We start from the raw sequence: 54,393 nt of genomic DNA, 5'->3' as shown, positions 1-54,393 counted from the left end.
CACAGTGCCCTCCATTTATGGCAGGCGCTAGGTCCGTCGATTGTTCAATCGTCGCAGGTAATGTCGTCGCGGCGCCATGAAAAAAGCCCCGGCAATGGGCCGGGGCTGAAAAGCCTTATCGCTGTCATCACGGCAAGGCTCCTGCTCAGGGAGGAAAAGCAGGGAATGACCGCCTTGCGGCTATCATTCGCGTACAACTTTAGCAGAAGCGGCCTGTCCGTAACGGGCCCTGAGCACCGTAAATACACGTATCCGCCACCCCTGCGGGCGGCCCGTCTTGCGGTCAGGTGCCGCTTCGCGATCCCCCTCTCCGAGGTCCTTGCCGTGCACACCCCGCCCCCTTTTCCGACCGCCCGTCCGCGCCGCCTGCGCCGTGACGAATTCACGCGTGCCATGGTGCGGGAGCATCGGCTGCATCCGAGCGATCTGATCCTTCCCGTGTTCGTGCTTGCGGGGCGCGACCAAGCGCACGATGTGGCGTCGATGCCAGGGGTGCAGCGGTTGAGCCTCGACCGGCTGCTGCCGGTGGCCGAGGAATGCGTGCGCCTCGGCGTGCCGGTGATGGCGCTGTTTCCCGTGATCGAGGGGTCCCTCAAGACCGAGGACGGCCGCGAAGCCACCAACCCGGAAGGCCTGGTGCCGACCGTGGTGCGCGAACTCAAGAAGCGCTTTCCCGAGCTCGGCGTGCTGACCGACGTGGCGCTCGACCCCTTCACCTCGCATGGCCAGGACGGCCTGCTCGACAGCACCGGCTACATCCTCAACGACGAGACGGTCGAAGTGCTGACGCGCCAGGCGCTCGTGCAGGCTGAAGCCGGCGTCGACATCGTCGCGCCGAGCGACATGATGGACGGCCGCATCGGTGCCATCCGGGCCGGGCTCGAAGGCCGCGGCCTGATCCACACCCGCATCATGGCGTACAGCGCCAAGTACGCGAGCGCCTTCTACGGCCCCTTCCGCGATGCTGTCGGCTCCTCGGCCAACCTCGGCAAGAGCAACAAGAAGGTCTACCAGATGGACCCCGCCAACACCGACGAAGCGTTGCGCGAGGTCGCCATGGACCTGGCCGAAGGTGCCGACATGGTGATGGTCAAGCCCGGCCTGCCGTATCTCGACATCGTGCGGCGCGTGAAGGACGAGTTCCGCGTGCCGACCTTCGCCTACCAGGTGAGCGGCGAATATGCCATGCTGAAGGCCGCCGCCCAGAACGGCTGGCTGGACCACGACGCCGTCATGATGGAAAGCCTGCTGGCGTTCAAGCGTGCCGGCGCCGACGGCGTGCTGACCTACTTTGCCCTCGATGCCGCGCGCCACCTGCTGGCGAACCGCTGACCCGGCATGCGCATCTTCCATGTCCGGGCTGACCAGTTCACCGAGCTGACGGAGTTGCCGGCCCAGGTGCCGGCCACGGGCTACCTGTGGATCGGCTCGGCGCGCCGAGAGTTCGAGGTCAATGCAGCCACCTTGCAGGCCGCCTTGCAGCGCTGGACCGGCGGGCAACTGGTCGACCTGCACATCTCCGACCTGCTCAACAGCCAGCTGCCCTCGCACTTCGACTACACCTCCTGGTACGACATGATGGTGTTCCGTCGCCTGGCCGCCGGGGCGGGCACGACGGGCTTGTTTCTCGACGACCAGACCGGCACCAATTCGACCGCCAAGGTGGCCCTGGCCTCCATCGACACGAGCCCGGTCGGTTTCGCCGTCTTTGACCGCGTGCTGCTGACCGTCCATCCGACCGACTGCATGGTGCGCGACCACTTCGCCAACAAGCTGCAGCAGATGACGGTCGGCGCGGAGGCGCGGTCGGAAGTCCGGCAGGGCATGCTGCGACTGCCCAGCACCCCGGCAGACCTCATGCTGCGCATGATCAACCACATGGTCGACAGCTACCTCGAGCTGCGCCGCCTGCTCACCCGGCAGCTCGGCTACCTGCAGCAGGAGCTCCTCAACCCGCGCAGCCATTTCGACAGCTGGCAGGTGTTCCTGGAGTCGCGCAACGCGCTTCACATGCTGGAGGACACCTGCGAAGACCAGCGGAGCGCGGTGGTCGAATGGATCGACGCCCTTGAAGAATGGCCCAACGAATCGGATCCGCAGGCGGCCCGCGAGCGGGAACTGCTGCGCGTTCGGTCGCGCGACGTTCTTGAGCACATCGAACGGGTGCTGTCACACGTGCGGCGCCTGGAGTCCTCGGCGGAGGCGGCGGTGCAGATGCACTTCTCGGCCCAGAGCAACCGCACGAACGACATCATGCGCACGCTCACCGTGCTCACCGCCATCTTCATGCCGCTGAACCTGGTCACCGGATTCTTCGGCATGAACTTCGACGGCCTGCCGCTGATCCACAGCGCCACCGGCGTGTGGATGGCCACGGCGTTCATGGCCGTCGTGGGAACCGCCCTCGGCTGGTTCTTCTGGCGCAAGCGCTACCTGAGCAGCTCCCGCCGCCCCTGAGGCCAGCGCCCCGCCGTCAGGATCCCCGGCGGTAGGGATCGGCAAAACCGAGCGTGGCCAGCACCTCGGTCTCACGGGCTTCCATCGCCTCGGCCTCGTCGTCCTCCTCGTGCTCGTGGCCCTGGGCGTGCAGTGTGCCGTGCACCAGCAGATGGGCGTAGTGCGCCTCGAGCGTCATGCCTTCAGCGGCCGCCTCGGCTTCGACGACGGGCGCACAGAGGATGAGGTCGGCCACCACCACGGGCTCGCGGGTGTAGTCGAAGGTGAGCACGTTGGTGGCGTAGTCCTTCTGCCGGAAGTCGCGATTGAGCGCGCGGCCTTCCTCGGCATCGACGAGCCGCACGGTGATCTCGGCGGGCGCGTCGAGGGCGGCGCGTATCCAGCGGGCCACCTTGTGGCGAGGCAGCACGGCGCGGTGACGCGCGTCGACGAACTGCAGGGACAGGGACAGGTCGGGCCGGGCCATGTTCAGCTCCGGTCGCTGGATGCGAGGTCGTAGGCCTCGACGATGCGGGCCACCATCGGATGGCGCACCACGTCGGCGGCCGTGAAGCGGGTGATGGCCACGCCGCGCACCCGGCGCAGCACCCGTTCGGCGTCGATGAGACCGCTGTCGACGCCGCGGGGCAGGTCGATCTGGCTCACGTCGCCGGTGACCACGCATCGGCTGCCGAAGCCCAGCCGGGTGAGGAACATCTTCATCTGTTCCCGCGTGGTGTTCTGCGCCTCGTCGAGGATGACGAACGCATGGTTCAGGGTGCGGCCCCTCATGAAGGCAAGCGGCGCGATCTCGATCTGCCCCTTCTCGAAGGCGCGGCTCACCTTGTCGAAGCCCATCAGGTCATAGAGGGCGTCGTGCAGGGGCCGCAGGTACGGATCCACCTTCTGCGTCATGTCACCGGGCAGGAAGCCCAGCCGTTCGCCCGCTTCGACGGCCGGACGGGACAGGATGATGCGCTGCACCGCGCTGCGTTCCAGCGCATCGACGGCGCAGGCAACCGCCAGGAAGGTCTTGCCCGTGCCGGCCGGGCCGATGCCGATGGTGATGTCGTGATCGTGGATGTTGTTGAGGTACAGGCGCTGGTTGTCGGTGCGGCCGATCAGGTCGGCGCGGCGGGTGCGCAGCACCGGCGTGCCGGAATCGTCGCGGGGCTTCGGGGGCTGGCCCCGTTCGGCGGCCATCAGCGCCAGCTGGAAGTCCTCGTGCGGGATGGGCTCGTCGGCGTGCTCGTACAAGGCCTGCAACAGCCCCATGGCCCGTTCGGCCGCCAGCTTCGCTCCCTCGACCCGGAAGAACTCGTTGCGGCGCGAGATGCTCACGTGGAGCACCGATTCGATGTCCCTCAGGTGGCCGTCCATGCTGCCGCACAGGTGCGCGAGGCGGGTGTTGTCGAGGGGCAGGAATTCGTGGCGCAGGATCACGTCGGCACTTTCAGGCGGCGGCAGGTCTGAAATGCTGCCGGACCCTCGATTGTGCCGCCAGCTGCAAGGCTGCGCCGGCGTGCGGCTCCTGCACAATCGGCGGCCATGCGTTCAAGCCTCGTATTACCCGCCGCCCCGCTTCTGGTGCCCTCCCCCAAGCCGCTGTGCACTCGCCCCGCGTCCCGGTGGGGCACGGCCCTCCGCCTGTTGGCGTGCTGGGCGCTGCTTGTGCTGTGCGGTGCCAGCCGCGCCCAGGCGGACCCGCCGCCCGTGGCCGTGGAAGGGCAGATGCGCATCCTCACCTCCGCCATGGCCGTGTCCGGCAACGACGCCCAGTTCCCCGCAGACCGCAGCGCGCGGCGCGTTCGCCTGCCGGACGACTGGTGGACGAGCCGGCCCAAGGAAGACGGCCCGGTCTGGTACCGCCTGCAGTTCGACGCTCCGCCGAGTGCCGACCGCCTGCTGGGGGCCTACATCGAGCGGGTCTGCAGCAACGCCGAGGTCTACCTCAACGGCCAGATCGTGCACAGCGGCGGTCGCATGACCGAGCCCGTCACCCGCAACTGCTACTACCCGCAGCTGGTGTCGCTGCCGGCGGCCTTGCTGCGCGAGCAAGGCAACGTCCTCGACATCAAGGTCATGGGCTACGCGCTGCAGCGTGTCTCCACCCGCCAACGAGCGGGCGGCTTGTCGGCCGTGAAGGTCGGGCCCTATGCCCTGCTCCAGGCGGAGCGGAACACCGACCGCTTCTGGAGCCTGACCACCGTCGAGATCATCACGGCCGGCACCTCCGTGCTCGGCGTGCTCGTGCTGTGCCTCGGCTGGCTGAACAAGCGCGACCCGCATCTGGTGTGGTTCGGCCTGCTGACCCTCACCTGGAACCTGTTGGCCTTCCGCATGCTGGCGCGCGAACTCCCGCTCGAGAACGCCACCGTCGAACTCCTGGTCTGTGTCGGCTGGGGCATCGTCACCGCACTGGCGGTGCAGTTCATGCTGAGCTATGGCGGGCTGCGTTCACGCACCCTCGAGATCGGCCTCGTGCTGCAGTGCATCGCGCTGCCACTCACGCTGCTCGTCGCAGGTCCGCAGCGGCTGTTCGTCATGACGAGCGCCTGGCAGCTGCTCATGGTGTGCGAGGTCATCGCCACCATGGCCTTGTACCTCCATGCCATCTGGCAACACCGCCGCGCCGAGTTCTGGCCGATGACCATCGCCATGGCGAGCATGGGGGGCCTCATCCTGATCGAGCGCGCCGTCCAGCACGACATGCTCGATCCGCTGCGGCTGCACATCTCCCACTTCGCCGTGCCCCTGGTGTTCATCGTGCTCAGCGCCCGGCAGCTGCAGGCCTTCAGCCGGGCCATGGAAGCCGCCGAGGCCGCGCGCAATTCGCTCGAGAGCCGCGTGGCCGAAGCCACGGCCGAGATGGAGCGCAACTACGCCCAGATGGCGGAACTGCGGGTGGAGCAGGTGACCGAGAAGGAACGCAAGCGCATCGCCGGCGACCTGCACGATGACCTGGGCGCCAAGCTGCTGACCATCGTGCACACCAGCGAGTCGGAACGCATCTCGTCGCTCGCACGGGAAGCGCTCGAGGAGATGCGGCTCTCGGTCAAAGGGTTGACCGGCAAGCCCCTGCCCGTGGGTGACGCGCTGGCCGACTGGCGCGCCGAGACGGTGTTGCGCCTGGGACAGGCCGGCGTCGAGGCCGACTGGCGCAGTCCGACGGAAGACCTCACGCAGCAGCTCTCCGCCCGTGCCTTCGTGCAGACGACGCGCATCCTGCGCGAGGCCATCAGCAACGTCATCAAGCACAGCGGCGCGTCCCACTGCAAGATCCGCTGCACGCTGGGCGAGCACGACTTCGTCCTGGTCGTGCAGGACAACGGCAAGGGCATTCCGATGGAGCTCGACGGCAAGTTGGACCGCGGCCATGGCATGGCCAGCATGAAGCACCGGGCCAAGCAGATGCAGGGCCAGTGCCTCGTGGAGTCGGGCCCGGGCTACGGCACGGTGATCCGCCTCACGCTTCCGCTGTAAATCGCACGGTGATGCATTGAAGCCGCCGCCAGCGCGCTGTTACGATCCCTTTCTCCTCCGCTAGCGTCACCGCCGGGCCCGCCATGAACAAGATCCTGCTGCTCGAAGACCTCCCCGAGATCCGATCGTGGCTCAAGGGACTGGCCCTCCAGGTGTTTCCCAACGCCCAGGTCTCCGAGGCGGCGCGCGTTCACGACGCCCTCGCCCTCGTCAGCGCCGAGCGCTTCGACGTCGCCCTGATCGACCTCGGCCTGCCCGACGGCTCCGGCGTCGACGTGGTGGCATCGCTGCGCGAGAACCAGCCCGAGGCCCAGTCCGTCGTGGTCACGATCCACGACGATGACGATCATCTGTTTCCCGCCCTGCAGGCCGGCGCGTTCGGTTACCTGCTGAAAGAGCAGCCGCGCGAGCACTTCGTCGAGCAGCTGCAACGCATCAGCCAGGGAGAGCCGCCGCTGTCGCCCTCCATCGCGCGCCGCGTCATCGCCTACTTCGCCAAGCAGAACAAGCCGCAGGAGCGTCCGCAGAACCTGCCGCACGTCTCGCTCACCGACCGCGAGAACGAGGTGCTGCTGTGGGTCGCCAAGGGCTTCACGCTGCCCGAGATCGGCGTCCAGCTGAACCTGTCGCGCCACACCATTGCCGACTACGTCAAGCAGATCTACCGCAAGCTCAACGTGAGCTCGCGCGCCGAAGCCGCCCTCGAAGCCCAGCGCCTGGGCCTGTTCCGCCGATGATCGGCCGCCTCACCGGCCAGCTGTCGGAGAAGAACCCGCCGCAGGTGCTGGTCGACGTCAATGGCGTCGGCTATGAGGTCGACGTGCCCATGAGCACGTTCTACAACCTGCCCTCGCTTGGCGAACGGGTCACCCTGCTCACGCACTTCGTGGTGCGGGAGGACGCCCAGGTGCTGTTCGGCTTTCTCACCGGCGCCGAGCGCGCCACCTTCCGGCAACTCATCAAGATCACCGGGGTGGGCCCGCGAATGGCGCTGTCGCTGCTTTCGGGCCTGAGCGTGAGCGAACTCGCCCAGGCGGTGTCCCTCCAGGAGAGCGGCCGGCTGGTGAAGGTGCCCGGCATCGGCAAGAAGACCGCCGAGCGCCTGCTGCTCGAACTCAAGGGCAAGCTGGGCCCGGATCTGGCCCTGCCGGCCCATGTGGCCACCGACGCGCAGGCCGACATCCTGCAGGCGCTGGTCGCCCTCGGCTACAGCGACCGCGAGGCCGCCCTGGCCCTCAAGAGTCTGCCAGCGGACGCCACCGTGAGCGAAGGCATCAAGCTCGCACTCAAATCGCTGGCGCGATAGCGGGTTCTCCCTGAGACGGCGTCGCCGGCGACGCTGTCGCGCGACACCCCCTGGCTTGAATGTGCACACCCGTGCAATTTGAATCCTAGAATTCGGGATCGCTCCAGGATCCCCATGCCGCAAACGATCTCCGACCGCCTGCTTTCCCGCGTCGAGCGCTCACTGCGCCGGCGTGTGAGCCTGGACGTGGGGCCGCACCTGGCTCGCTGCGCCGCGCAGGCGCGGGGCGACGAGGACTTTCTCGCCGCCGCCGCCCGGCTGCTCGCCAGCCCCCGTGAACGCGAAGCGTGGCTTGCCTCGTGGCTGGTCCGTCGCTCGGACTCCGATGACACGGCGCCCGCCCCGCTCGACGCCCTGGGCCCCGAGGGTTCGCCCTTGATGGACGGCTTGCCGAGCGCACCGGTGCCCTTTGCCCAGCACAGTTTTCGCATCAGCCCCGCCCAGCGCGAGCGGCTGCGCGACGCCCTGGCGTTCGAGCTCGGCCCCATCGCCACGCTGTTGATCGAGACCGAGGCCGCCCGATCGGCGTCGGCCGGTGAACTGCTCGCTCGCCTGCAGACGCACCTTGACGACGAGGCGCAGCGAACCCGTTTCGTGCAGGCCACGCTCAGCCGCTTCCCGCGGGACGTCTGAGCACCCACGAGCGCCCTGCCCCACCCGGAGCCCGTCCATGTCCCTGAGATTCAAGCTGAGCCTTGCCTTCATCGCGTTGCCGCTGCTGGCCTTCGCGGCAATCGCGGCGGCCGCGTACACGATGGTGTCGAGGCATGCCGAAGCGGAGGTGGCGCGTGATGCACGCCGGCTGCTCGACGCCGCCCTGGCAGCACGTGACTACAACATGGGTCACGTCCTGCCCCACCTGGAGCCGCTGCTCGACCGGCATTTCGTGCCCGAGGCCATCCCGGCCCTCGCGGCGGCCGAGACCCTCGCCCGCCTCACCGCCGCAGCGCCCGGCCCGGCGTACCGGGAGGCGACGGTGAACGCCGTCAATCCGCACAACGCGCCCGTGGCCTGGGAGCGGGAAGTGGTCGAGCGCCTGCGCGCGTCGCCTGATCTCGAGGAACTGAGCGGTGAGGTGGACACCGAGCGAGGCCGGCAGGTGTACCTGGCACGCCCGCTTCGCGTGACCTCCACCGCGTGCCTCGCTTGCCACGGAGCGGCCGATGCCGCGCCCGCCTCCATGCTCAAACGCTATGGCCGCGAGTCAGGCTACGGATGGACGGTGGGCGAAACGGTCGGCGCGCAGATCATCACCACGCCGTCGCAGATGGCCAGTGACCGCACACGCCAGCTTTTCCTGCCGCTCGCGGCGGCACTGGGCGCCGGGCTGGCGCTCCTCGTCGGCACGGTGAGCGCCCTGATCCACAGCTCGCTGGTCCGGCCGGTCCGTGCGCTTGCCCGGGCCGCCGACGACCTGAGCCAGGGCGACCTGAGCGAGCCCGAACTGGCCGAGGACCGCAGCGACGAGTTCGGCTCGTTGCAGCGGTCGATCAACCGAATGCGCCGCAGCCTCGTGAAGGCCACGGCGCTGTTGCGCGGCTGAGGTCGCTCACGCTGCCGGCAGGCCGCTCGGGGCACCGACGCGCGGCACCGGCCTTGCGGCCTCGGTGCCCATCGAATTCGCGGTGCAGGCCGTCAGAAATCCACTGAAGCCGACGCAACGAAGGTGCGCGGCGCGCCGATCACCAGGTAGCCCGAGCCGGGGTAGCCCCCTGCTGAGGTCCAGTGGTCCGCGTCGGCCACGTTTTCCACCCGCGCCCGCAACGTGACGACCCGATCGGCCACCGCCATCACGTAGCGCGCGCCGAGGTCGACACGGGTCCAGGCCGGCACCTTCTGGGTGTTTGCGGCATCGGCGTACTGGGAGGTCGTGTGCAGCACCCGGCCATCCAGCGTGAGGCCGCGCAGACCCGCCACATCCCACTCGCTGCCGAGCGTCATCTGGGCCTTGGGGGCCCCGATGGCACGCTTGCCGTCGGTCGCGCCGCCATTGGTCTTGATCTGCTCGCCGTCGAGCAGGCTCAGGCCTGCCAGCAACCGCCAGCCGCGCACCGGCGCGCCGAAGGCCGACAGTTCCATGCCACGGTTGCGCTGCTCGCCATAGACGCCATAGATGCTGGTGGCCACGTCGGTGTAGGCCTGGGGCTGCGTCACCTGGAAGACCGACACCGCGGCACCGACGTTGCCTCCGTCGTACTTGGCGCCCACCTCCACCTGCCGCGAGCGGTAGGGCTTGAAGGTCTCGCCCGCATTGCTCGGCACCGGGAAGCCGCCCGCGCTCGGCACCTTGGCCAGGCCTTCGAGGTAGTTGGCGTACAGCGACACCGCCTTCGTCGCCTTGAACACACCGGCGACGACAGGCGTCACCCGGCTGCGCTTGTTCACCGGCGGCAGCAGCGCGCCGCTGTTGTAGTCGTAGCCCGAGGCCTCGATGGTCTGGTGCCGCAGGCCGAGGGTCAGCAGGAGCCGGTCCTCATTGAAGGACAGCGTGTCCGACAGCGCGATGCTGTGCGTGCGCGTCTTCTCGGTGACGAGCGGGCTCGCGAGCGAGCCGCCGGCGAACGCCACCGTCGTCGACGGCGCGACCTCGACCGGCTGGTAGATGTTGTAGTTGACCTGCTCGTAGAACACGTAGGCCTGGCGGCTCTCGGAGCGGAAGGCGTTTGCGGAGGCGTTGACCGTGTGGCCGACGCCGGCGGTGCGGAACTTGGCGCGCACCCCCAGCTCGCCGGTGCGAACCGTGTCCTCCCGGGCGAATTCGCTGCGGTAGGCCGAGGCGTTGCCTGCAGCGTCGTTGACGGTCGGATTGCTGAAGGCGGACGATTCGTAGCCGCGCCGGGCGCCGAAGGCGGCCCAGCCGGTCACCTGAGGCGCCAGGTCGATCTCGGCCCGCAGGGTGCCGAAGCGGTCACGCTCGTCGGACCAGGTCCAGGGCTGCGCCATGTTGACCGAGGCATCCGGCGCATCGCCGATGGGCACGCCCGGTGCGAAGGTCACGCTTGGCTGGCCCCGCTTGATCTTGTGGTCCTGGTAGCCGACGTCGGCCGACACCCGCACGCGGCTGTTGCGCCAATCCAGGCCGACGCCCACGCCGGACAGTTCGCCGGACTCGCCGTCCACCGCCGTGTCGCCATCGCGGCGCACCGCGTTGACACGCACGCCGGTGCTGTTGTCGGGTCCGAAGCGGCGCGCCACGTCGGCCGACACCGAGATCTGGCCGCCGGACTGGCTGCCCGCGGTGACCTGCGTCAGTGGCTCGGCCGTGGCTCGCTTCGGCACGATGTTGATCGCGCCGCCAATGCCGCTGCCGCCCGGTGCCGCACCGTTCAGGAACGCATTGGCGCCCAGCAGCACGTCAACCCGCTCGACAAACTCGGACGCCAGGTACTGCCGGGGCAGCAGACCGTACAAGCCGTTGTAGGCGATGTCATCCGAGTACAGCGGAAAGCCGCGCACCATGTAGAGCTGCTGGTAGTTGCCGAAGCCCCGCGCCACCCGAACGGCGGGCTCGTTCTGGAGGACGTCGCCCACGCTCGCCGTCTGCTGGTTGCGGATGGTTTCGCTGGTGAAGCTGCGCGTGTTGAACGGCGCGTCCATGAAGTCGAGCGTGCCCAGCAGTCCCACCCGTCCGCCACGGGCCACCTGGCCACCGGCGAAGGCCGGGCTCAGGCCTTCGGCCGAGGCATCGGCGTTGGCCCGCACCACGACCGGCGCCAGCGTTGTGCCGGCCTCGGGTGCCGGCGCGTCCTGGGCGGCGGTCGTGCCGCACAGCGCGCAAAGCGCGGCCGCAAGGGCGATTCGTGAAGGGCGGAAGCCCGCCGGGGCGCGAAGGAACTGCATGGGACGGTGATCCATAACAATGAGAATGGTTCGCATTTTGATGGAAAACCCGCGCTTCGGGTGAACACCTTGGCGATTGCGCACAATGGGCTTCCCTGGATCCCGGACCTCCGCCTTGCCGCCTCGCGCCAACGACCTCGCCCGAATGAAGTGGATCGCCCTGGCCCTGCTCGCCGGCGCTGCCGTCGTGTATGCCCTCGCATCGGTGATGCAGGCGCGGCATCCGGCCTGGGGCTATGTCGCCGCATTCTCGGAGGCTGCCATGGTGGGCGCGCTGGCCGACTGGTTCGCCGTCGTCGCGCTCTTTCGCCACCCCCTCGGCCTGCCCATTCCGCACACGGCGATCATTCCCAGCAACAAGGACCGCATCGGCGAGAACCTGGCGACCTTCATCTGCGCCAACTTCCTGGGCACCGAGCAGGTGCTGCAGAAACTGAAGGCATTCAAGGCCGGCGACCGGCTCGCCGCCTGGCTTGCCGACCCGGCGCACGCAGCGCAGGTGGCCAGCCACCTCGGCGCGGTGCTGGCCCATGCGCTTCGCGCCCTGGACGACGAGCCGGTGCGCCACTTCTTTCGCAGCACGGTGCTGGCCCGGCTCGACCGCGTCGACAGCACCCGCCTGGTGGGCGAACTGCTCGACGTGCTGACGGCCGATGGGCGCCACCAGCGGGTGCTCGACGCATCGCTTCGCCAGCTCGGTGACATCCTGAACGACGACACCCTGAAGGCCGAGGTCGCCGAAGTGGTCGCCGCGGAGGTGAAATACCTTCGCTTCGTGGGGCTCGACAACGCGGCGGGACGCTACGCCACCGAGAAGATGGTCGCCGGAGTCGTGCGCCTCATCGGCGAGATGGGCGAGGATCCGCAGCATCCCCTTCGGCAGCGCTTCGATGCCTTCATGGCCACCTTCATCGCCGACCTCAAGCACGACCCGGCGATGCAGGCCCGTGGCGAGCGGCTGAAGCAGGAGCTCCTCGGCCACCCGCAGCTGGCCGAGTACCTGCATGGCCTGTGGAGCCAGGTCATCGCCTGGACGCGCGACGACCTGGCCCGGGAGGACTCGACCGTGCGCGGCCGCATGGCGGAGGCGGCCCGCGGCCTGGGCGACCAGCTGCTGCGCGACGCCGGCATGCGCGAGTGGATCGACGCCCGCCTGCTGGCGACGGCGCCGCGCTGGATCGAACGCTACCGTGAGGACATCCGCCGCTACATCGTGGCGCGCGTCGCCGACTGGAACGCCGACGAGATGACGGGCGAACTCGAGCGCAACATCGGCCGCGACCTGCAGTTCATCCGCATCAACGGCACGCTGGTCGGGGGCCTGGCCGGTCTGCTGATCCACACCCTGACCGAACTGGCCAGGGCGTGATCCCGCGGGGTTGGCGCCCGTTCAGCGCACCGGTGTGAAGCGGTCGATGGCCTGGCGTCCGAGGAACGGCTGGTCGGTGAAGAAGCCGTCCATGCCGAGGCGAAGGAAGGCCTGGATGTGCGCCGCCATGTCGCCGAGCGCCGCCGCGTCGGTACCCGCATCGAATTCATTGGGCAGGAAGCTGTTTTCCGCGCGGAAGGTCCAGCCGTGCACCACGAGGCCGGCGCGGTGGGCGTCCGCCACGAAGCTGGTCGGCGTGCCCAGACGGCCGCCCACGAGCGGGATCATCAGGTTGGTGTGCGCGCCCACGCCATCCGCGTACGTGGCGATGTCGGCCAGGCCTTCGGGTCGGGCGAGGTCGGCATAGGTGCGCGGGTCACCGCTCAGCACGAAGTCATAGGGCCGACCGGCGGCGCTCAGCAGCTGGGCGAGCGGCACGCGGGTCATGCGGGCCAGCCGGCGCAGGTTCTGGGTCTCGAACGACTGGATGATGACCGGGGCGTTCTTGCCGTGGTAACCGAAGCGGTGCAGCAAGCGCACCAGCGGTTCCTCGAGCGGCTTGCCGATGCCCTGGAAGTAGCTCGGGTGCTTCGTCTCGGGATAGACCCCGATCGGGCGCACGTGGCGCCGGCCGCCTTCGCGCCGCGCCTCCTCGCGGCGCGCCTCGTTCGCCCGGTCCACCAGCTGCAGCACCTCCTCGAAGGTGGGCACCTCGAACTGGTTGTCGAAGCGGGTGTTGGCCGTGCGCAGCTGCGGCAGGCGCTCGCGTGCGCGCAGCGTCTTGAGTTCGGCGAGGGTGAAGTCCTCGGTGAACCAGCCGGTGACGGCCGTGCCGTCGATGGTCTTGGTGGTCTTGCGGGCAGCGAACTCCGGCCGATCCGCCACGTCCGTGGTGGCCTCGCGCAGGCTGCCATCGGCATTCAGGATCGCGATGGCGTTCTCATGTCGCGCCACGAGCACGCCGTCCTTCGTGATGACGAGGTCGGGCTCGACGAAGTCGGCGCCCTGCTCGATGGCCAGCCAGTAGGCCGCCAGGGTGTGCTCCGGCACATAGCCGCTCGCGCCGCGGTGGGCCACGAGTACCGGCTTCGCAGGCGCCGCCGGGGGACGTTCGTGGGCCGACAGCGGCAGGGACAGGCCGGCCGACAGGGCCAGCAGGGCGAGAACACGTGCATTCATCGGGAAGCCTCCAGTGGAATTTCGCCGAACGATAGGCCGCCGCCATGACGGCCTCATGAAGCCCGGGCTATGCTGCGCGCCCTGCCGTGATTCCGCAAGCCATGCAACCCGCCGCGCTCCGTACCATTCTTCCCCTGTCGCTCATCACCTGCACGAGCATGCTGGCCATGGACCTGTACCTGCCGGCCGTGCCCACGCTGCAGCAGGCACTCGGCATCCCGGTGACCCTGGCACAGGCCACCATCGCCCTGTTCCTGGCCGGACTGGCCGCCTCGCAACTGGTCTGGGGCGACGCACTGAACCGGCTCGGGCCGCGTCGCTGCGTGCTGATCGGAGGGGGGCTGCTGGTGGTGACCAGCGCCGGCTGTGCGCTGGCCCCCGACATCGCGTGGCTGCTCGCACTGCGCTTCGTCCAGGGCGCTGCAGCCGGGGCCGCGGCCGTCGTGGCGCCCAGCGTCGTGCGGGCCACGCTCGGTGACCACGATGCGGTGCGCGGGCTGGCCGCCATCTCGATGATCGAGTCCATCGTGCCGGCGGCCGGGCCGGTGCTGGGCGCGGCCCTGCTGTTGACGACCGACTGGCGCGGCACGTTCTGGGTCGTCGCGGGCGTCACCTTGCTGGCCCTGCCCTTCGTGGTCCGCACCGCGCCCGTGGTGCTCCCCGGGCTCGACCACAGCGTGAAGTCGGGCTACCGCACCATCCTGCGCAACCGCAAGTTCGTGCGCGTGGCGCTCTCGCAGGCGCTGTGCATGGGCGCGCTGCTCACCTTCGTCGCCAGTGCGCCGCAATTGGCCGTCAATGCCTTCGGACTGGGCACCGGCGCTTTCGCGGTGCTGCAGGTCTGCAGCGTGGCCACCTTCATGGTGGTGGCCAGCCAGTCCGGGCGCATCAGCAAGCGCATCGGCGCGCCCGGGGCCATCCGCCTCGGCGCGCGCCTGCATGTGCTGCTGTGCGGTTTGCTGGTGATCAGTGCCGCCATCGGGCGCCTGCCCTTCCCGGCACTCGTGGTGTTCTGGTGCGGCTTCTGCGGCGCACTGGCGGTCCGCGGCCCGGCGTCGTTCAGCGAGGCGCTGGCCTTGCCGCCGTCCCAGATGGGCCGCGCCTCCGCGCTGCTCATGCTCGCCATCCTGCTGGTGGGCGCCCTGGGCACGCAGGCCGTGGCACCGTTCATGGGCGGCTCGTCACCGGTGCCGCTGGCGAGCGCGATGCTGCTGATGTGTGCGCTGGCCCTGTGGCTGGTGTCGCCCTACCCGAAGACCCGCGGCTGACGCGCCCGCTGCACCGGGGCCACACTGCGCATCTCACTGACCGACCGCGGGACTGACCATGAGGGACACCGTTGCATGACCGAGGATCTCCGCGCGCTGACCTCGCGCTTTCCACGAGCAGGCCGCCTCGACGCCATCCTGCTGCGACCGGCGCCGCGCATACCGGTGCAGCGCGTCGAGCAGGTGCAGGCCATCGCGGGGCGCGGCCTCGAAGGCGATCGCGCGCGCAGCGGCGGACGGCGCCAGGTCACGCTCATCCAGGCCGAGCATCTTCCGGTGATCGCCACCCTGCTCGGTCACGACACGGTGCAGGCCGAGGCGCTGCGGCGCAACCTCGTCGTCTCGGGGCTCAACCTGCTGGCGGCCCGTTCGCTCTTCCGTGACCGGCCGCTGGTGCTGTGGATCGGCAATGTGGTGCAGCTGGAAGTGACGGGGCCCTGCGAGCCCTGTTCGCGCATGGAGGCGGTCCTTGGCCCCGGCGGCTACAACGCACTGCGCGGCCACGGTGGTGTCACGGCCCGCGTCCTCGTCGGCGGCCCGCTGCACGCCGGCGACGCCATCACCGTGAGCGCCCCACCCGCCACCTGACCCGTGACGCGGTGGAATGGGCAAGACCTGCGGAGCTTCGTGCACGCGCAGGTGCCCCTCCCTTCCTACGATGACTTCCATGCACAACACGGCGTGGAACACACGCAACGAAGGAGAGAACATGAGCAGAATCTGGTTCGTGACGGGCGCCGGCCGCGGCATTGGCGCCCACATTGCCGGTGCCGCACTGGCGGCCGGTGACCGCGTGGTGGCCACGGGTCGCAACCTCGGCGCACTCGAGTCCCGTTACGGGCCCTACGGCGAGCGCGTGCTCTGCGTGCCGCTCGACACGGCGCGGGAGGCCGACAGCGCCACCGCGGTGGCCGCGGCCCTGGACCGCTTCGGCCGCATCGACGTGCTGGTCAACAACGCGGGCTACGGCCAGCTCGGGGTCTTCGAGGAGATCGCCGCCGCCGACGTGGTCCGCCAGTTCGAGACGAACGTCTTCGGCCTGATGCACGTGACGCGAGCCGCACTGCCGGTGATGCGCCGCCAGCGCAGCGGGCACGTCATCAACCTCGCCTCCGTGGGCGGCTTCATGGGCTTCGCCGGCTCCGCCGTCTATTGCGCCGCCAAGTTCGCCGTCGAGGGATTCTCGGAGTCGCTGGCTCTCGAAGTACAGCCGTTCGGGATCCACGTCACCATCGTCGAGCCCGGCTTCTTCCGCACCGACTTCCTGGACACGAGCTCGGTGCGCTACGGCGCCCTCGCGGTGGACGACTACCGGCGCGACATGCCCGACGGCCGCACCTATGAAAGCTACAACGGCCGGCAACCGGGCGATCCGGCCCGCTTGGGACGGGCCATCGTTCAGCTCGCCGGCACGGCCGAACCGCCCTTGCACTTCGTCGCCGGCACCGACGCCCTGGGCATGCTCGACGGCGCATTGCAGCGCCGCCGGCTGGAGGTGGACGCGCATCGTGCGCTGTCCGCCAGCACCGACGGCGACTTCTGAGCCGGCGACGGCCACGCTCCCGGGGTGGCGTGGACGCCCAGCGCGTCATGCGGTCGACCGGGTCGCGGATGCGCCGGCGGCGCCCGCTCCCCGCGCGTCGCGCGACGGCGGCAGCCCGAACAGCCGCGCGTATTCCCGGCTGAACTGTGAAGCGCTCTCATAGCCCACGGTGTAGCCGGCCGTCGATACCTCCACGCCTTCTCCCAGCAGCAGTCGGCGCGCCTCCTGCAGCCGCAGCTGCTTCTGGAACTGCAACGGACTCATCGACGTGACGGCCTTGAAGTGGTGGTGCAGCGACGAGCTGCTCATGCCGGCCTCCCGCGCCAGCGCCTCGATGGTGAGCGGCTCCATGAAGTTGGCCTTGAGCCAGGCGATGGCGCGCCCGACACGCTGCGCATGGCTGTCGCAGCGCACGGCCTGGGCGAGGCGCTCGCCCTGCTCGCTGCGCAGCAGCCGGTACACCAGCTCCCGGCTGGCCAGCGGCGCGAGCGCTGCGGCATCCTCCGGCTCGTCGAGGAGCCGCATCAGGCGGATGGCGGCGTCGAGCATTTCCTCCGTGACCCGGCCCAGGAACAGGCCGCGACGAGTGCCCCGCGAAGACTTGGCCCGCATGCCGACCTGCAGCACCAGTTCAGTCACTTCCTTCACGTCCAGGTCGAGCCGGAAGCAGAGGTAGGGCTGCGCGACGGAAGCGTGCGTCACCTGGGCGCTGACGGGCAGGTCGGACGAGAACACGAGGAAGCGGGCGGCGTCATATTCGTAGTGCTCCTGGCCCAATGTCACCCGCTTGGCGCCCTGGGCCACGATGCAGACGGCCGGCTGGTGCAGGCCATGGGCGGTCTCCTCGCTCGGCCCGGAATACCGGATCGAGGACACCCCTGGCAAGGCGGTCGGCCAGGTGCCCTCGCCCGGCGCGTGGCGGCCCAGGTGCCGGGCGAGTTCATCGAGGCGGCCGGCATCGACGCGGAGCGGTTGCGCGTGCAGCGGATCAGGATGGCGGAGGGCGGAAGACATGGCGGGTGCGGAGGGGCTCGGCGGGCTGCGGTCGGGCGAGGCGGCCGACCCAGCAAGAGGTCGGCGCGCCCCGCACTATCGCATCCGAATCCCCGTTGCGCCCAGCCCTTCAAGCCGCCACGAGCCGCAGGCAGGTGATCTCCGACGGCGCGCCGAAACGCTTTGGCGGCCCCCAGTACCCGGTCCCCCGGCTGGTGTAGACCCACAGGTCGCGCAAGCGGTGCAGGCCCGCCGTGTACGGCTGCTGCAGCGGCACGAACAGGTTCCACGGAAAGAACTGGCCGCCGTGGGTGTGGCCTGACAACTGCAGGTGGTAGCCGGCCTCGGCCGCCAGCGCGGCGGTGCGGGGCTGATGGGCCAGCAGCAATCGGGCGCCGGCGTCGGCTGGTGCGCCCGCCACCGCGCCCAGCGGATCGCTGCGATGGCTCGGATCGAAGTGATGGGCCGACCAGTCCGCCACGCCCGCCACCACCACCTGACCCGCGCCGTGGCGCAGCACCACGTGCTCGTTCATCAGCACCGTGAGCTCCAGACGGCGCAACTCGTCGATCCAGGCGTGTGCGCCGGCGTAGTACTCGTGATTCCCCGTCACGACGTAGGTGCCGTGACGCGAGGCGAGCCCCGCCAGCGGCGCGACGTGGGCGGCCAGCTCGCTCACGCTGCCGTCGACCAGGTCGCCTGTCACGGCCACCATGTCCGGCCGCAACCCGTTGACGCGGTCCACGATGGCCTGAACGTAGCGCGCCTTGATGGTCGGGCCGACGTGGATGTCGGTGATCTGCGCGATGGTAAAGCCGTGCAGGTCCTCGGGCAGGCCGCGGATCGGCACGTCCACCCGCACCACGGATGCGGTGCGCCGGGCGTTGAGGAAGCCGGCCAGCGTCACCAGAGCGCCCAGCACCAGCACCGCGACGGCGGAATGGGCTTCGACCGCCGCACCCAACCCGCCGAGAGGCCAGGCCACCAGCAGGACGACATCGCGCAGGACGGTCAGCACGAACAGCGAGGAGAACAGCCCCATCAGCCCGAGCCCCACCCAGGCCAGCGCGTCGGCATGGCGACGCGAGCGCAGGCGCGGCGCCATCAGCCCGAGCGGCATGAGGGCCGCCGAGCAAGCCAGCAGCAGGCCGAGCGCGGCTTGCCCGGCGACGCCGGCGGGCAAGTCCGGCACCAGACGCAGCCCCAGGTAGAGGTGCAGGAAGGCCGACAGGCCGAACAGGAAGAGGCGGGTCATCGACCCGAGGTGCGGCCGGTCTGCGCCGGTTCAAGCTGCTTCCGCAGTCTTTGCTGTCAGCGGCGGACTGCCTTCCCGCACAGCCACCCCACTGGACACCTGCACGTCGGCCGGGCCCGTCGGAGCACGGCATGCCCTCAGCACCTGACGCTCACGAGTCAATGGCGCAGCAGGGGTCGTCACCCCGGCCGATACAATGCGGCCCCTCTCCTCTGCAGGCCGTCCCATGTCCGATCGCTTCGCCGTGTTGCCGCAATACCTGCTGCCCAAGCAGGCACTGACCGCGCTCGCGGGCCGCATCGCCTCGACACCGGCGGGCCCTGCGACGACGCGTCTGATCCAGTGGTTCGTCGGCCGGTATGGCGTGGACATGAGCGAGGCGGCCAATCCGGAGCTCGGCAGCTACAAGACCTTCAACGAGTTCTTCACGCGCCCGCTGAAGGCCGGAGTCCGCCCCATCGCGCGAGCCGATCTCATCTGCCCGGTCGACGGTGCCATCAGCCAGTACGGCCGCATCGAGCACGACCAGCTGATCCAGGCCAAGGGACACCGGTATTCCACCGCGGCACTCGTAGGCGGCGACGCCGCGCTCGCCGCCCGCTTCGATCACGGCAGTTTCGCCACCCTGTACCTCAGCCCGCGCGACTACCACCGCATCCACATGCCCTGCGAAGGGCGGCTGCGCCGCATGATCTACGTGCCGGGTGCGCTCTTTTCCGTCAACCCGACCACGGCGCGCGGCGTCCCGGGACTGTTCGCCCGCAATGAGCGCGTGGTCTGCGTCTTCGACTCGGCACTCGGTCCGTTCGTGCTCGTGCTCGTGGGCGCCACCATCGTGGGCAGCATGGCCACGGTCTGGCACGGGGTGGTGAATCCGCCGCGCGCCCGCGAGGTTCGGGAGTGGACCTACGACGACAAGAAGATCACGCTCAAGAAGGGCGAGGAAATGGGCCGCTTCCTGCTCGGCTCCACCGTCGTCATGCTGTTCCCGGATACGCCGCTCACCTTCAATCCCACGTGGGCCACCGAGCGCCCGGTGCGACTGGGCGAGCCGATGGCCAACCGCGAGTGAGCCACCGGCCGCAGCCACGCGTGCGGCCCGCAGTGAGGCAAGGCCGGCGAAAGGGCCTGCGCCCGTCGGCGTCTTGAAACAGGGGATTCGCGGCTGACGGCGTTCCGGTTCACACTGGCGCGCTGTCCCAGGAGCCGACATGCCTTCAACCGCCGCCGCACCTTCCACCCGCCTCGAACGCGACAGCATGGGCGAGCTCGCCGTGCCCGCCGATGCCCTGTATGGCGCCCAGACCCAGCGGGCGGTGAACAACTTCCACATCAGCGGCCAGCGCATGCCCACCGCCTTCATCCGGGCGCTGCTGATGGTGAAGGCCGCGGCAGCCCGGGCGAACATCGCGCTGGATGCCGTGCCGCGCGAGATCGGCGAGGCCATCATCGAGGCCTGCCGCCAGTTGCTTGCGGCACCCGAGTCCGAGCGCATGCAGCACTTTCCGGTCGAGGTCTTCCAGACCGGCTCGGGCACCAGCACCAACATGAATGCCAACGAGGTCATCGCCACGCTGGCCAGCCGTGCCTTGAAGGCGCCGGTCAGTGCCAATGACCATGTGAACGCCAGCCAGAGCAGCAACGACGCCATTCCCACCGCGCTGCATGTCAGCACGGCCGTGGGCCTGCACGAAGACCTGCTGCCCGCGCTCGACCACCTCGCCAGCATCACGCGGGCAAAGGCACGCACCGTCTATCACCACGTGAAGACCGGCCGCACCCACCTGATGGACGCCATGCCCGTGCGCCTGAGCCAGGTGCTCGACGGCTGGGCCCAGCAGGTCGAGGACGCCGCGGCGCGCCTGCGGTCGAGCCTGCCCGGCCTGCAGCGCCTGGCCCAGGGCGGCACGGCGGTGGGCACCGGGGTGAACACCCATCCCGACTTCGCGGCCCGCTTCGCCGCCGAACTGAGTGCCAGCACGGGGCTCGCCTTCGCGCCGGCGCCCGACTTCTTCGCGGTCATGGGGGCACAGGACGGCGTGGTGGCCGCATCGGGCCAGATGAAGGCGGCGGCCGTGGCCCTGATGAAGATCGCCAACGACCTGCGCTGGATGAACTCCGGGCCACTGGCCGGCCTCGCCGAGATCGAGCTCGAGGCCCTGCAGCCGGGCTCTTCCATCATGCCCGGCAAGGTCAACCCGGTGATCCCGGAAGCCACCGCCATGGTGGCCGCGCAGGTGATCGGCAACGACGCGGCCATCACCGTGGCCGGGCAATCGGGCAACTTCGAGCTGAACGTGATGCTGCCGGTGATCGCCCGCAACGTGCTGGAATCGACCCAGTTGCTGGCCAACGCCAGCCGGCTGCTGGCCGACAAGGCCATCGCCAGCTTCCGTGTCAACGAGGCCCAGTTGCAGCAGGCGCTCGCCCGCAACCCTATCCTGGTGACGGCACTGAACCCGCTCATCGGCTACCTGAAAGCGGCCGAAATCGCCAAGATCGCCTACAAGGAAGGCCGCCCCATCCTCGATGTCGCCGAGGAACACACGGACCTCGGACGCGAACGCCTGGCAGCCCTCCTCGACCCGGTGAAACTCACCGGACCCTGAGAAGCGGTTGTTCGCACGATTTGGAGCGGCGGCTCCCACCGCCGGCAGCATTCGATGCGCGCTGCGGGGAGGCACCGGAGCGACGACCTGACAGCGCTTGCTGAAAGGTCGGTGCAGCCGTTCCCGGGCCGCGTCCACTGATCATGCAAACAAGCGAGAGACGCAGCGCCGGTGCGTCGCCGCTCACAGCACTTGCCGCTTCTGCAGCACGGAAATCAGCACGCACACAGCCAGGATGCCGACCACCACCCAGCGCACCCCGTGGCTGGGAACAACGCCGAACAGCCGCAGGTACTGCGCGGGGAAGACGTGCCAGCAGTTGGGACAGCGGACGTCAGGGCCCTTGCGCGAGAACCAGCTGTAGCCGATGCGCATGCCGTGGGCCACCAGGTTCTTGTTGGCCGGAAATTCGGCGTTGCACTTGGGGCACAGTTCGGTGTGATGCATGGGTGGCCGCGGTTGATGGAATCGGACGTCTGGCCCTACCGGGGCGACTCGGAGGAGGCCGGACGCTTACTCTGAGGCGCGCCGGTTCGCTGCAAGTCGACGACCGCGCGAGCAACCCACACCGCTCAGAGTCTCAGTGCTTCATCATGTGCGGCCGCGCGCCGGCCGCCTCGACCTTCAGTGTCACCTTCACTTCGCCGGCCTTCTCGAACTTCAGCGTGGCCGGGAAGCTCTCGCCCACCTTGAGCGGGCCCTTGAGGCCCATGAACATCATGTGCAGGCCGCCCGGTTTGAGCTCCACCGTCTGTCCCGCCGGCAGGTCGATGCCTTCGACCTGGCGCATGCGCATCACGTCGCCGTCCATCGACATGGTGTGGAGTTCGACCGTGCGCGCCACGTCCGCCTGCACCGCCACCAGGCGATCGGCCGACGTGCCGGCATTGCGGATCTGCGCATAGCCTCCGCCCGCGGCCTGGCCCGGCGCCGTCGCACGGGCATAGGCGTGGGTCACCTCGATCGTCGCGGCAGACTGGGCGCTCGCCACGCCCCAGCAGAGCGCCAGCAGGGCGCCGAGGGCCAGGCCAGCAGCGCGGCGCGACGGGGGGTGAATCGACTTCATCTGCAATCCTTCCGAGGTTCCGGCACCTTGCCGTACGGTTGCCATTGTCGCTCGGGTGATGCGGGCAGTCGCCGCCGATAATGGCGCCATGAGCATCCAGACCGACGATTTCGAGCCCGTGCGCCGGGTGGTGAGCGCCGCACCGAGCTCGCCGAACGAAGAGGCGATCGAGCGGGCGCTGCGGCCCAAGGGACTGGCCGAGTACATCGGCCAGGCGAAAGCGCGCGAGCAGCTGGAGATCTTCATCGGCGCGGCCAGGAAGCGGTCCGAGGCGCTCGACCACGTGCTGCTCTTCGGGCCACCCGGCCTCGGCAAGACGACGCTCAGCCACATCATCGCCAACGAGCTCGGGGTGAACCTACGACAGACGTCCGGTCCCGTGCTCGAGAAGCCCAAGGACCTGGCGGCCCTGCTGACCAACCTCGAGCGCAACGACGTCCTCTTCATCGACGAGATCCACCGGCTGTCTCCGGTGGTCGAGGAAATCCTGTACCCGGCGCTCGAGGACTACCAGATCGACATCATGATCGGCGAGGGTCCCGCTGCCCGCTCGATCAAGCTGGACCTCCAGCCGTTCACCCTCGTCGGCGCCACCACGCGCGCCGGCATGCTGACCAACCCGTTGCGCGACCGCTTCGGCATCGTGGCGCGCCTGGAGTTCTATACCGCTGACGAACTGGCGCGCATCGTCTTCCGCTCGGCCGGTTTGCTGGGCGTGAGCATCGACAACGAAGGGGCCTTCGAGATCGCCCGCCGCTCGCGCGGTACGCCCCGCATCGCCAACCGCCTGCTGCGCCGGGTGCGCGACTATGCCGACGTGAAGGGCGACGGCCGCATCAGCAAGCCGCTGGCCGACCTCGCGCTGAAGATGCTCGACGTCGACCCGGAGGGGTTCGATGTGATGGACCGCAAGCTGCTTGAGGCGGTGGTGCACCGCTTCGACGGTGGGCCGGTCGGCTTGGACAACGTGGCGGCCGCGATCGGCGAGGAGCGGGACACCATCGAGGATGTCATCGAGCCGTTCCTCATCCAGCAGGGTTTTCTGCAGCGCACCCCGCGCGGACGCGTGGCCACACTGGCGGCGTATCGCCATCTCGGCGTGACGCCGCCCAAGCGGGCCGGCGCGCTGGACCTCTTCGACGGCGTTTGATCACCCGCCGAGCGGCCTCCGCCCCGGCTCAGCAGCCGGTCAGATCAGGTCCTCCACCGCCAGGCGGTGGTACTTCACGGCCATCGGCACCTTGAAGCGCTTGGCCACCTCGGTCACCCGCTCCGTCTCGGCGTCCTCCGGCGCGTACACCAGCATCCACTGGTGGCCTTGCTCCGACAGCGCCTGGTAGCGGCGCATCAGGGTGATCTCGTAGCCGAAGCCGGCGAACTCGCTGCTGTGCTCGATCATCTGCTGCATCTTGGCCGCCCCCTCCTCGGAGTCGAACTGCAGGATGTCCTCGGCATCGAAGCCGGCGTCCCGCAGCGCTTGCACGACATCGGCCAGCGGGGAATCGGGGGGGCAGGCGACCATCACATGGCCCACGGGCTTGAAGGCGCCGAGCGACTGCGGCAGGTCGGCGAGGGTGAGGCGGTGTGTCCACATGATCGGTCCTCCGGAAAAGCATCAGATGGACGCAGTCTTGGGCACGGGCCGCCCCCGGTCAAACTGTCGGACAAGTTCACCTGCCGCCAAGGGGGTGAGCGACGCCAGCCGCCGAGCGCTCCGCCGGCGTCGCCCGCCGGGTCAGCGCAGCGCCCAGTCCAGGCCGACGAACAGCGAGCGCCCATCGCCCGGCAGGAACTGCGCGGTGTCTCGTCCGCCTGCGTCACGCACGACGCCGGTCGTGGCGGCGTAGCGGCGGTCTGACAGGTTGCGCCCGTCGACGAACCACGACAGTCCGCGCCGCACGTCACCCGAGGCACGCAGGCCCCAGATCGCATAGCGCTTGGCCGCGAAGCTGTTGCTGAAGTCGATCGGATAGCCCGTCGCACCTTCCGTGTGGACAGCCAGCAGCGTGCCGGCGCTGAACCGGTAGGCTGCCTGCGCGCGTGCGAAGTAGCGCGGCACGCCGGGCAGGCGGTTGTCGCCGTAGGTCGGGTCGTTGCGGAAGCGGAAGTGGTTCCAGAGGGCATTGAGGCGCCATTCGACGCGCCCGGTCGGCTGCCTCGGGCTCTCGCCGGACAGGCCCAGTTCGATGCCGCGGTGCAGGGTGCGCGGCGCATTGACGGTGGTGGAGGCTCCAGCCGAGTTGAGCGCGATCTGAAGGAGTTCGTCCTGCACATGCGACTCGTAGAACACCACGTCCCAGTTCACACCTCGCCCGCGCCCGCGCGTGCCCACCTCGAAGGTGTCGGCCCGCTGGGCGGCATTGGCGACCGGCCGCACACCGCCCGCCAGCTCGCCGAAGGTGGGCGGCTCGAAACTGCGCGAGAGGTTGGCGAAGACCTGGGCATCGGGGGACAGGTCGTGCCGCAGGCCGAGCTTCGGGTTGGTGCCTTCGTAGCGGCGAGAGAACCCTTCATCGACCGGATCGGCCGTGGTGCCGGCGACGTACTGGTCTTCGAGGCGCCGTGACGCGCGCACGTGCTGCAAGCCGGCCACCAGCGCCCACTGCGGCACGATCTCGTGCTGGTTCTCGGCATACACCTCGAGGTTGGAAGCGGTCTGTCGTGACTGGTTGGTGCGCACCGCCGCGGCCCCGCCCACGTTGGTGTGCCGGTCTTCGTCGGTCACGCCGCGGCTGGGTGCGATGCCCACGGTGAGCCGATTGCCGCGTCCGCCGACGGCGGCCGAGTTGACGTAGCGGAGCTCCAGGCCGGCATCCAGGCTCTGCTGGTCGATCACCTGGAAGATGGGGTGGTTGAGCCGCTTGTCAGAGACGTAGGCGAAGCCCTCGAAACGGTGGGTGCCGTCCTGCAGCACCGTCTTGTTGGACAGCCGCGTCCAGCGGATGTTGCGCTCCTGGTCGAGCGTCACGTTGCCGGCCTGCGCCTGCCTCGGATCCTGCTCGAGCTGGCCGCGCGTGATGCTGCCCGGCAGGTCGGAGCGGCTGTCCACGTGGCCGAAGTAGAAGCGGGTCTCGGCCTGCGGCGTGAAGGTGAAGCCGAGGTTGGCCGACAGGCGGCCCGTCTCCTGCCGCGCGTGGTCGCGATGGCCGTCCTGGCGGAAGCCGGTGAGGGCCACGTAGTGGTCGAGCCGGTCCGTCACGCCGCCGGTCGACAGCTGCGCCCGGGCGTAGCCGAAGCTGCCGCCTTCCACGCGCAGGCGCAGGTCATCGGCGTTGTAGCCGTTGGGCGAGACGAAGTTCACCGCGCCACCCAGGTTGGCCGCGCCGTACTGCAAGGCATTGGCACCACGCCACACTTCCACATAGCGGGCCGACAGGGGCTCGACGGCCTGGAAGTCGAAGCTGCCATCAGCCAGGTTCAGCGGCACGCCGTCCTGCATCAGCTTCAGGCCCCGGCCGTGGAAAGTGCGTTGCAGGCCGGATCCGCGGATGGACACGCGCGACTCCTCGGCGCCGAAACGGGGCTGCACGTACACCCCGGTGGCGCCGCCCAGGGCATCCGTGAGGGTGGCGACGCGTCCGCTGCGGTAGCTGGCGGCATCCACCACGCCCACGCCACCGGGCGTCTGCTCGATGCGGGCACGGGCGGTGGGCAGGTCAGGTTGGGTGAGGGTCGACTGGTCGGGATTCTTGCGGGAGGTGACGACGACGGGCGCGAGCTCGGTCTCGCGCGGCGCTTGGGGTGAGGGCGATTGGGCGTGGGCTGCGGCCGCGCAAAGCGGCAGCAGGACCCAGGCGGGTCCGTGGAAGCGGGACATGGAAACTCCTGAAACGAGACGATGCCCTCCCCGGCCGGGCACCGGCGAGGAGGTTCGAAGGGGTCGGATCAGGCGTCGGCGGGCGGGCCGCGCGACAAGGGGCCCAGCCATTCGGCGGCCAGGCGCAGCGGGGGAGGCGGGCTGGCCGGCGTGGCGTGGCGCAGTTCCCGCAGCAGGCCTGTGGCCATGCCAGGCAGCAGCGCGGCGGGCCACAGCGAGCCACAGCAATCGGTGCAGGGATGGCTTTGGGCCTGTATCGGCTGGCCGTCGGCGTCGACCATCTGCATGCCCACCGACGTGCAGACCTCCTGCCCGGCCGCCATGCCGGCCGCCCGGGCGGTGGCACCGGCCGGCTGCCACAGCAACGCGAGCGCCACCCACACCAGCATCAGGATACGGTGGGCAGGAGACGGTGAAGGCAGGCGGGACACGGGGCGCGATTCTAGGCGGTCGCTCCTGCCCTTGCAGCACCGCCGGGTGCTGGCCTGCGCCAGGTCAAGCCACCGGTGCGTGGTGGCTCGCCGGCGATGACCGCGGAAGGCGCTCGCAGACCCGGCCGACGGCCCACAAGCCGGCGGCGATCAACACCGCTCCTGCCGCCAGCGCGGGGATCGACAGCACGTGCGCGAACCACAACAGCCCCGTCGTGCCGGCCAGCACGGCGGCAAAGAGCAACAGCGCCGCCCACGCCTGGACGGGTGACATCGGCGGGTCGTAGCGCCGGGTGCGGCCGATGTCGAACGGTTCCTTGGGAAAGCGCGCCGCCACGTCGGCGGGCCGCCAGCCGGGTGGCTTGAACCAGACGCGCAGCTTGTCGATCCAGCGGCGGGTGTGCCAGCTGTCGCGGGCCAGATCCGCGTACACCTGCAGGTTGGCCCACAAGGGGTTCCAGCTGCGCAGCGGCCCTCGCGTTCCGTACACACAGGGTTCGGCCGGGTCCTCCGGCTCGAAGCTGCCGAACAGGCGGTCCCACACCATGAGGATGCCGCCGTAGTTGCGGTCGAGGTAGCGGTCGTTGACGGCGTGGTGGACACGGTGGTTGCTGGGCGCGCAGAACCAGCGGTCGAAGGCGCCGAGCCGGCCGATCTGCTGCGTGTGCACCCAGTACTGGTACAGCAGGTCGATGAGGGCGACGGTCGCGAACACGAGCGGCGGGAAACCCAGCACCGCCATGGGCAGGTAGAACACCCAGCCACCGACCCAGGTGCTGCTCGTCTGGCGCAGCGCGGTGCCGAGGTTGTAGTCCTCGCTCTGGTGGTGCACCACGTGGGCCGCCCAGAACAGCGCGACGGTGTGACCGAAGCGGTGGTGCCAGTAATAGAGGAAATCGTAGAGCAGCAGGCCGGCGATCCACACCCAGGCGGCGCCTGAGGGAAGCGGCCATGGTGCCAGGCGTTCGTGCACCACCGTGTAGATTCCGAGCGTGATCACGGCGGTCAGCACACCCGCGACCTGGCTCAGCACCCCCAGCCCGATGCTGTTGAGCGTGTCGTTCAGCCGATAGGTGTTGCGGCCGCGCCGCCAGCCGACATACCACTCGATCGCGATGAGCAGCAGGAACACCGGCGTCGCGAGGACGATGACTTGCGGGCCGGTGAGTGCCATGGGGTCCCCTCAGGCGGCGTGGCCGACGCGGTCGCCGTCGCTGGTTTCGTCGCGCGTGCCGCCATCCAGGTGCTGGGTGTCGCTCCAGCCCACGAGCGAGAACCCTTCCGGACTGTAGAGCAGCCGGTTCAGGCTGGCATTGCCGACCTGCCATGAGCGCGGCGCCTGCAGGTCGATGCGGGTGGCGGCCCGGTACAGGCAGTCCATCACACCCCCGTGCGCCACGACCGCGATCGATTGCCCGGGGTGCGCCGAAGCAATGCGCGCCACCGCGCCCACGCAGCGCTCGTAGAAGTCGCGCAGCGCCTCGCCGCCCTCGGGGCCGAACGCCGGGTCGCGCTTGCGCCAGCGCAGCGCCTGCTCGGGCCAGCGCGCCTCGATCTCCGCAAAGGTGAGGCCCTGGAACACGCCGAAGGCCCGCTCGCGCAAGCCCGGGTCGACGACCAGCTCCAGCCCGGCCCCGCAGCTCACGGCCTGGGCGGTCTCGTGGGCGCGCAGCAGGTCGCTGCTGTAGACGGCATCGAGGCCTTCCTCCCGGACTGCCGCCGCGAGGCGCCCGGCCTGCCAGCGGCCGGTGTCGTTCAGCGGGATGTCGAGCTGGCCCTGGATGCGGGTGTCGACGTTCCAGGCCGTCTCGCCATGGCGGATCGCGAGGATGCGGGTGGTCCGGTTCACAGCAGGCGGCGGTTCAAGGTGTACGTGCCGGTGAGCTCGGCCCGGCCGAGCACGTATGGCGCGATGGCCTCGCGCACCTGGGCCCCGGTGAAGGCCCCCTCGACGGCCACCCGCTCGACGGACAGCGCGTGCAGCGTGAACACGTAGTGGTGGACGATCGAATCATTGAACGGGGGAAAGGGGCCGTCGTAGCCGAAGTAGGAGCCCGCCATGGCGGCGTCGGCGGCGAACCAGCCGGTGAAGTCGTTCAGGCCCTGACGGGCGCCCTGGGGCGCGGCCGGGCCCGGCTTGCCGCCCGGAACGAAACTCTGGCTGAACTCGCCCTGGGCGATGCTCGTGCGCGTGGCCGGCAGGTCGACCAGCACCCAGTGGAAGAAGTCGACCCGCGGCAGGTCGGCGGGCACCTCACGGTCGGTCTGGTTGACGTCATCGCCGCGGCTCGGCACATCCGGGTCGTGGCAGATGAGCACGAACGACCGGGTGCCGGCCGGCACGTCCGTCCAGGCCAGGTGGGGGTTCAGGTCGTCGGAGAAGGTGCCCTGGCCTTGGCCATCGGGCTTGCCGGCGGCCAGGCGGGTGGGCAGGGGCTGCCCGTCCGTGAAGTCGTCGCTGCGAAGTTGCATGGGTCGATTCCTGTGGTCGGTTCGGTGCAAGGGGCGAGGTCAGGCGCCCCAGACGATGTCGTGGTCGGCCGGGTGGGCGCGCTTCATCAGGTCGACCAGCGGCCAGGCCCGCTGCCGCAGGGTCACCCCTTCGCGCGCAGGCACGGTGTGGCCCTCGGCCCGCGCCTCGGCCTCGGCCTGCTCCCGTGCGGCTTCCTCGGCCAGCACCGCCTGCTCGATGGCGGCCATGGCCGCGGGCATGTCGCCGGGCTCGATGATGCCCTTGGGGGCGGGCTGCTTGCCAATGAGGCGCAGCACCTCGTCGCCATTGGGTCCCATCATGATGACGTCGCTGCCGGACTTCGATTTGAATTTGTACAGCATGGGCTCAACTCCGGGAGTGGGTGACGCCCGGATTGTGCGCTGTCTCGCGAAGGCCCTGGCCGCCGTCGGGCGCCGCCGCCGATCAGCCGCTGACGAGCCTCACGGCCGGCTTGGCCGCGGGCGCGGTCCAGCCGAGGCGATGTTCGAAGGCAGGCACTTCCAGGGCCGGGGCGTACAGGAAGCCCTGGAACTCGTCACAACCGGCCTTGAGGAGGAACTGCCGCTGCGGTTCAGTTTCCACCCCCTCGGCAATGACGCGCAGCTGCATCGCGCGGGCCAGCTGCACGATGGCATTGACGATCGCCACGTCGCTGCCATCGTCCGGCAGGTGGCTGACGAAGCTGCGGTCGATCTTCAGGCGGCCGATGGGGAACCGCTTCAGGTACGACAGGCTCGAGTAGCCCGTGCCGAAGTCGTCGATCGACATCATCACCCCGAGCTGCTCGAGCGCCTTGAGCCGGTGCAGTGCATCCTCGGCATCGCGCAGCAGGATGGATTCGGTGAGCTCGAGTTCGAGCAGGTGCGGCGGCAGCCCGGCCGCGCGCAGGGTGCTGGACACGCGCTCGATGAAGTGGGCCTGCTGGAACTGCAGCGCCGACACGTTGATCGACACCGGCAACGCTCGTCCGCGGGCGTACCACTCGGCCGCCTGGCTGACCGCCTGCGTCAGCACCCAGTCGCCGATGGCGATGATGAAGCCGCTCTCCTCGGCCATCGGGATGAACTCGGCGGGCGGCACCGAGCCGAGCACCGGGTCACGCCAACGGATGAGCGCCTCGGCGCCGATCACCTGGCCACTGCCGATGTTCACCTGCGGCTGGTAGTGGAGGTGGAAATGCCCGCTCACCAGCGCCCGTCGCATGGCGTGGTCGAGCTGCATCTGCGAGCGCGGCTGGGCGTGGTCCTGGGGCTGGTGGAAGCGGAAGCTCGCGCGGCCGAGCGCCTTGACCCGCTGCATGGCGGCATCCGCGCGACGGATCAGTTCATCGAGGTTGGTGCCATCCACCGGGGACAAGGCCACGCCGATGCTGCAGGTGACGGTGAACTCCACGCCGTCGAGCAGGAAGGGCCGCGACATGGCGTCGATGACCCGGCGGGCGGTGGCCTCGGCGCCCGCCGCATCGGCCTTGTGCACCAGCAGCACGAACTCGTCGCTGCCCAGCCGGGCGACCGTGTCGAGGCTGCGCAGACAGCCCTTGATGCGCTCCGTCACTTCGAGCAGCACGCGGTCACCGAAGCCGAGGCCGAAGGTGTCGTTGATGTGCTTGAAGCGGTCGAGGTTCACCACCATCAGCGCAAAGGAATGCCCGTTGCGCTGTGACATGGCCAGGGCGAACTCGACGCGATCGGCCAGCAGGCTGCGGTTGGGCAGGCCGGTGAGCGGGTCGGTCTGGCTGAGCTCCTCGATGCGCTGGCTGGCCGCGAGCTTCTCGGTGATGTCCCGGAAGGAGAACACCCGGCCGATGGGCTGGCCGCGGCTGCACTGCGGCAAGGTGACCCGCTCGATCACCTTGCCGGAATGCAGCGCGAAGACGTCGCTGGTCTGCAGCAGCGTGGCGTCCTGGATGGCGGCCAGGCGCCGGTCATAGTCGGCCACGTCGACGACGCTGCGGCGCATCCACGATTGCACGGCGGCATCGTCGCGCTGGGTGAGCAGGTCGTCGGGCAGGCTCCACAGGGCCGCGAAGCGGCGGTTGAAGCCGCGGATCACGCCAGCCAGGTCGGTGACGAGGATGCCGTCGGCGGTGGATTCGAGGGTGGCCCGAAGCTCGGCCAGCCGGTGCTCGAGTTCGTCCTGGGTGGCCTGGTGCGCGCTGCGGTCCTGGAAGACGACCACGAACACCGCCGCACCGTCGAGCTCCACCCGGTTCACCCGCCGGGTGACGGGCACCACGCTGCCATTGAAGCGGCGCACGAGGGACTCGGACACCAGTCCGCCGGACCAGCCGTCGGCCACGCCGCTCCAGAAGGCGAGGTCTTCGGGTGTCGCGCTCAGCTCGGCGGCCGCGCGCGAGACGAGGGTGGAGGCGTCGACGCCCAGCAGCACGCCGGCCGCAGCGTTGGCCGCCACGATGCGCAGGCTCTCGGCATCGACCAGCCAGACGGCGTCCAGCAGGCCCTCGATCAGCGCCGTCCAGGCGACGCGCAACGCCTGAGGATTCATGGGTTCGGACTCCGCGCCGCGGAGCCATCGGCGCGCTCAGGCTCGATGTTCGGCTCGAAGAAGTAGGCGATGCGTGGCCGCGGCGACAGGTAGGCAAGCGCCTCGGCCGGCAGCTGCTGCACCTTGACGCTGCGGCGGATGCCGAGCCGGCCGTCGCTCTCGAGGTTGAGCGGCACCGCTTCGTCGCTCGGCACCTTCGGGTCGTGCACCAGCACCGTCGGCTTGAGGGGCCGGGTGGAGTTCACCGACACCACGAGGGCGTAGCGGTCGTCCGTCAGCTGCACCGCGGAGCCGGGCGGGTAGACCCCCATCATGCGGATGAAGGCCCCCAGGATGGCGGTGTCGTAGCGGTTCTTTCCCTGCGCGAACAGCAGGGACAGGGACTCGTGCGGCGTGAGCGCCCGGGCCGGCACGTGCGGATTGCACAGGTTGTCGTAGCGGTTCACCAGCGAGACGATGCGGGCGGCGGTCGTCATGCGGTCGCTGTTGAGCTTGAGGGGAAAGCCGGACCCATCGGCATGCTCGTGGTGCTGCGCGACCACCAGTGTGGCGCCTGCCTTGAGCCCCATCCGCTTGGCCTGCGTCACGCCGTGCGCCACGTGCTCCTGATAGAACGTGGTCTCGGCGGTGGTGAAGTGCTCCTCGCGATGGCGCACCCGCTCCGGCAGGTCGAGCTTGCCGATGTCGTGCAGCAGCGCCCCGGTGCCCAGGTCGAGCATGTCGGCCGGCGAGAGGCCGAAGGTGCGGCCCATCAGCAGGGAGATGACCGTCACGTTCATGGCGTGCAGGGACGCCTTGTCGCCGGCCGCATCGGTGAGCAACCGGATGCACATGTCCTGGTCGCCGATGAGCTTGTCGACGAGCGCCTGCGACAGCGCCTCGGTCTGCTGGCGGGCGACGTCCGGCTGCGCGGCCACGAGTTCGGTGGCCTGCCGGCAGGCACGTGCCGCCTCGGCAAACTGGCGCTCGCACAGGTGGAGGCGAGCGCGCGAGGCCGCCACCGCATCCCGGCGCTGGCGCAGCAGCGCGGCCTGAGGCGATTCGGTACCCGCGGGCGGCACCGCCGCGGCCGGCACGCCCGCCGCCAACCCCGCCGAAGGCGCGTGGGCCGCGTCGAACGCGTCCGGGTCGCTCTTGTCCGGGCTCCAGCGCACGCGCGGCTTTCCCAGGCCGCGGATCGTGACGATCTGATCGGCCGAGGTGATCTTGAAGCTGCTCAGTGGAAAGGGGTGTGACATCCACCCCATGTCCAGATGGACGAACATCCCGATGCGCAACTGCTGCACATCGATGAGCGATGTTGGCAAGACGTCTTTCATACCGTGAACCGCCGAGCCCTTGTTGAATACGCAGTGGTGAAGGCGTTTTCGGCGGGCGCTCCCCTGGACTTGAGGTTAAGTCCGGGTTGCTTCGGTCGCACCTGATACAACTGACAGGGGAGGCTCACGTGAAGTCGGGAATTTTGCGGAACGGGTTCCGCAACGCGAAACGGAAAGCCGGCGAATGTGCGACGTCAGCGCCAACTTGTCCAGCCCGGGCGTCGCCGCGGTGACGCCTCGGTGACGGATTTGGCGATTCACCCGGAATTAAACTCCCGTTCACCGATTCCCTCTCCTTCCCCTGCCCAGAAGGCACGGCAAGGCCCTGCCCGGCCAGCCGGCGCAACGACCGCTCGCCCCGCGCCCCGTCCCGATTCATTCATCCTGGAGTTCCCATGACCCATGCTTTCATCTGCGACGCGGTTCGCACTCCCTTCGGCCGCTACGGTGGCGCACTCTCGTCCGTCCGGGCCGACGATCTCGGCGCCATTCCGCTGCGCGCGCTGATGGCCCGCAACCCGAAGGTCGACTGGGCCGCGGTGGCCGACGTGATCTTCGGCTGCGCCAACCAGGCCGGCGAGGACAACCGCAACGTCGCCCGGATGTCCAGCCTCCTGGCCGGCCTGCCGATCGAACTGCCCGGCGCCACGCTGAACCGCTTGTGCGGCTCGGGCATGGATGCGGTCGGTACCGCCGCGCGCGCCATCCGGGCCGGCGAGGCGGAGTTGATGTTCGCCGGCGGGGTGGAAAGCATGAGCCGTGCCCCGTTCGTGATGCCCAAGGCCGAGTCCGCCTTCAGCCGCAGCAACGCGGTGTACGACACGACCATCGGCTGGCGCTTCGTCAACAAGCTGATGAAGGAAATGCACGGGGTCGACTCGATGCCCGAGACGGCCGAGAACGTCGCCACCGACTTCAAGATCGAGCGCGACGCCCAGGACCGCATGGCCCTGGCGAGCCAGCTCAAGGCCGTGGCGGCCCAGCGTTCGGGTTTCTTCGACGCCGAGATCACCCCGGTCACCATCGCCCAGAAGAAGGGCGACCCGATCGTCGTCGCCAAGGACGAACACCCCCGCGAGACCAGCCTCGAGGCGCTGGCCAAGCTGAAAGGCGTGGTGCGCCCGGACGGCACGGTGACGGCGGGCAACGCTTCCGGTGTCAACGACGGTGCCTGCGCCTTGCTGCTGGCGAGCGAAGCCGCCGCCGCCCGCCACGGCCTCACGCCGCGCGCGCGGGTGGTGGGCATGGCCACGGCCGGCGTCGCCCCCCGCATCATGGGCATCGGCCCGGCGCCGGCCACCCGCCGGGTGCTGGCCCTGACCGGCCTCACGCTCGAGCAGATGGATGTCATCGAGCTCAACGAGGCGTTCGCCGCCCAGGGCCTGGCGGTGCTGCGCGACCTCGGCCTGAAGGACGAGGACCCGCGCGTGAACCCGAACGGCGGCGCCATCGCCCTCGGCCACCCGCTGGGCGCCAGCGGCGCACGGCTCGTCACGACGGCCGTGAACCAGCTCCACCGCACCGGCGGGCGCTATGCGCTCTGCACCATGTGCATCGGCGTGGGTCAGGGCATTGCGCTGATCGTCGAACGCGTCTGACAGGTCGCGTCGCCATCTGACGAAACCGGGCACCGGCGCGACGCGCCGTGCCCCTGCCGCAACGCGCCGCCCAGAGCGCGGACGGCTGCGAGGAGACACGATGCAAGCCCCTTACAAGCTCTACGGCTCCGAAGTCAGCTACTTCACCGGCAAGGTCCGCGCGTACCTGCGGTGGAAAGGCCTGGCTTTCGAGGAAGTGCCTTCGGACGCTGCCGCGTTCCGCGACGTCATCGTGCCCCGCGTCGGCTTCCCGGTCATTCCGGTCCTGCTCACGCCCGAGGACGATTGTCTCCAGGACAGCACGGACATCATCGAGGCCCTGGAAGCGCGCCACCCTGCGCCGAGCATCAGACCCGAAGGGCCGCGGCAGCGCCTCATCAGCCTGCTGTTCGAACTGTACGGAGACGAATGGCTGGTGATCCCGGCCATGCACTACCGCTGGCATCACAACCGGGAGTGGGCCATCGCCGAGTTCGGCGCCCTGAGCGCCCCCGGGGCGTCGCCCGAGGCCCAGCGGGAGATCGGCGCCAAGCGCGCCGTGCCGTTCGCCAAGGCGGCCGAGCTGCTGGGCGGGGAACCCGCCATGCACGCGGCCATCGAGCAGTCGTACGAAAGCCTGCTTGACGAACTGTCGGCCCATTTCGCCGTCCACCCCTGCCTGCTCGGCAGTCGCCCCGGCATGGGCGATTTCGGTTTGATCGGGCCGCTCTATGCCCACCAGTACCGCGACCCGTTCACCGGCCGCCACATGCGCGACAAGGCGCCCTCGGTCGCCCGATGGGTCGAGCGCATGCAGCATCCGGTCGCGCACTCGGGCGACTTCCTGCCGGACGACGCCCTGCCCGATACGCTGCGCCCGATCCTGGCCCGCATGTTCCGCGAGTTGCTTCCAGTGCTAGCCGATTCGGCCGTGCGCGTGCGCGAATGGATGGCCGAGCACCCGGGGGAACCGCTGCCGCGCGCCATCGGCAGCCATGCCTTCACCCTTGAAGGCCGGCAGGGCACGCGCATCATCCGCCCGTACAGCCTGTGGATGCTGCAACGGGCCCGGGACTGCTACCGGTCGCTGGCGCCGAACGAGCAAGCCGCGGCAGCCGAGTGGCTTCGACCGCTGGGCGGGGATGCGTTCACGGCGTTCGAGGATCCTCCGCGACTGGCCCGGCACGGGCTCAGCGTCAAGCCGGCCTAGCGTTCTCCGCTGCCCCTCTTCCGGGGCAGCTCGAAAGAAGTCCGGTGCGCCAGGCGTCATCGCGGCGCTGGCTCGATTCCGGCGAAGTGGTGGATGGCAGGTTAGCCCGGGTGCCCACCCGCAAGGGCCCGGGCGGTTCTGCCAACTGCCGCACCCCTGATCCTCACCGTCGGCCAACGCCGAATCACATTGCGGTTCCACACGCCGCCGCCTAGAGTGACAAGAGACCGCCCGACCGTGGGGGGTACGGAAGACGATCATGCGCACATGGAAGCTCCTGGTCCTGGGCACCGTCGGATGGGCGTGTGCAACGCTGGCCGCGGCCGCTCCCCGCTATCAGCTGGAAGCCCTGCCCGTCCTGCCGGGTGCCAGCCTCGAGCGCATCGGCGCATTCAATGATCAGGGGCAGTACGCTGCAGCATGGCGCCTTCCCCGACGGGAGGGGCTCACGCTCTCGCTCTACACACCGGGCGTCGGCTTCGAAACGCTGATGCCGTCCGGCCTGCCGGTGCAGTTCGGCGGAGACTTCGGCGCTTACGATCTGAACGAACGCGGCGAGGTGGCCGCACTGGTGAATGGCAATGCGTACGTGTTGCGAGCGGGCGGGCTGGGCGGCCCCGTACCCGGCACGGGCACCGGTGTTCGCTACAGCGGCGCACGCGGCATCAACGACAGCGGCCAGGTGGTGGGCTTTCGCGAGGACCCGGGCGCGTACCGGGCCTATGCGTACTCGCCATCGACCGGCTTTGAAACGCTGCCGTTCCGGAACAGCTTGGCTGTCGACATCAACAACGCCGGACAGGTGCTCGTCGAGGACTCGGGTTCCGGCCAGACCCGGTACTGGATCCATGACCTGAACACCGGCGGATCGACGGAACTCGCGCCTGAACTCGAGCCCAGTCCCACCGCGCGCATCAACGACCAGGGCGATGTCGCCTTCACGGTGGCCCCTGGCGACGCCAGCCGGACCTATCTTTGGGACGATGGTGCCGTCACCGCCATCGCCGGTCTGGCCGGTTCGGTGGACGATGAAGTCCTGGACTTCAACAACCAAGGCGTCGTGCTGGGTCGTTCCATCCGGACCGAAGGGAACAACCCCACCTGGGACCCCTTCCTGTACGACCGCGAGGGCGGGACCCTGAGCTTGAGCAGCCTCATCGATCCAGCCGGACTCATCGGATGGCAGGACGGTTTTTCGGTATCCCGGATCAACGACAACGGGGACATCATCGGACACGGCATCCGACTGGGGGAGCGGGACTGGACGCCGTTCATTCTTCGCAGCGTGGCAGCGCCGGTGCCCGAACCCGCGACCTGGCTGATGGCCCTCTTGGGCACTGGCGTGGCGTTCGGAGCCCGTCGACGTGCCCGTGGTGCCGCGCAAACCGGCCCGGCGGCCGCCTGATGCGCCGGACCCCGGGCTCGCCGGGGCCGGCCAGGCGGGACCTGCCTCGACCGAACCTGCCGTGCTGTCGATGATCCGGCCGGTCGCCTCCTCGCCTCCCTGCTCGCCTCACCCCTAGAAAGCGAGCGAATTCCAGCGCGACTCGTTGTGCGCTGCCACGGCCCGTCGACGTGCGCCCGCGGCCCTCAGGCGCATGACCGCCATGACCCCATGGCCCAGCAGAAGGCCGAGCGCCACCACCAGAGCGCTCGCGCGCATCAGCGCGCTCCACGGGTCGCCCAGGTGCCGTGAGGCGTCGATCCACACCCGCGGCACACCGCCCGCGCCGGTCTCGATGGCCGCCACGAGGCCGTCGATGCGGAAGGCCGACCGGCCCGGCTCCCCATCGGCGCCCTGCAACCAGGCGAGGGCTTCCAGCCCGTCCGACGTCATCGGGTTCTCGGGCAGGCGGGCGCCGCTGCCCGTGAGCACGGCCAATTCCACGCCGCCCTGGCCCGCGTGCCGGGCCGTGGCCGCTTGAACCAGCGCCGCGATGCGGGTGTCGGCGACGGCCCGCGCGGCATCGCGGATGCGACCCACCGCATCGGCGCGCGCCACGCCCGCCGCGTCGGCGTGCGACAGGCGGCCGGTGCCGGTCTCGCGCACCCAGTCGCTCCAGGCGGCGGGCTGCGTGTCCTCGTCGACGTGCACTCCCTCGACGATGGCCTGGTGCAGCGTCTCGCAGGCCGGCGACGTCTGTGGGCAGGCCTCCTCGACGCTGCGCACCATCGCCGGCAAGCCGGCAATGAGCGTCGGTTGGTTGAGGGTGGCCTGGTAGCGCGCCAGCGGATCGGCGCTGCCCAGCGCCTGCATCGCCTGGATCTGGAGGAGCATTTCCAGGCGCGGGTCGCGGCGCGTCTCCAGGAAGCCGCCTTCGTGAAGGGCGAGGGTCAGGGCATCAGGCTGCAGGTCGGCGGCGGCGACCGCAGCGCCGCCCCAGCGCAGGCGGGTGCAATCGATGTGCAGGCCGGGTTCATGGCCGACGCCGCACGGCGCGCGACCGGTGAGCGACACCGGCGTGCCCACCGCCGGCAGGGCCGCGGAGAATGCGGCCGGAGTCTCCAGGCGCATCGGCGTGGCGCGCGAGATCCACGCGGCGCCGAGCCTCAGGTCGTCCTGCAGACCGCTCACCGAGAAGGCGAGCGCAAGCGCACCAAGTCCGCCGGCGCCGACGAGCGCCAGGCTGGCATGTCGGCCCCAGTGAACCGGGGCGAAGCGGCGCACTTCCTCATCCACCGACAAGGCCTTGCCCAGGCGTACCACCGTCTGGTCATCGACGCGCATCTCTGCCTCGACGGGGCCTTCCGGCACGGCGAAAGCACCCTGCCAGTGGGCGGGCAGGTTCATCTGGAACTTGTTGCCGAGGAACCACCGCGGCAAGGTGGTGCCGGCAGTGCCGCCGAGCGGCATGTCGAGCACCGTCACATGGCCGCGCACCCGGTTGACTTTCTGCGGCACTGCAGCGCGCCTCTTGCCCCACGCCCACCATGCGCCCGACGCGGCCAGCACCAGCGAGGGCAGCAGCCAGAACAGGCGGTCGTCCGGGTCGACGGCACTGGCGATCCCGAGACCTGCGAACGTCAGCGCCCAGGCCAGGCCGGCGAGCAGGCCCAGTCCGGGGCCGTGCCGAGCGGCCATCTCGGCGGGCGTCTCGTCGCGCTGGCCGAGGATCTCCACCCGCAGCGCGTCACGCACGACCTCCGCGGCGCGCGCGCCGTCGAGCCCGTCGTCGGCCTGCTCCTGCACGGCGGCGACCACCTCCGCCACGCCCTCCGGGTCGACGTCCGTCACCTCGCCCGAGCGCCCGCTTTGCCATTGCTGGGTCTGCTGCTGGCGGCGCTGTGCGCGCGCATGGGCGCCGGGCAGGTCGAAGCTGCCGTTCAAGCGCACGACGATGGCGCACTTGCTGCCGAACACGACTTCCGCCCGGTTGTGCGGCTCGAGGAAATCGGCCGCGTCGTAGGGCAGGATCACCTCCACATCGCCGATGGTGTGGTGCATCACGCTCCCGCCCTGCCCCGTGCTCAGCCCATGCTGCAGGTAAGCGCCTTCCAGCAGGTGCACGCCATCGCCTTGCAGGGGCATGGCGCGGGCCGGGTTGGCGGGCTCGAACAGGAAAGGCTCGAGTGCGGCGCGCTCGTTCGGGTCGAGGCGTCGAACGGGTTGCCCGGCGCCCTGTTGCAGGGAGCGCAAGGCCTGCTTGTTCTCGCTGCGGCGCATCAGGTAAGTGATGCCGCTGAAGAGTGAGTAGACGAGCAGGCCCACCACCAGGAGAAGTTGGAGCGTGGCCATGAAATCGAAACGACAGGGGCTGAAGGGGCGCTCATTGTGTCGGGCCGCCACGCCGCTGTCCGTCCCCTCGATGGGGGGCGCCTTGCCCTATGCTGCAGGTCTTTTGCAGGAGACCCCCATGATTCTCGAAGTCGCCGACATCCGCATCGCCCCCGGCCAGAACGCCGCGTTCGACGAAGCCATCCGCCGTGGTGTGGAAACCGTGATCGCCAAGTCGCCCGGCTTTCTGGGCTATCACGTCGGCCGCGGCATCGAGTCGCCCGAACGCTACCTGCTGACCATCCGCTGGGAGACGGTCGCGCACCACATGAAAGACTTCCGCGAAGGGCCGCTCTTCCCCGAGTGGCGCGCCATCGTGGGCCCGTTCTTCGCCGCCCCGCCGGTCGTCGAGCACTTCGATGTAGTGGCGGGCGCCGCCTGAACGTTCAGCCGATCCGGCTCAGCACCCAGAGCCACAGTGGGGCCGTCACCGCGAAGATGAAGGTCGACACGACCACGGTGGCCGTGCTCTCTGCCTCGAGGGTGCGGTAGCGCTGGGCAAAGATCAGCGCGTTGTTGCCGACCGGCAGGGCGGCGGCCATCACCACCACGGCGAGCGGCAGGCCGGTGAGGCCGAAGCCCCAGCGGCCGGCGACCAGCACCGCCAAGGGCAACAACAGCAGCTTCACCGCCGACAGCATCAGCGCGCCGCGCCAGGCGCCCTGCATGCCGTGGTACGCGAGCGACATGCCGATGAGCACCAGGCAGAGCGGCACCACGGCCTGCCCGAGCTGCAGCAGGGTTTCGTCGACCAGCGCAGGCATCGGCAACGCCAGCCCGTTCCAGGCCAACCCGGCCAGGATGGGCAGTACCACGGGATGAATGATGGTGTTGCGGGCGGTGGTCAGCAGCATGTGACCGACGTGCGTGCCAGAGCCGCCCTGCCGGGCGCGGTCGCGCGCGAGGTCGATTTCGACGAGCGCCGTCAGCATCGTGAGCAGGGTCAACGCGTGAAGACTGACGATGCCCACATGCACCGGCAGCCCGGCCTCGCCGAACATGGCCGCGGCCATCGGGATGCCGAGCTGCACCGTGTTGCCGAAGCAGCCGGTGATGGCTCGCACGCAGGGCTCGGCGGCCGCCTGTTCGGGACTGCGCCGCCACCGCAGCACGCCATAGACGCCCAGCGTGATGACCACCACGGGCACGAAGAAGGCGCTGAGCGTGGCCCACGGCATCACCGAGAAGTCGATGCGGGCCGTGGTGCGAAAGAGCAGCGCCGGCACGAAGATGAAGAACGCGGCGTTGCCGAGCGTGCGGGCCGGGTCGTTGTCGCCCAGCCAGCGCAGCCGTCCCACCACGTAGCCGAGCGCGATCACGCACAGGATCGCCAGGAGCTTGAGCAGGACGGGTGCGAGCGACATGGGCCCGCAGTATCCGGGGAAACCCGACGCCAGACGCTGTGGCTGCTACGTACCGCCGCCAGCGAGCAGTGCTACTCCTGCAGGGCGAGCCGGCAATTCGCCACCACCTTGCCGCGTGCCGTCACCACCTCGTTCTCCAGCACGACGGAGCGCACGTCGGTCCCGACCATCTGAGCGAACTTCTGCGTGGCCTCGACCACGCACGATTGCTTGATGTCGGCCACGGTCTGGTCGTCCCGGCCGATGTACGAGTGGTTGATGACCGGCTTGTCCCGGCCCGTGCCGGTGGCGCCGCGGGCGGCCTGGATCAGATCCTTGGCCTCCTTCGATTCGCGAGCCTGCTCGGCGGCCTTCTGGGCCTCGGCGATGGCGGCCGGCATCTGCACGCTCACGCAACCGCCCAGCGCCAGCAACAGCGTGGCGCAGGCCGAAGTCGGCAGCAGTTTCATCATGGTTCCCTCCCGGTGTGAACTGGTGTGGCGGCTCGTGTCAGGCCGCCTTCTTCGCCGCAGGGCGCTTGGTCGCCGTCTTCGCCGCCGTCTTGGTGGCAGCCTTCCTGGCGGGCGCCTTGGCCGCGGCCTTGGCGGCCTCGACCGACTCCGCCGCGGTTTCGGCCGCTGCTGCCACGGCGCCCTTCTTCATCGGCGGCGCCTTGGCGGCACGCGGCTGGAATTCGAAGCTGACCTTGCCTTCCTTCTTGTCGAAGGCCAGGAACGCCTTGAACTTGCGCCGCGTCTTGTTGGAGACGAAATTCTCCAGCAGATCGGTCTTGCCTGTCTCCAGGAGTTTGGTCATTTGCTCCCGCACCACCGGCTGCTGCAGGATGATCTTGCCGCTCTTGAAATCGCAGGTGACATGCGCGCCCACACTGTGCTCGCACACGTAGCTGGTGCCGTGCTCGAACACCTGGCCCTGGCACTTGGGACAGGGGCCGAGCGAGGTCTGGTCCGAGAAGTCGACCGGTTCACCCGACTCACCATCCTTCTTGGCGTCCTCACCGAAGTCGAACTCGAGCTTCCAGTTGCGGATCTCGTCGTCGTAGCTCAGCTTGAGCTCGGCCGTGAAGGGCCAGCCCGCCTTGGACCGGAAGCCTTCCAACGGGCCGATCCGCTTGTTGGCGAGGAAGGTCTCCACCTCGTCGAGCTCGAAGCTGCGCCCGCCGGGAATCTTGCCGATCGAGAAGCCGCAGCCGTCGCTTGCGCCGTCGGCACCGGTGCAGGTGAAGCGGCGGTAGTTCTCCTTGACCACGCCGCCGCAGTTCGGGCACGGCGTCTTGAGGGTGGCGTAGTCGCCCGGGATGGTGTCGCGGTCGTACTCCTTGGCCTTGGCGACGATGCGCTCGGTCATCGCCGCGATCTCGGCCATGAACTTCTCGCGGCTCAGGCGCCCCTTCTCCATCTCGGCGAGCTTTTGCTCCCAGTTGCCGGTGAGCTCGGGCTTGGTCAGGTCTTCCACGCCCAGGCCGCGCAGCAGCGTGGTCAGCTGGAAGGCCTTGGCCGTCGGCACGAGCTCGCGCCCGTCGCGGATCATGTACTTCTCGAGGATGAGGCCTTCGATGATGGCCGCGCGCGTCGCCGGGGTGCCGAGGCCCTTTTCCTGCATGGCCTCGCGCAGCTCGTCGTCGTCGATGAGCTTGCCGGCGCCTTCCATGGCGCTCAGCAGCGTGGCTTCCGAATAGCGGGCCGGCGGCTTGGTCTTCTGCGCGTTGAGGTCGACGGATTCGGTGCGCACCACCTCGCCCGGCTGCACGGCCACGAGGTTCGCGTCGTCCTCCTGCACCTCGCGCCCGTACACGGCCAGCCACCCCGGCTTGACCATTACCTTGCCGTTGGTCTGGAAGCTGTGGCGCCGGCCGGCGGCCTCCACCGTGCTGATGCGGGTGGTGACCATGAACTCGGCCGGCGGATAGAACACCGCCAGGAAGCGCTTGACGACCATGTCGTACAGCTTGGCCTCGATGTCGGTCAGGCTCTTGGGCGCCTGCAGGGTCGGGATGATGGCGAAGTGGTCCGACACCTTGGCGTTGTCGAAGATGCGCTTGTTCGGCTTGACGTAGCCTTCCTTCACTGCCTTGCGGGCATGCGTGGCCAGGGCCTGCAGCGGGCCGGGCAGGTCTTCGGTGGCGAGCATCTCCATCGTCTGCTTGACGACCGGCACGTAGTCTTCCGGCAGCGCCTTGCTGTCGGTACGCGGGTAGGTGAGCACCTTGTGCTTCTCGTACAGGGCCTGCGCCAGCGACAGCGTCGTCTTGGCGGAAAAGCCGAAGCGCGAGTTGGCCTCGCGCTGCAGGCTGGTGAGGTCGTACAGCTGCGGGCTGCCCTGCGAACTGGGCTTCGATTCCTCGGTCACGGTCGCGGGCTGCCCACGCGCGGCGTCGGCCACCGCCTTGGCATCCGGCTCGTTCCAGATGCGGTCGGCGCGCAGCTCGGGGTCGTCGGGATTCTTCTTCCAGGCGGGATCGAACCACTTGCCCTCGTACTCGCCGGCCTGGGCGGCAAACGTGGCCTTCACTTCCCAGTAGTCACGCGAGACGTGGCGGCGGATCTTCTCCTCGCGCTCCACCACGATCGACAGCGTGGGCGTCTGCACGCGGCCCACGGTGGTGAGGAAGAAACCCCCATCACGCGAGTTGAACGCCGTCATGGCCCGGGTGCCGTTGATGCCCACCAGCCAGTCGGCCTCCGAGCGGCAACGGGCCGCATCGGCCAGCGGCAGCATCTGCTGGTCGGTGCGCAGGTTCTCGAAGCCGTCGCGGATGGCCGCGGGGGTCATGCTCTGCAGCCACAGGCGCTTGACCGGGTGCTTGCTCTTGCTGTGCTGCTGGATGAGCCGGAAGATGAGTTCACCCTCGCGGCCCGCGTCGCAGGCGTTCACGAGTTCGGTGACGTCCTTGCGCTTGACCAGCTTGACGATGGCGTTGAGCCGGCCCTTGCTCTTGTCGATCGGGTTGAGTTCGAAGTGCGGCGGAATCACGGGAAGGTTGGCGAAGCTCCACTTGCCCCGCTTGACGTCGTACTCCTCCGGCGCCTTGATCTCGAGCAGGTGGCCGACGGCGGAGGTCACGAGGTGATGCTCGCCCTCAAAGTACTCGTCGTGCTTCTCGAACTTGCCGGCGATGGGGGTCAGCGCCCGGACGATGTCCTGGGCGACGGAGGGCTTCTCGGCAATGATGAGGGTCTTGCTCATGGCTCTTTCAGTTGGCAAACGGCGCGGGGCGACGTGTCTCTCTACAATCCAGGTTCTTGCGCGTGTATACGCACACGCGCCCGCAGGCGCCCGCACGCTCACACGCGCACCTACGATTTCAATGTACCCAAAGACGATGATGACGCAAGCCCGCGCCGCCAAGCCCCCCAAAGCCAAGACTTCCCGCCCCGCTTCCGGCGGGCGTCGCATCCAGGTCCGGCAGTCGGGCGTCCACGGCAAGGGCGTCTTCGCCCTGACCGAGATTCCCCCGGGTGAGGTCATCATCGAATACAAGGGCGAGGTCATCACCTGGCCCGAGGCGTTGCGGCGCCACCCGCACGACCCGAGCCAGCCGAACCATACCTTCTATTTCCACATCGATGAGGAGCACGTCATCGATGGCAACGTCGACGGCAATGCCGCGCGCTGGATCAACCACGCCTGCGAACCCAACTGCGAGGCCGACGAGGTCGACGGGCGGGTGTTCATCAAGTCGCTGCGGCCTTTGATGCCGGGTGAGGAGCTGTTCTATGACTACGGCCTCGTGATCGACCAGCGCTACACCGCCAAGCTGAAGAAGGAGTTCGAGTGCCGCTGCGGCACGCCGGGCTGCCGCGGCACCATGCTCGCCCCGAAACGCTGAGCGCGGCACCGGCCATGACGCTCCTCTGGAATGCCGAATCCCTCTGGGAAGACCTGGAGCCGCTGCTGCCGGGGTTGAGCATCGAGGTGGTCGCCCAGGCGGCGTCGACCAACACGAGCCTGCTCGAGCGGGCTCGCGCCGCCGATGACGCGGGCGGCGAAGGCCTGGCGGTCGTGCGTCGCAGCCGGGAAAGCGCCGCCTTCGGGCGACGCGCGGCCGATGTGCAGCCGTGCCTGCTGGTGGCCGAGCACCAGACCGGCGGTCGCGGCCGCATGGGCCGCAGTTGGGCTTCGGCGCCGGGCGCCTCGCTGACCTTCTCGCTCTCCCTGCCCATCGACCGCCCCGACTGGTCCGGTCTGTCGCTCGCCGTGGGCGTCGCCCTGGCCGATGCGCTGGATCCGGCGTCGGCGCGCAGCGGCGCGCCGCGCATCGGCCTCAAGTGGCCGAACGACCTGTGGCTCATCGGGCCGCAGGGTGGCCGCAAGCTCGGCGGCATTCTCATCGAATCGGTGCTGGCGGGCCCGAGCCGCCTCGCGATCGTCGGCGTCGGACTGAACATCGCGCCCCTCCCTGCCGGGGCACCGGCCGAGTTCACCCACGGCCATGCCTGCGTGCAGGAGCTCGACGCCACGCTCACTGCACCGGCCACCCTGCACCGCATTGCGCGCCGCTTGATCGAGGCGCTGGGCGCCTTCGAGCGTGAGGGCTTCGCGCCTTTCAGCGAGCGGTTCGCCGCCCGGGACCTGTTGCGCGGCCAGGCCGTCACCACCACGCAACCCGGCCTGCCGGAGGGCACGGCCGATGGCGTCGGGCCGAACGGCGCGCTGCGGGTTCGCGCCGCCGACGGCCTGCTGCACGACATCACGAGCGGCGAAGTCAGCGTGCGCCTGCAGGGCTCACACGGGCCCGAGGTCGGGAGCTCGCCATGCTGAGGTGGTTCGTGGTGCTGCTCATCCTCGCCAACGCCGCCGTCTACGGATGGCGCCAGGGCTGGCTGGACGACCTCGTCGGCGTGCCCGCCCATGGCGACCGCGAACCCGGCCGCACGGCCCTGCAGGCCGCGCCTGAACGGGTCAAGGTGGTGGCCTCGCCCGCTCGCGGCGCACCGGCCGCCGAGGTGGCGTCCGTCTGCCTCGAGATCGGCCCGTACACCAACGCGCAGTTCCCCGCCGCGGAAGGTGCCCTGCTGGGCGTGCTGCCCCCGCACCGCATCGCCGACATCCGGCGCGAGACGCCGGCTGTCTGGATCGTGTTCGTGGGTCCCTTCCCGGACACCCAGGCCCGCCAGCGTCGCACCGACGAACTGCGGCGCGAACGCATCACCTTCGAGGACGTCCGCGAGGTGCCGGAACTGGGCGACGGCCTGGCGCTGGGCCGCTTCGACAACCGGGCTGCCGCCGAACGCCTGCTTGCCGAGGTCACGGGCAAGGGCCTGCGCGGCGCGCGCCTCGCCCAGTACAGCCCGCCCGTCGTCAGCCACACGCTCAGGGTGGCCGATGTCACGCCGCTGGTGCAGGTGCAGCTCATGCAACTGGACGTTCCCGGCCTCGCCGGCAAGAGCTTCGCGCCTTGCACCCGGTGATGACCGTCGCGACCGTGATGACGTCCGGCTGATCGCCCACGACCCTCAGGAGTCCACCCATGCGCAAGATCGGTCTCATCGGCGGCATGAGCTTCGAGGCCTCCGCGGTCTACTACCGCCTCATCAACGAAGCCGTGCGCCAGCGGCTGGGTGGCCTGCATTCCGCCGAACTGCTGCTGCACTCGGTGGACTTCCAGCGCATCGTCGAATTGCAGCAGGCCGGTCGCTGGACCGACGCCGGTGCGCTGCTGGCCGCGGTGGCGCGCGGCCTGGAAGGCGCGGGGGCCGACTGCGTGCTCATCTGCGCCAACACCATGCACCTGGTGGCCGATGCGGTGGCAGAAGCGATCGGCGTGCCGCTGGTCCACATCATCGACGAGACCGCCCGACATCTGCTTGCCGCCAGCTGCCGCAAGCCCCTGCTGCTGGCCACGCGCTACACCATGGAGCACGGCTTCTATGCCGAGCGCATGCAGCGGCACGGCATCACGCTCAGCGTGCCCTCGGCCGAGGGCCGCACGCTCACCCACGACATCATCTTCAAGGAACTGTGCGCCGGCCAGGTGCTGGCGCCATCGCGCCAGGTGTTGCTCGGCCTGATCGACGAAGCGCGGGCCGATGGTGCGGATGCGGTGATCCTCGGCTGCACCGAACTGTGCCTGATCCTGGACCCGGCGCAGCTGAGCATGCCTGCCTTCGACTCCACGGCGATCCACGCCACCGCCGCAGTCGACTTCGCGCTCGGCACCTGAGCGCACGAGGGCCGGCGCCAGCCGCGAGGGTCGCGGCGCGCCGCCAGGCCAGCGGCGCGCCTACTTGTTCTTTGCCAGCCAGCGGTCCAGCTCGGCGATTTCCTTTTGCTGCTCCTTGATGATCTTCTGCGCCATCGCCTTCAGCTCGGGCGACTTGCCGTGTGCCAGCTCGGCCTTGGCCATGTCGACCGCCTGCTGGTGATGCACCCGCATCATGGCGGCAAAGTCGCGGTCGACGTCGCCGGTCGAGGGCATGCCCTGCATCTTCTGCATGCCGCTCATCATCGAGTCATGCATCATGCCGGCGCCCTGCCCGCCGCCGCCCGCGTGCGGTGCCGAACCGGCATGCCCTTGAGCAAGGACCATGGGGCCGGTCGCGAGCGCGCAGCAGGCCACCGCTGTCATCATGAGGTTGCGCATGGTCGATCTCCCTGAGTGTGGTGCCGAGCCGCGGCAACGCGCGTTCCCGTCCCAATGACGCAGTGAGCAGGGACGTGCGTGCTGCAACGTGCATCACACCGCGATTCACGCGCGTCCACTCAGGGGCCGCCATGGCTGCCAGGCGCCGATCACGCGCCGTTTCATGGAGGCCCCGTGTGGGCGGCGGCACTGACGCCCTCGGCGTTCGACGCGGCGCACGGGCGATGAAGGCGACGGTTTCGCCGCCCTCATCGCCGACGCCTCACTCGTCCTGCGCTCGCACGATGTCGGCGCTCAGTTCGCCGGTGCCCTGCGCCCGCCGCTGGCGGTCGGTCTGCTTGCCGAGCTGGGTCTCCAGGGCGGCCTGCAGCTTGTCGGCGGCCCCGTCGATGGCCATGTGCAGGTTCTCGGCGAAATGGGTGACCGCGATCGGCTTGTGGCCCGCCACGCGCGCCTCGAACATGCAGCGCATGTCATCCGAACCCGACTTGGCGCTGCTGTTGACGTCGCCCAGGTGGGCCTCGACGTGGGTCACCTGGTCGGCGAAGCGATCCACCGCGTCCAGGATCACGGACTCGACGTGCGCCTGCAGGTCCTGGCGGCCCTCGATGTTGTTGTCGGTCTCGACTTGGATCTGCATGGTCTCTCCAGTGGTTGGGATCCCGGTCCCGGGCAATCCACATGCCGGCACCGGGAATCCGCGCCGTCCGTCGCGACGACAGGGCACTTGGGGCCGCCTGCCGGCGGGCGCGCCGAAGCTGATAAGGTCACGCGATGGCCACGTTGCTGACCCATCCCTGGGCCTATCCGCTGCTCGAGGTGCTGCACATCGCCGGCATCGCCCTGCTGTTCGGCAGCCTGGCGGTGCTGGACGTGCGGCTCTGGGGTGCCGGTGCGGCGCTGCCGCTCGCGGCGCTCGAGCGGCTGGCGTTGCGGGTGACCTGGGCCGGCTTCGGCATCGTGCTGGCCAGCGGCCTGACGATGTTCTCGACACAGCCGGATGAATTCCTGCACAACCCGGCCTTCCGCCTCAAGCTCGTGCTGCTCGCCCTGGCCGGCGCGAATGCCGCATGGTTCCACCGCCGCGGCGGCGGCACGCGGCTCGACGCCACATCGCGGCTGCTGGCCACACTGTCGCTGGGGCTCTGGTTCGGTGTCATCATCTGCGGTCGCTGGATCGCCTACGCCTGACAAGGAGTCGCCGCCATGAACCGTCGCCACCTGCTGCTTGCCACTGCGGGAAGCTGTGTGCCCGCCTTCGCCCACCACGGGTGGAGCAGCTTCGATACCGACCAGCCCTTGTACCTCGAAGGCCGCGCGGTGTCGGTGCAGTGGCGCAACCCGCACGTCGAGTTGGCCCTCGAGCTCAAGCCCGACCTCAAGCTGCCGCCGGACCTCGCCCGCCGCGCCCTCCCCGCGCAGACCTCCCCGGTGGAGGGACCGGCCGTGCTCGCCAAGACCCGCCTGCCCAAGCGCAGCGACACCCGCTGGACCGTCGAACTGGCACCGCTGACCCGCATGGAGGCCTGGCGCGTGCAGGAGATCAAGCCGGGTGCATCGCTCGCCGTGATCGGCTACACCTTCACCGGTGAAAAGGGCGACGCCGTGCTGCGGGCGGAATACCTGATGGTCGGTGATCAGGTCTACGGGCTGCGCTCGTCACCCGCCTGAACCGGCGGCGGCGCCGACCCGCCGGGGTTACCGCCGTCACGTCGCGCTCGCCAGACGAAAAAAAAGGCGCCTCGCGGCGCCTTTTCCCCTTGACCGTCAGTCAGCTCACTTGGAGACGACGCGGACCATCTCGAGCACCTTGTTCGAGTAGCCCCATTCGTTGTCGTACCAGGCGACGAGCTTGACGAAGGTGCCATCGAGGGCGATGCCGGCGTCGGCGTCAAAGATGGAGGTGCGGGCATCACCACGGAAGTCGGTCGCAACGACCTTGTCCTCGGTGTAGCCGAGCACGCCCTTCAGCGCGCCTTCGGACTGCGCCTTGATCTCGGCGCAGATTTCCTTGTAGCTGGCTTCCTTGCTCAGCTCCACGGTCAGGTCGACCACCGAGACGTCGGAGGTCGGCACGCGGAAGGACATGCCGGTGAGCTTCTTGTTCAGCTCGGGAATGACCACGCCCACGGCCTTGGCGGCGCCCGTGCTCGACGGGATGATGTTCTCGAGGATGCCGCGGCCGCCGCGCCAGTCCTTGTTCGACGGGCCGTCGACGGTCTTCTGCGTGGCGGTGGCGGCGTGCACCGTGGTCATCAGGCCGCGCTTGATGCCCCATTTGTCGTTCACGACCTTGGCGAGCGGTGCCAGGCAGTTCGTGGTGCACGAAGCGTTGGAGATGATGGCCTGGCCGGCGTAGGTGCCGTGGTTCACGCCGTAGACGAACATCGGGGTGTCGTCCTTGCTCGGGGCCGACATGATGACCTTCTTGGCGCCTGCGGCCAGATGCTTCTCGCCGGTTTCCTTCGTCAGGAAGAGGCCGGTGGATTCGACGACGATGTCGGCGCCGACGTCGCCCCACTTCAGCTCGGACGGGTCCTTGACGGCCGTCAGGCGGATCTTCTTGCCGTTGACGACCAGGGTGTTGCCCTCGACCGAGACCTCGCCCTTGAAGCGGCCATGCACCGAGTCGTACTGCAGCATGTACGCGAGGTAGTCGGGCTCGAGCAGGTCGTTGATGCCCACCACTTCGATGTCCTGGAAGTTCTGGACAGCGGCGCGGAACACCATGCGGCCGATGCGGCCGAAGCCGTTGATACCGATCTTGATCGTCATGAGTTTCTCCTGAACGGGGATTGGAAAAAAAGGAACTTCATTACCGGGGGCTGCAGGGGCACAGCCCCCGAGGCCCCCGAATCAGGTCAGCGCGTCTTGCCGAGCACGACGCGGACGGTGTCCACGACGTTGTCCGCCGTGAACCCGAAATGTTTGAAGAGCACGCCGGCCGGTGCGGATTCGCCAAAGGTGTCGATGCCGACCACCGCATCGACGCCGTACTTCCACCAGCCGTCGGTGGAGCCCATCTCGACGGCCACGCGCGGCAACTTCTTCGGCAGCACGCTCAGCTTGTAGGCCACGGACTGACGGTCGAAGGCCGAGGTGCAGGGCATGCTCACCACGCGTGCGGCGATGCCCTTGACGGCCAGCAGCTGCTGGGCGTGCAGGGCGAGTGCCACTTCGGAGCCGGTGGCGATGATCACGACCTGGGCCTTCTTCTTCAGGCCCACCTCGCTCGGCTCGGCCAGCACGTAGGCGCCCTTGGAGATGTCGTCGAGACCGGACTTCGGCGCGTACGGCAGGTTCTGGCGCGACAGCAGCAGCGCCGACGGACGGTTGGTGGTCTGCAGGGCGGTGGCCCACGCGACGACCGTCTCGGCGGTGTCGCACGGACGCCAGACGTCGAGGTTGGGGATGAGGCGCAGCGAGGCGGCGTGCTCGATCGACTGGTGCGTCGGGCCGTCCTCGCCGAGGCCGATGCTGTCGTGGGTGAACACGTGCACCACGCGCAGCTTCATCAGCGCGGCCATGCGGATGGCGTTGCGGCTGTAGTCGCTGAAGGTGAGGAAGGTGCCGCCGTAGGGGATGTAGCCACCGTGCAGCGCGACGCCGTTCATGATGGCGGCCATGCCGAACTCGCGCACCCCGTAGTTGATGTGGCGGCCGCCATTGGGCTTGCCGTCGGCATCGATGCGCAGCGGCGGGGTGCTGCTGGTGTTGGTCAGGTTGGAGCCGGTCAGGTCGGCGCTGCCGCCGAGCAGCTCGGGCATCGAGGCCGTGAAGGCTTCGAGGGCGAGCTGGCTGGCCTTGCGGCTGGCGACGGTCTCGGCCTTGGCGTGGGCCGCCACGGCGGCATCCACCGCCACCTGGGCGAAGTTCTTCGGCAGCTGGCCCTCGACGCGGCGGATGTACTCCACGGCCAGTTCCGGGTAGGCCTTGGAATAGGCCTCGAAGGCGTTGACCCACTCGGTCTCGGCCTGCAGGCCGGCTTGGCGGGCATCCCACTGCTCGTAGGCAGCCTCGGGGATGACGAAGGGCTCATGGCCCCAGCCGAGCGCTTCGCGCGTCAGCTTGATCTCTTCGTGGCCGAGCGCCTCGCCGTGCGCCTTGGCGGTGCCCTGCCGGTTCGGCGAGCCCTTGCCGATGGCCGTCTTGCAGACGATCAGCGTGGGCTTGGTGGCCGACTTGCGGGCGCGCTCGATGGCACGGTCGACGGCGTCCACGTCGTGTCCGTCCACCTTGTCGATCACGTCCCAGCCATAGGCCTCGAAGCGCTTGGGCGTGTTGTCGATGAACCAGGGGGCGACCTGTCCGTCGATCGAGATGCCGTTGTCGTCGTACAGGGCGATCAGCTTGTTGAGCTTCCAGGCGCCGGCCAGGGCGGCGGCCTCGTGGCTGATGCCTTCCATCAGGCAACCGTCACCCAGGAACACATACGTGTGGTGGTTGACGATCGTGTGGCCTTCACGGTTGAACTCGTTGGCCAGCAGCTTCTCGGCGAGCGCGAAGCCCACCGCGTTCGTCACGCCCTGTCCGAGCGGACCGGTGGTGGTCTCGACCCCCGGGGTGATGCCGTACTCGGGGTGACCGGCCGTCTTGCTGTGCAGCTGCCGGAAGTTGCGCAGCTCGCTCATCGGCAGGTCGTAGCCGGTGAGGTGCAGCAGCGCGTAGATCAGCATGGAACCGTGGCCGTTCGACAGGATGAAGCGGTCGCGGTCGGCCCACTGCGGGTTGGCCGGGTTGTGGCGCAGGTGGCGGCTCCACAGCGCAACGGCGATGTCGGCCATGCCCATGGGCGCGCCGGGGTGGCCGCTGTTGGCCTGCTGGACTGCGTCCATCGCGAGGGCGCGGATGGCGTTCGCCATCAGGGTGGTGTCTTGGACGAGGGCGGTCGTGGCCATGCGGTTCCTGCAGGGGTCGGTGGGGGAAAACCCGGCATTTTACCGGGGTCCGGCGGGCGGGCCGCTGAACATTGCGCGCACGGGGTGTTTGGCGGCGAAGCGGGGCCGCGCCTTCGCCCGATAATCGCCGGCACATGAACGGACTGCACCTCACCGCCGACCTGCGCGACTGCGACCCGGCCATGCCCGCCATGACCGACGTCGCGGCGCTGCGCGGCGCCTGCCTGGCGGCCGTCGCGGGCGCGGGACTGACCGCCGTCGGGGAACTGTTCCATCGCTTTCCCGGCGCTGCCGGCACGGCACCGGACCAGGGCGGCGCCACCGGCGTGGTGCTGCTTGCCGAATCGCATGTGGCGGTGCACACCTGGCCCGAGCTGCACGCCGTCACCCTGGACGTCTATGTCTGCAACTTCGGCGCCGACAACACGGCTCGCGCCCACACCCTCATGACGCAACTCGAAGCCTGCTTCTCGCCCGGCCGCATCGAACGACATGCCCTGCAGCGGGGGGCGGCATGAGCGAGCATCCCCTGAAGGCCATCGTGCTGGCAGCGGGCCGCGGGCAGCGCATGCGCCCGCTGACCGACCACACCCCCAAGCCCCTGCTGCCGGTGCATGGCAAACCCCTGATCGAGTGGCACCTCGAGGCGCTGGCGCGCGATGGCGTGCGTGACGTGGTGATCAACACCGCCTGGCTCGAAGCGCTCATCCCGGCCGCCCTCGGCGACGGCAGCCGCTGGGGCTTGCGCATCCGCTATTCGATGGAAGGCCGCGACCACGGCGGCGCGCTGGAAACGGCGGGGGGCATCGCCAAGGCCCTGCCCTTGCTGGCCGACCATGACGACGATGCGTTCTGGGTCGTGTCGGGCGACATCCATTGCCCCGGTTTCCGTTTCGATGCCGCGACGGCCGCTCGCTTCGCCGGCACCGAACTGCTCGCTCACCTGTGGCTCGTGCCCAACCCGCCTTTCCATCCGCGCGGCGACTTCGGCCTCGATGCGGACGGCTTCGGCCTCGCCGAGGCGGGCGCTGACGGGCAGCGGTGGACGTACTCCAACCTCGCCCTGTGCCGGGCCAGCCTCTGCAGCCACCTCGCTCCGGGAACGGTGGCGCCCCTCGGGCCCCTGCTCTTCGCCGGCATGCGCGAGCGGCGCATCACGGCGGAGGTCTACCAGGGCGCCTGGGAGAACGTCGGTACGCCCGAGCAGCTGGCCGCGCTCAACGCGGGGCGTTCGGACACCGATTGACCTCCACGGACACGTGCACCAGCTCCTCGTGCACGGCGAGACGCGCACGGTAGTCGGCCGGCGCAAGTGGCGCATCTGCCACCAGGCTCACCACCGCAGCGAACTGGGCGCGGCCCACGCGCCACACATGGAGGTCGGCCACCCGGGCATCGCCATCCGACTCGATCGCTTCCCGGATCTCGGCGGCGACGGGGTGGTCCATCTCGCGATCGAGCAGAACAGCCGATGACTGGCGCAACAGGCCGACGGACCACACCGCAATGACCACCGCGCCCATGATGCCCACGGCCGGGTCGAGCCACGTCCACCCCAGCCACAGCGCACCGAGCAGCGCGCCGATGGCGAAGACCGAGGTCAGGGCATCGGCGAGCACGTGAACGTAGGCCGCACGGAGGTTGATGTCCGCACCACCTTCGTGGCCGTGGCCGTGGTCGTGGCCGTGGTGCTCGTGTCCATGCCCGTGGTGGTCGTGGCGGTCATGGCCGTGTCCATGGGCATGTCCGCCTTCCGCACCGTGCAGAAGCCAGGCCGACGCCAGGTTGACCGCCAGCCCCACCACCGCGACGACGAGCGCATCCGACGCGGCGATGGGCTCGGGGCGCCACAGGCGAAGCGCTGACTCCACCACGATGCCCATGGCCACGAAGGCGAGCGCCAGGGCGCTGGCAAAGCCGGCCAGCACCTCGATCTTCCAGGTGCCGAAGGCGTAGCGCGGGTCATTCGCGTGGCGCCGCGACAGCCAGTAGGCCCAGGCCGCCACCCCGAGTGCCAGGGCGTGGGTCCCCATGTGCCAGCCGTCGGCCAGCAGCGCCATCGAGCCCGTCCAC

Annotated in this window: 51 protein-coding genes and 1 pseudogene (1 of these 52 running past the window's edge); 26 read left to right on the top strand and 26 right to left on the bottom strand. The window is 69.4% G+C overall.

Annotation, left to right across the window (positions count from 1 at the left end; genetic code table 11):
* The first annotated feature begins 300 nt into the window (after window positions 1-300).
* Both hemB and ACSQ2F_RS22800 read left to right on the top strand, forming a co-directional pair.
* Window positions 301-1,332 carry a porphobilinogen synthase gene (gene hemB, locus ACSQ2F_RS22805; RefSeq protein ID WP_436026919.1) on the top strand — a complete coding sequence of 344 codons (1,032 nt, stop codon included), beginning with the start codon at window positions 301-303 and terminating at the stop codon, window positions 1,330-1,332.
* Window positions 1,333-1,338: 6 nt separating this feature from the next.
* Entirely contained in the window at window positions 1,339-2,457 is a 1,119-nt protein-coding gene (locus tag ACSQ2F_RS22800; RefSeq protein ID WP_436026637.1) for a magnesium transporter CorA family protein, read from the top strand.
* 16 nt (window positions 2,458-2,473) lie between these two features.
* On the opposite strand, the gene ybeY is transcribed toward ACSQ2F_RS22800, so the two are convergent.
* Both ybeY and ACSQ2F_RS22790 read right to left on the bottom strand, forming a co-directional pair.
* Window positions 2,474-2,923: an rRNA maturation RNase YbeY gene (gene ybeY / locus ACSQ2F_RS22795; protein WP_436026635.1), complete on the bottom strand. Its 450-nt coding sequence runs from the start codon at window positions 2,921-2,923 to the stop codon at window positions 2,474-2,476.
* Window positions 2,924-2,925: 2 nt separating this feature from the next.
* The gene (locus tag ACSQ2F_RS22790; protein WP_436026634.1) at window positions 2,926-3,879 is read right to left on the bottom strand and encodes a PhoH family protein; all 954 of its coding nucleotides are present in this window, start codon (window positions 3,877-3,879) and stop codon (window positions 2,926-2,928) included.
* Between the two features lie 105 nt (window positions 3,880-3,984).
* Here ACSQ2F_RS22790 and ACSQ2F_RS22785 point away from each other — a divergent pair, with 105 nt between their 5' ends.
* The 5 genes from ACSQ2F_RS22785 (at window position 3,985) to ACSQ2F_RS22765 (ending at window position 8,768) form a co-directional block, all read left to right on the top strand.
* On the top strand, window positions 3,985-5,919 hold the full coding sequence (locus tag ACSQ2F_RS22785) for an ATP-binding protein (RefSeq protein WP_436026633.1): 1,935 nt from the start codon (window positions 3,985-3,987) through the stop codon (window positions 5,917-5,919).
* Between the two features lie 83 nt (window positions 5,920-6,002).
* Window positions 6,003-6,656: a response regulator gene (locus ACSQ2F_RS22780; RefSeq protein WP_436026631.1), complete on the top strand. Its 654-nt coding sequence runs from the start codon at window positions 6,003-6,005 to the stop codon at window positions 6,654-6,656.
* Window positions 6,653-7,225, top strand: a complete 573-nt coding sequence (ruvA, locus tag ACSQ2F_RS22775) for a Holliday junction branch migration protein RuvA (RefSeq protein ID WP_436026629.1) — start codon at window positions 6,653-6,655, stop codon at window positions 7,223-7,225. Before ACSQ2F_RS22780 ends, ruvA begins: the two co-directional genes overlap by 4 nt.
* A gap of 114 nt (window positions 7,226-7,339) precedes the next feature.
* Window positions 7,340-7,858, top strand: coding sequence for a hypothetical protein (locus ACSQ2F_RS22770; RefSeq protein WP_436026627.1), 519 nt, complete (start codon window positions 7,340-7,342; stop codon window positions 7,856-7,858).
* A gap of 37 nt (window positions 7,859-7,895) precedes the next feature.
* The gene (locus ACSQ2F_RS22765) at window positions 7,896-8,768 is read left to right on the top strand and encodes a c-type heme family protein (RefSeq protein WP_436026626.1); all 873 of its coding nucleotides are present in this window, start codon (window positions 7,896-7,898) and stop codon (window positions 8,766-8,768) included.
* A gap of 92 nt (window positions 8,769-8,860) precedes the next feature.
* On the opposite strand, the gene ACSQ2F_RS22760 is transcribed toward ACSQ2F_RS22765, so the two are convergent.
* Entirely contained in the window at window positions 8,861-11,065 is a 2,205-nt protein-coding gene (locus ACSQ2F_RS22760; protein ID WP_436026624.1) for a TonB-dependent receptor, read from the bottom strand.
* A gap of 145 nt (window positions 11,066-11,210) precedes the next feature.
* Between ACSQ2F_RS22760 and ACSQ2F_RS22755 the strand changes: the two genes are divergently transcribed.
* A complete protein-coding gene (locus ACSQ2F_RS22755) occupies window positions 11,211-12,434 on the top strand; it encodes a DUF445 domain-containing protein (protein ID WP_436026622.1) in 1,224 nt (407 codons plus the stop codon).
* 21 nt (window positions 12,435-12,455) lie between these two features.
* Here the strand turns inward: ACSQ2F_RS22755 and ACSQ2F_RS22750 are convergent, their stop codons facing one another.
* Window positions 12,456-13,613, bottom strand: coding sequence for a glycerophosphodiester phosphodiesterase (locus ACSQ2F_RS22750; protein WP_436026620.1), 1,158 nt, complete (start codon window positions 13,611-13,613; stop codon window positions 12,456-12,458).
* 101 nt (window positions 13,614-13,714) lie between these two features.
* On the opposite strand from ACSQ2F_RS22750, the gene ACSQ2F_RS22745 reads away from it, so the two are divergent.
* The 3 genes from ACSQ2F_RS22745 to ACSQ2F_RS22735 all read left to right on the top strand — a co-directional run bounded on the left by ACSQ2F_RS22745 (window position 13,715) and on the right by ACSQ2F_RS22735 (window position 16,424).
* The gene (locus ACSQ2F_RS22745; protein ID WP_436026618.1) at window positions 13,715-14,881 is read left to right on the top strand and encodes an MFS transporter; all 1,167 of its coding nucleotides are present in this window, start codon (window positions 13,715-13,717) and stop codon (window positions 14,879-14,881) included.
* Window positions 14,882-14,956: 75 nt separating this feature from the next.
* A complete protein-coding gene (locus ACSQ2F_RS22740) occupies window positions 14,957-15,469 on the top strand; it encodes an MOSC domain-containing protein (protein ID WP_436026616.1) in 513 nt (170 codons plus the stop codon).
* A 121-nt stretch (window positions 15,470-15,590) separates the two neighbouring features.
* Window positions 15,591-16,424 carry an SDR family NAD(P)-dependent oxidoreductase gene (locus tag ACSQ2F_RS22735; RefSeq protein WP_436026614.1) on the top strand — a complete coding sequence of 278 codons (834 nt, stop codon included), beginning with the start codon at window positions 15,591-15,593 and terminating at the stop codon, window positions 16,422-16,424.
* 45 nt (window positions 16,425-16,469) lie between these two features.
* Here the strand turns inward: ACSQ2F_RS22735 and ACSQ2F_RS22730 are convergent, their stop codons facing one another.
* Window positions 16,470-17,438 (bottom strand): AraC family transcriptional regulator N-terminal domain-containing protein, encoded by a 969-nt coding sequence (locus tag ACSQ2F_RS22730; protein WP_436026612.1) that lies wholly within the window; start codon window positions 17,436-17,438, stop codon window positions 16,470-16,472.
* A 109-nt stretch (window positions 17,439-17,547) separates the two neighbouring features.
* Window positions 17,548-18,672 carry a metallophosphoesterase gene (locus tag ACSQ2F_RS22725; RefSeq protein ID WP_436026610.1) on the bottom strand — a complete coding sequence of 375 codons (1,125 nt, stop codon included), beginning with the start codon at window positions 18,670-18,672 and terminating at the stop codon, window positions 17,548-17,550.
* Between the two features lie 226 nt (window positions 18,673-18,898).
* Between ACSQ2F_RS22725 and asd the strand changes: the two genes are divergently transcribed.
* On the top strand, window positions 18,899-19,744 hold the full coding sequence (gene asd, locus ACSQ2F_RS22720) for an archaetidylserine decarboxylase (protein ID WP_436026608.1): 846 nt from the start codon (window positions 18,899-18,901) through the stop codon (window positions 19,742-19,744).
* Between the two features lie 139 nt (window positions 19,745-19,883).
* A complete protein-coding gene (locus ACSQ2F_RS22715; RefSeq protein ID WP_436026607.1) occupies window positions 19,884-21,281 on the top strand; it encodes a class II fumarate hydratase in 1,398 nt (465 codons plus the stop codon).
* Between the two features lie 183 nt (window positions 21,282-21,464).
* Here ACSQ2F_RS22715 and ACSQ2F_RS22710 read toward each other — a convergent pair whose 3' ends face one another.
* Window positions 21,465-21,728 carry a hypothetical protein gene (locus ACSQ2F_RS22710; RefSeq protein WP_436026606.1) on the bottom strand — a complete coding sequence of 88 codons (264 nt, stop codon included), beginning with the start codon at window positions 21,726-21,728 and terminating at the stop codon, window positions 21,465-21,467.
* A 133-nt stretch (window positions 21,729-21,861) separates the two neighbouring features.
* On the bottom strand, window positions 21,862-22,347 hold the full coding sequence (locus ACSQ2F_RS22705; protein ID WP_436026605.1) for a copper chaperone PCu(A)C: 486 nt from the start codon (window positions 22,345-22,347) through the stop codon (window positions 21,862-21,864).
* 88 nt (window positions 22,348-22,435) lie between these two features.
* Between ACSQ2F_RS22705 and ruvB the strand changes: the two genes are divergently transcribed.
* Window positions 22,436-23,497 carry a Holliday junction branch migration DNA helicase RuvB gene (ruvB, locus tag ACSQ2F_RS22700; protein ID WP_436026603.1) on the top strand — a complete coding sequence of 354 codons (1,062 nt, stop codon included), beginning with the start codon at window positions 22,436-22,438 and terminating at the stop codon, window positions 23,495-23,497.
* 39 nt (window positions 23,498-23,536) lie between these two features.
* Here the strand turns inward: ruvB and ACSQ2F_RS22695 are convergent, their stop codons facing one another.
* The 9 genes and pseudogenes from ACSQ2F_RS22695 to ACSQ2F_RS22655 all read right to left on the bottom strand — a co-directional run bounded on the left by ACSQ2F_RS22695 (window position 23,537) and on the right by ACSQ2F_RS22655 (window position 32,901).
* Window positions 23,537-23,941 carry a hypothetical protein gene (locus ACSQ2F_RS22695; protein WP_436026601.1) on the bottom strand — a complete coding sequence of 135 codons (405 nt, stop codon included), beginning with the start codon at window positions 23,939-23,941 and terminating at the stop codon, window positions 23,537-23,539.
* Window positions 23,942-24,082: 141 nt separating this feature from the next.
* The gene (locus ACSQ2F_RS22690; protein WP_436026599.1) at window positions 24,083-26,164 is read right to left on the bottom strand and encodes a TonB-dependent receptor family protein; all 2,082 of its coding nucleotides are present in this window, start codon (window positions 26,162-26,164) and stop codon (window positions 24,083-24,085) included.
* A 68-nt stretch (window positions 26,165-26,232) separates the two neighbouring features.
* Window positions 26,233-26,595: a hypothetical protein gene (locus tag ACSQ2F_RS22685; protein ID WP_436026597.1), complete on the bottom strand. Its 363-nt coding sequence runs from the start codon at window positions 26,593-26,595 to the stop codon at window positions 26,233-26,235.
* 124 nt (window positions 26,596-26,719) lie between these two features.
* Window positions 26,720-27,769: pseudogene (locus ACSQ2F_RS22680) on the bottom strand (sterol desaturase family protein); the annotation flags it as partial.
* Window positions 27,770-27,778: 9 nt separating this feature from the next.
* On the bottom strand, window positions 27,779-28,444 hold the full coding sequence (locus ACSQ2F_RS22675) for a histidine phosphatase family protein (RefSeq protein WP_436026595.1): 666 nt from the start codon (window positions 28,442-28,444) through the stop codon (window positions 27,779-27,781).
* Complete coding sequence (locus ACSQ2F_RS22670) at window positions 28,441-29,067, bottom strand: YbhB/YbcL family Raf kinase inhibitor-like protein (protein ID WP_436026593.1); 627 nt, start codon at window positions 29,065-29,067, stop codon at window positions 28,441-28,443. The genes ACSQ2F_RS22675 and ACSQ2F_RS22670 overlap by 4 nt, the downstream gene beginning before the upstream one ends.
* A gap of 39 nt (window positions 29,068-29,106) precedes the next feature.
* Window positions 29,107-29,430 (bottom strand): DUF1840 domain-containing protein, encoded by a 324-nt coding sequence (locus ACSQ2F_RS22665; protein ID WP_436026591.1) that lies wholly within the window; start codon window positions 29,428-29,430, stop codon window positions 29,107-29,109.
* An 82-nt stretch (window positions 29,431-29,512) separates the two neighbouring features.
* Complete coding sequence (locus ACSQ2F_RS22660) at window positions 29,513-31,594, bottom strand: putative bifunctional diguanylate cyclase/phosphodiesterase (protein WP_436026589.1); 2,082 nt, start codon at window positions 31,592-31,594, stop codon at window positions 29,513-29,515.
* Entirely contained in the window at window positions 31,591-32,901 is a 1,311-nt protein-coding gene (locus ACSQ2F_RS22655; RefSeq protein WP_436026587.1) for an HD-GYP domain-containing protein, read from the bottom strand. The genes ACSQ2F_RS22660 and ACSQ2F_RS22655 overlap by 4 nt, the downstream gene beginning before the upstream one ends.
* Before the next feature lie 407 nt (window positions 32,902-33,308).
* Here ACSQ2F_RS22655 and pcaF point away from each other — a divergent pair, with 407 nt between their 5' ends.
* The 3 genes from pcaF (at window position 33,309) to ACSQ2F_RS22640 (ending at window position 37,105) form a co-directional block, all read left to right on the top strand.
* Window positions 33,309-34,511: a 3-oxoadipyl-CoA thiolase gene (gene pcaF, locus ACSQ2F_RS22650; RefSeq protein ID WP_436026585.1), complete on the top strand. Its 1,203-nt coding sequence runs from the start codon at window positions 33,309-33,311 to the stop codon at window positions 34,509-34,511.
* 100 nt (window positions 34,512-34,611) lie between these two features.
* A complete protein-coding gene (locus ACSQ2F_RS22645; protein ID WP_436026583.1) occupies window positions 34,612-35,700 on the top strand; it encodes a glutathione S-transferase family protein in 1,089 nt (362 codons plus the stop codon).
* Between the two features lie 259 nt (window positions 35,701-35,959).
* The gene (locus tag ACSQ2F_RS22640; protein WP_436026581.1) at window positions 35,960-37,105 is read left to right on the top strand and encodes a PEP-CTERM sorting domain-containing protein; all 1,146 of its coding nucleotides are present in this window, start codon (window positions 35,960-35,962) and stop codon (window positions 37,103-37,105) included.
* Between the two features lie 114 nt (window positions 37,106-37,219).
* On the opposite strand, the gene ACSQ2F_RS22635 is transcribed toward ACSQ2F_RS22640, so the two are convergent.
* The gene (locus tag ACSQ2F_RS22635; RefSeq protein WP_436026579.1) at window positions 37,220-39,436 is read right to left on the bottom strand and encodes an IgaA/UmoB family intracellular growth attenuator; all 2,217 of its coding nucleotides are present in this window, start codon (window positions 39,434-39,436) and stop codon (window positions 37,220-37,222) included.
* 118 nt (window positions 39,437-39,554) lie between these two features.
* Here ACSQ2F_RS22635 and ACSQ2F_RS22630 point away from each other — a divergent pair, with 118 nt between their 5' ends.
* Entirely contained in the window at window positions 39,555-39,857 is a 303-nt protein-coding gene (locus ACSQ2F_RS22630) for an antibiotic biosynthesis monooxygenase family protein (protein WP_436026577.1), read from the top strand.
* Between the two features lie 4 nt (window positions 39,858-39,861).
* On the opposite strand, the gene ACSQ2F_RS22625 is transcribed toward ACSQ2F_RS22630, so the two are convergent.
* From ACSQ2F_RS22625 to ACSQ2F_RS22615, 3 genes are all read right to left on the bottom strand, one after another.
* Window positions 39,862-40,839, bottom strand: a complete 978-nt coding sequence (locus ACSQ2F_RS22625) for an AEC family transporter (protein WP_436026575.1) — start codon at window positions 40,837-40,839, stop codon at window positions 39,862-39,864.
* Window positions 40,840-40,910: 71 nt separating this feature from the next.
* Complete coding sequence (locus ACSQ2F_RS22620; RefSeq protein WP_436026573.1) at window positions 40,911-41,291, bottom strand: hypothetical protein; 381 nt, start codon at window positions 41,289-41,291, stop codon at window positions 40,911-40,913.
* Between the two features lie 37 nt (window positions 41,292-41,328).
* Entirely contained in the window at window positions 41,329-44,025 is a 2,697-nt protein-coding gene (locus ACSQ2F_RS22615; RefSeq protein ID WP_436026572.1) for a DNA topoisomerase III, read from the bottom strand.
* A 139-nt stretch (window positions 44,026-44,164) separates the two neighbouring features.
* Between ACSQ2F_RS22615 and ACSQ2F_RS22610 the strand changes: the two genes are divergently transcribed.
* From ACSQ2F_RS22610 to ACSQ2F_RS22595, 4 genes are read left to right on the top strand one after another with little or no spacing between them, the layout of a single operon-like run.
* A complete protein-coding gene (locus ACSQ2F_RS22610; protein ID WP_436026570.1) occupies window positions 44,165-44,668 on the top strand; it encodes an SET domain-containing protein in 504 nt (167 codons plus the stop codon).
* Window positions 44,669-44,682: 14 nt separating this feature from the next.
* Entirely contained in the window at window positions 44,683-45,600 is a 918-nt protein-coding gene (locus tag ACSQ2F_RS22605) for a biotin--[acetyl-CoA-carboxylase] ligase (RefSeq protein WP_436026568.1), read from the top strand.
* Entirely contained in the window at window positions 45,594-46,250 is a 657-nt protein-coding gene (locus ACSQ2F_RS22600) for a hypothetical protein (RefSeq protein WP_436026566.1), read from the top strand. The genes ACSQ2F_RS22605 and ACSQ2F_RS22600 overlap by 7 nt, the downstream gene beginning before the upstream one ends.
* 59 nt (window positions 46,251-46,309) lie before the next feature.
* Complete coding sequence (locus ACSQ2F_RS22595) at window positions 46,310-47,002, top strand: aspartate/glutamate racemase family protein (protein WP_436026564.1); 693 nt, start codon at window positions 46,310-46,312, stop codon at window positions 47,000-47,002.
* A 60-nt stretch (window positions 47,003-47,062) separates the two neighbouring features.
* On the opposite strand, the gene ACSQ2F_RS22590 is transcribed toward ACSQ2F_RS22595, so the two are convergent.
* Together ACSQ2F_RS22590 and ACSQ2F_RS22585 are read right to left on the bottom strand one after the other, a co-directional pair.
* Window positions 47,063-47,422, bottom strand: a complete 360-nt coding sequence (locus ACSQ2F_RS22590) for a DUF305 domain-containing protein (protein WP_436026562.1) — start codon at window positions 47,420-47,422, stop codon at window positions 47,063-47,065.
* Between the two features lie 262 nt (window positions 47,423-47,684).
* Window positions 47,685-48,062 carry an HPF/RaiA family ribosome-associated protein gene (locus tag ACSQ2F_RS22585; RefSeq protein ID WP_436026561.1) on the bottom strand — a complete coding sequence of 126 codons (378 nt, stop codon included), beginning with the start codon at window positions 48,060-48,062 and terminating at the stop codon, window positions 47,685-47,687.
* 134 nt (window positions 48,063-48,196) lie between these two features.
* On the opposite strand from ACSQ2F_RS22585, the gene ACSQ2F_RS22580 reads away from it, so the two are divergent.
* On the top strand, window positions 48,197-48,613 hold the full coding sequence (locus ACSQ2F_RS22580; protein ID WP_436026560.1) for a hypothetical protein: 417 nt from the start codon (window positions 48,197-48,199) through the stop codon (window positions 48,611-48,613).
* A 15-nt stretch (window positions 48,614-48,628) separates the two neighbouring features.
* Window positions 48,629-49,093, top strand: a complete 465-nt coding sequence (locus tag ACSQ2F_RS22575) for a DUF6152 family protein (RefSeq protein WP_436026559.1) — start codon at window positions 48,629-48,631, stop codon at window positions 49,091-49,093.
* A gap of 105 nt (window positions 49,094-49,198) precedes the next feature.
* On the opposite strand, the gene gap is transcribed toward ACSQ2F_RS22575, so the two are convergent.
* The gene (gene gap, locus ACSQ2F_RS22570) at window positions 49,199-50,197 is read right to left on the bottom strand and encodes a type I glyceraldehyde-3-phosphate dehydrogenase (protein ID WP_436026558.1); all 999 of its coding nucleotides are present in this window, start codon (window positions 50,195-50,197) and stop codon (window positions 49,199-49,201) included.
* 86 nt (window positions 50,198-50,283) lie between these two features.
* A complete protein-coding gene (gene tkt, locus ACSQ2F_RS22565; RefSeq protein ID WP_436026557.1) occupies window positions 50,284-52,320 on the bottom strand; it encodes a transketolase in 2,037 nt (678 codons plus the stop codon).
* Window positions 52,321-52,454: 134 nt separating this feature from the next.
* Between tkt and ACSQ2F_RS22560 the strand changes: the two genes are divergently transcribed.
* Both ACSQ2F_RS22560 and murU read left to right on the top strand, forming a co-directional pair.
* Complete coding sequence (locus ACSQ2F_RS22560; protein ID WP_436026556.1) at window positions 52,455-52,838, top strand: S-adenosylmethionine decarboxylase family protein; 384 nt, start codon at window positions 52,455-52,457, stop codon at window positions 52,836-52,838.
* Complete coding sequence (gene murU / locus ACSQ2F_RS22555) at window positions 52,835-53,566, top strand: N-acetylmuramate alpha-1-phosphate uridylyltransferase MurU (RefSeq protein ID WP_436026554.1); 732 nt, start codon at window positions 52,835-52,837, stop codon at window positions 53,564-53,566. The genes ACSQ2F_RS22560 and murU overlap by 4 nt, the downstream gene beginning before the upstream one ends.
* Here murU and dmeF read toward each other — a convergent pair.
* Window positions 53,538-54,393 carry the 3' portion of a CDF family Co(II)/Ni(II) efflux transporter DmeF gene (gene dmeF, locus ACSQ2F_RS22550; protein ID WP_436026552.1) on the bottom strand. The gene runs 140 nt beyond the window's last position, so 856 of the gene's 996 nt are visible here — the last part of the coding sequence; its start codon lies off the right edge, out of view — the gene reads right to left on this strand; it ends in the stop codon at window positions 53,538-53,540. The two genes, murU and dmeF, sit on opposite strands and share 29 nt — an antisense overlap.

Source organism: Rhizobacter sp. LjRoot28 (genome assembly GCF_964253025.1).
Lineage (GTDB): Bacteria > Pseudomonadota > Gammaproteobacteria > Burkholderiales > Burkholderiaceae_C > Rhizobacter.
Note: the sequence above shows the minus strand (reverse complement) of the source record. Positions and strands in the feature narration are given on the sequence as shown.

What these genes read in the sequence shown, in the direction of transcription:
- ACSQ2F_RS22800 (WP_436026637.1), top strand. Translation starts at nt 1,339, where the DNA reads ATGCGCATCTTCCATGTCCGGGCTGACCAGTTCACCGAGCTGACGGAG.
- ybeY (WP_436026635.1), bottom strand. Translation starts at nt 2,923, where the DNA reads ATGGCCCGGCCCGACCTGTCCCTGTCCCTGCAGTTCGTCGACGCGCGT.
- ACSQ2F_RS22785 (WP_436026633.1), top strand. Translation starts at nt 3,985, where the DNA reads ATGCGTTCAAGCCTCGTATTACCCGCCGCCCCGCTTCTGGTGCCCTCC.
- ACSQ2F_RS22780 (WP_436026631.1), top strand. Translation starts at nt 6,003, where the DNA reads ATGAACAAGATCCTGCTGCTCGAAGACCTCCCCGAGATCCGATCGTGG.
- ruvA (WP_436026629.1), top strand. Translation starts at nt 6,653, where the DNA reads ATGATCGGCCGCCTCACCGGCCAGCTGTCGGAGAAGAACCCGCCGCAG.
- ACSQ2F_RS22770 (WP_436026627.1), top strand. Translation starts at nt 7,340, where the DNA reads ATGCCGCAAACGATCTCCGACCGCCTGCTTTCCCGCGTCGAGCGCTCA.
- ACSQ2F_RS22765 (WP_436026626.1), top strand. Translation starts at nt 7,896, where the DNA reads ATGTCCCTGAGATTCAAGCTGAGCCTTGCCTTCATCGCGTTGCCGCTG.
- ACSQ2F_RS22760 (WP_436026624.1), bottom strand. Translation starts at nt 11,065, where the DNA reads ATGCAGTTCCTTCGCGCCCCGGCGGGCTTCCGCCCTTCACGAATCGCC.
- ACSQ2F_RS22755 (WP_436026622.1), top strand. Translation starts at nt 11,211, where the DNA reads ATGAAGTGGATCGCCCTGGCCCTGCTCGCCGGCGCTGCCGTCGTGTAT.
- ACSQ2F_RS22750 (WP_436026620.1), bottom strand. Translation starts at nt 13,613, where the DNA reads ATGAATGCACGTGTTCTCGCCCTGCTGGCCCTGTCGGCCGGCCTGTCC.
- ACSQ2F_RS22745 (WP_436026618.1), top strand. Translation starts at nt 13,715, where the DNA reads ATGCAACCCGCCGCGCTCCGTACCATTCTTCCCCTGTCGCTCATCACC.
- ACSQ2F_RS22740 (WP_436026616.1), top strand. Translation starts at nt 14,957, where the DNA reads ATGACCGAGGATCTCCGCGCGCTGACCTCGCGCTTTCCACGAGCAGGC.
- ACSQ2F_RS22735 (WP_436026614.1), top strand. Translation starts at nt 15,591, where the DNA reads ATGAGCAGAATCTGGTTCGTGACGGGCGCCGGCCGCGGCATTGGCGCC.
- ACSQ2F_RS22730 (WP_436026612.1), bottom strand. Translation starts at nt 17,438, where the DNA reads ATGTCTTCCGCCCTCCGCCATCCTGATCCGCTGCACGCGCAACCGCTC.
- ACSQ2F_RS22725 (WP_436026610.1), bottom strand. Translation starts at nt 18,672, where the DNA reads ATGACCCGCCTCTTCCTGTTCGGCCTGTCGGCCTTCCTGCACCTCTAC.
- asd (WP_436026608.1), top strand. Translation starts at nt 18,899, where the DNA reads ATGTCCGATCGCTTCGCCGTGTTGCCGCAATACCTGCTGCCCAAGCAG.
- ACSQ2F_RS22715 (WP_436026607.1), top strand. Translation starts at nt 19,884, where the DNA reads ATGCCTTCAACCGCCGCCGCACCTTCCACCCGCCTCGAACGCGACAGC.
- ACSQ2F_RS22710 (WP_436026606.1), bottom strand. Translation starts at nt 21,728, where the DNA reads ATGCATCACACCGAACTGTGCCCCAAGTGCAACGCCGAATTTCCGGCC.
- ACSQ2F_RS22705 (WP_436026605.1), bottom strand. Translation starts at nt 22,347, where the DNA reads ATGAAGTCGATTCACCCCCCGTCGCGCCGCGCTGCTGGCCTGGCCCTC.
- ruvB (WP_436026603.1), top strand. Translation starts at nt 22,436, where the DNA reads ATGAGCATCCAGACCGACGATTTCGAGCCCGTGCGCCGGGTGGTGAGC.
- ACSQ2F_RS22695 (WP_436026601.1), bottom strand. Translation starts at nt 23,941, where the DNA reads ATGTGGACACACCGCCTCACCCTCGCCGACCTGCCGCAGTCGCTCGGC.
- ACSQ2F_RS22690 (WP_436026599.1), bottom strand. Translation starts at nt 26,164, where the DNA reads ATGTCCCGCTTCCACGGACCCGCCTGGGTCCTGCTGCCGCTTTGCGCG.
- ACSQ2F_RS22670 (WP_436026593.1), bottom strand. Translation starts at nt 29,067, where the DNA reads ATGCAACTTCGCAGCGACGACTTCACGGACGGGCAGCCCCTGCCCACC.
- ACSQ2F_RS22665 (WP_436026591.1), bottom strand. Translation starts at nt 29,430, where the DNA reads ATGCTGTACAAATTCAAATCGAAGTCCGGCAGCGACGTCATCATGATG.
- ACSQ2F_RS22660 (WP_436026589.1), bottom strand. Translation starts at nt 31,594, where the DNA reads ATGAATCCTCAGGCGTTGCGCGTCGCCTGGACGGCGCTGATCGAGGGC.
- pcaF (WP_436026585.1), top strand. Translation starts at nt 33,309, where the DNA reads ATGACCCATGCTTTCATCTGCGACGCGGTTCGCACTCCCTTCGGCCGC.
- ACSQ2F_RS22645 (WP_436026583.1), top strand. Translation starts at nt 34,612, where the DNA reads ATGCAAGCCCCTTACAAGCTCTACGGCTCCGAAGTCAGCTACTTCACC.
- ACSQ2F_RS22640 (WP_436026581.1), top strand. Translation starts at nt 35,960, where the DNA reads ATGCGCACATGGAAGCTCCTGGTCCTGGGCACCGTCGGATGGGCGTGT.
- ACSQ2F_RS22635 (WP_436026579.1), bottom strand. Translation starts at nt 39,436, where the DNA reads ATGGCCACGCTCCAACTTCTCCTGGTGGTGGGCCTGCTCGTCTACTCA.
- ACSQ2F_RS22630 (WP_436026577.1), top strand. Translation starts at nt 39,555, where the DNA reads ATGATTCTCGAAGTCGCCGACATCCGCATCGCCCCCGGCCAGAACGCC.
- ACSQ2F_RS22625 (WP_436026575.1), bottom strand. Translation starts at nt 40,839, where the DNA reads ATGTCGCTCGCACCCGTCCTGCTCAAGCTCCTGGCGATCCTGTGCGTG.
- ACSQ2F_RS22620 (WP_436026573.1), bottom strand. Translation starts at nt 41,291, where the DNA reads ATGATGAAACTGCTGCCGACTTCGGCCTGCGCCACGCTGTTGCTGGCG.
- ACSQ2F_RS22615 (WP_436026572.1), bottom strand. Translation starts at nt 44,025, where the DNA reads ATGAGCAAGACCCTCATCATTGCCGAGAAGCCCTCCGTCGCCCAGGAC.
- ACSQ2F_RS22610 (WP_436026570.1), top strand. Translation starts at nt 44,165, where the DNA reads ATGACGCAAGCCCGCGCCGCCAAGCCCCCCAAAGCCAAGACTTCCCGC.
- ACSQ2F_RS22605 (WP_436026568.1), top strand. Translation starts at nt 44,683, where the DNA reads ATGACGCTCCTCTGGAATGCCGAATCCCTCTGGGAAGACCTGGAGCCG.
- ACSQ2F_RS22600 (WP_436026566.1), top strand. Translation starts at nt 45,594, where the DNA reads ATGCTGAGGTGGTTCGTGGTGCTGCTCATCCTCGCCAACGCCGCCGTC.
- ACSQ2F_RS22595 (WP_436026564.1), top strand. Translation starts at nt 46,310, where the DNA reads ATGCGCAAGATCGGTCTCATCGGCGGCATGAGCTTCGAGGCCTCCGCG.
- ACSQ2F_RS22590 (WP_436026562.1), bottom strand. Translation starts at nt 47,422, where the DNA reads ATGCGCAACCTCATGATGACAGCGGTGGCCTGCTGCGCGCTCGCGACC.
- ACSQ2F_RS22585 (WP_436026561.1), bottom strand. Translation starts at nt 48,062, where the DNA reads ATGCAGATCCAAGTCGAGACCGACAACAACATCGAGGGCCGCCAGGAC.
- ACSQ2F_RS22580 (WP_436026560.1), top strand. Translation starts at nt 48,197, where the DNA reads ATGGCCACGTTGCTGACCCATCCCTGGGCCTATCCGCTGCTCGAGGTG.
- ACSQ2F_RS22575 (WP_436026559.1), top strand. Translation starts at nt 48,629, where the DNA reads ATGAACCGTCGCCACCTGCTGCTTGCCACTGCGGGAAGCTGTGTGCCC.
- gap (WP_436026558.1), bottom strand. Translation starts at nt 50,197, where the DNA reads ATGACGATCAAGATCGGTATCAACGGCTTCGGCCGCATCGGCCGCATG.
- tkt (WP_436026557.1), bottom strand. Translation starts at nt 52,320, where the DNA reads ATGGCCACGACCGCCCTCGTCCAAGACACCACCCTGATGGCGAACGCC.
- ACSQ2F_RS22560 (WP_436026556.1), top strand. Translation starts at nt 52,455, where the DNA reads ATGAACGGACTGCACCTCACCGCCGACCTGCGCGACTGCGACCCGGCC.
- murU (WP_436026554.1), top strand. Translation starts at nt 52,835, where the DNA reads ATGAGCGAGCATCCCCTGAAGGCCATCGTGCTGGCAGCGGGCCGCGGG.